The organism is Variovorax sp. DXTD-1 (genome assembly GCF_003984625.1).
In the GTDB taxonomy this organism is placed as follows: Bacteria; Pseudomonadota; Gammaproteobacteria; order Burkholderiales; family Burkholderiaceae_C; genus Variovorax.
Window position 1 is genome coordinate 112501 of record NZ_RWKH01000014.1, and the last position, 48423, is coordinate 160923.

38 protein-coding genes (1 of these 38 only partly in view) are annotated in these 48423 nt (G+C 66.0%); 13 read left to right on the plus strand and 25 right to left on the minus strand.

What is annotated here, in order from left to right; genetic code table 11:
* Together EJI00_RS14940 and EJI00_RS14945 are read left to right on the plus strand one after the other, a co-directional pair.
* Positions 1-1492, plus strand: partial view of an ATP-binding cassette domain-containing protein gene (locus EJI00_RS14940; protein WP_126748288.1) — the 3' portion only. 401 nt of this gene lie to the left of the window's left edge; 1492 of the gene's 1893 nt are visible here — the last part of the coding sequence; its start codon lies off the left edge, out of view; the stop codon is at positions 1490-1492.
* A gap of 92 nt (positions 1493-1584) precedes the next feature.
* Positions 1585-3318, plus strand: coding sequence for a phospholipase D family protein (locus tag EJI00_RS14945; protein ID WP_126748289.1), 1734 nt, complete (start codon positions 1585-1587; stop codon positions 3316-3318).
* A gap of 25 nt (positions 3319-3343) precedes the next feature.
* On the opposite strand, the gene EJI00_RS25540 is transcribed toward EJI00_RS14945, so the two are convergent.
* From EJI00_RS25540 to EJI00_RS14965, 4 genes are all read right to left on the minus strand, one after another.
* Entirely contained in the window at positions 3344-4252 is a 909-nt protein-coding gene (locus tag EJI00_RS25540) for a copper chaperone PCu(A)C (RefSeq protein WP_126748290.1), read from the minus strand.
* A gap of 35 nt (positions 4253-4287) precedes the next feature.
* Positions 4288-6570 (minus strand): TonB-dependent receptor, encoded by a 2283-nt coding sequence (locus EJI00_RS14955; RefSeq protein ID WP_126748291.1) that lies wholly within the window; start codon positions 6568-6570, stop codon positions 4288-4290.
* Between the two features lie 115 nt (positions 6571-6685).
* Positions 6686-7057 carry a DUF2946 family protein gene (locus EJI00_RS14960; protein WP_126748292.1) on the minus strand — a complete coding sequence of 124 codons (372 nt, stop codon included), beginning with the start codon at positions 7055-7057 and terminating at the stop codon, positions 6686-6688.
* Positions 7058-7068: 11 nt separating this feature from the next.
* Positions 7069-8325: a TraB/GumN family protein gene (locus EJI00_RS14965; RefSeq protein ID WP_126748293.1), complete on the minus strand. Its 1257-nt coding sequence runs from the start codon at positions 8323-8325 to the stop codon at positions 7069-7071.
* Positions 8326-8389: 64 nt separating this feature from the next.
* Here EJI00_RS14965 and EJI00_RS14970 point away from each other — a divergent pair, with 64 nt between their 5' ends.
* On the plus strand, positions 8390-8803 hold the full coding sequence (locus EJI00_RS14970) for a VOC family protein (protein ID WP_126748294.1): 414 nt from the start codon (positions 8390-8392) through the stop codon (positions 8801-8803).
* Positions 8800-10011 (plus strand): toxin-antitoxin system YwqK family antitoxin, encoded by a 1212-nt coding sequence (locus EJI00_RS14975; protein ID WP_126748295.1) that lies wholly within the window; start codon positions 8800-8802, stop codon positions 10009-10011. The genes EJI00_RS14970 and EJI00_RS14975 overlap by 4 nt, the downstream gene beginning before the upstream one ends.
* A 28-nt stretch (positions 10012-10039) precedes the next feature.
* On the opposite strand, the gene EJI00_RS14980 is transcribed toward EJI00_RS14975, so the two are convergent.
* The 3 genes from EJI00_RS14980 to EJI00_RS14990 are packed head-to-tail and all read right to left on the minus strand — an operon-like array spanning position 10040 to position 13034.
* Positions 10040-11014 (minus strand): Bug family tripartite tricarboxylate transporter substrate binding protein, encoded by a 975-nt coding sequence (locus tag EJI00_RS14980; protein ID WP_126748296.1) that lies wholly within the window; start codon positions 11012-11014, stop codon positions 10040-10042.
* Positions 11015-11019: 5 nt separating this feature from the next.
* A complete protein-coding gene (locus EJI00_RS14985; protein WP_126748297.1) occupies positions 11020-11250 on the minus strand; it encodes a hypothetical protein in 231 nt (76 codons plus the stop codon).
* Complete coding sequence (locus EJI00_RS14990) at positions 11247-13034, minus strand: FAD-dependent monooxygenase (RefSeq protein ID WP_126748298.1); 1788 nt, start codon at positions 13032-13034, stop codon at positions 11247-11249. The genes EJI00_RS14985 and EJI00_RS14990 overlap by 4 nt, the downstream gene beginning before the upstream one ends.
* Positions 13035-13116: 82 nt before the next feature.
* Here EJI00_RS14990 and EJI00_RS14995 point away from each other — a divergent pair, with 82 nt between their 5' ends.
* On the plus strand, positions 13117-13905 hold the full coding sequence (locus EJI00_RS14995; protein WP_126748299.1) for a helix-turn-helix transcriptional regulator: 789 nt from the start codon (positions 13117-13119) through the stop codon (positions 13903-13905).
* Between the two features lie 87 nt (positions 13906-13992).
* Here the strand turns inward: EJI00_RS14995 and EJI00_RS15000 are convergent, their stop codons facing one another.
* The 7 genes from EJI00_RS15000 to EJI00_RS15025 all read right to left on the minus strand — a co-directional run bounded on the left by EJI00_RS15000 (position 13993) and on the right by EJI00_RS15025 (position 23848).
* Positions 13993-17448 carry a DEAD/DEAH box helicase family protein gene (locus EJI00_RS15000; protein ID WP_126748300.1) on the minus strand — a complete coding sequence of 1152 codons (3456 nt, stop codon included), beginning with the start codon at positions 17446-17448 and terminating at the stop codon, positions 13993-13995.
* Positions 17445-18503: a nucleotidyl transferase AbiEii/AbiGii toxin family protein gene (locus EJI00_RS15005; protein ID WP_126748301.1), complete on the minus strand. Its 1059-nt coding sequence runs from the start codon at positions 18501-18503 to the stop codon at positions 17445-17447. The genes EJI00_RS15000 and EJI00_RS15005 overlap by 4 nt, the downstream gene beginning before the upstream one ends.
* Complete coding sequence (locus EJI00_RS15010) at positions 18500-19159, minus strand: DUF6088 family protein (RefSeq protein ID WP_126748302.1); 660 nt, start codon at positions 19157-19159, stop codon at positions 18500-18502. The genes EJI00_RS15005 and EJI00_RS15010 overlap by 4 nt, the downstream gene beginning before the upstream one ends.
* A gap of 132 nt (positions 19160-19291) precedes the next feature.
* Complete coding sequence (locus tag EJI00_RS25100; protein ID WP_185868144.1) at positions 19292-19447, minus strand: hypothetical protein; 156 nt, start codon at positions 19445-19447, stop codon at positions 19292-19294.
* A gap of 55 nt (positions 19448-19502) precedes the next feature.
* Positions 19503-21215, minus strand: a complete 1713-nt coding sequence (locus EJI00_RS15015; RefSeq protein WP_126748303.1) for a type II toxin-antitoxin system antitoxin SocA domain-containing protein — start codon at positions 21213-21215, stop codon at positions 19503-19505.
* Positions 21212-22774 carry a class I SAM-dependent DNA methyltransferase gene (locus EJI00_RS15020; protein ID WP_126748304.1) on the minus strand — a complete coding sequence of 521 codons (1563 nt, stop codon included), beginning with the start codon at positions 22772-22774 and terminating at the stop codon, positions 21212-21214. Before EJI00_RS15020 ends, EJI00_RS15015 begins: the two co-directional genes overlap by 4 nt.
* A 6-nt stretch (positions 22775-22780) precedes the next feature.
* Positions 22781-23848: a fumarylacetoacetate hydrolase family protein gene (locus EJI00_RS15025; RefSeq protein WP_126748305.1), complete on the minus strand. Its 1068-nt coding sequence runs from the start codon at positions 23846-23848 to the stop codon at positions 22781-22783.
* A 133-nt stretch (positions 23849-23981) separates the two neighbouring features.
* On the opposite strand from EJI00_RS15025, the gene EJI00_RS15030 reads away from it, so the two are divergent.
* Positions 23982-25190 carry a DUF3108 domain-containing protein gene (locus tag EJI00_RS15030; RefSeq protein WP_126748306.1) on the plus strand — a complete coding sequence of 403 codons (1209 nt, stop codon included), beginning with the start codon at positions 23982-23984 and terminating at the stop codon, positions 25188-25190.
* Between the two features lie 97 nt (positions 25191-25287).
* Positions 25288-25599: a DUF3567 domain-containing protein gene (locus tag EJI00_RS15035; protein ID WP_093017097.1), complete on the plus strand. Its 312-nt coding sequence runs from the start codon at positions 25288-25290 to the stop codon at positions 25597-25599.
* A 69-nt stretch (positions 25600-25668) separates the two neighbouring features.
* Here EJI00_RS15035 and EJI00_RS15040 read toward each other — a convergent pair whose 3' ends face one another.
* Positions 25669-26730, minus strand: a complete 1062-nt coding sequence (locus EJI00_RS15040; RefSeq protein WP_126748307.1) for an AbrB family transcriptional regulator — start codon at positions 26728-26730, stop codon at positions 25669-25671.
* A 61-nt stretch (positions 26731-26791) separates the two neighbouring features.
* On the opposite strand from EJI00_RS15040, the gene EJI00_RS15045 reads away from it, so the two are divergent.
* Positions 26792-27631 (plus strand): ChaN family lipoprotein, encoded by an 840-nt coding sequence (locus EJI00_RS15045; RefSeq protein ID WP_126748308.1) that lies wholly within the window; start codon positions 26792-26794, stop codon positions 27629-27631.
* A gap of 30 nt (positions 27632-27661) precedes the next feature.
* Here the strand turns inward: EJI00_RS15045 and EJI00_RS15050 are convergent, their stop codons facing one another.
* On the minus strand, positions 27662-28996 hold the full coding sequence (locus tag EJI00_RS15050; protein WP_126748309.1) for an aminotransferase class III-fold pyridoxal phosphate-dependent enzyme: 1335 nt from the start codon (positions 28994-28996) through the stop codon (positions 27662-27664).
* A gap of 122 nt (positions 28997-29118) precedes the next feature.
* Complete coding sequence (locus EJI00_RS15055) at positions 29119-31068, minus strand: YadA family autotransporter adhesin (protein WP_126748310.1); 1950 nt, start codon at positions 31066-31068, stop codon at positions 29119-29121.
* Between the two features lie 131 nt (positions 31069-31199).
* On the opposite strand from EJI00_RS15055, the gene EJI00_RS15060 reads away from it, so the two are divergent.
* Together EJI00_RS15060 and purU are read left to right on the plus strand one after the other, a co-directional pair.
* Positions 31200-32195, plus strand: a complete 996-nt coding sequence (locus EJI00_RS15060; protein ID WP_126748311.1) for a LuxR C-terminal-related transcriptional regulator — start codon at positions 31200-31202, stop codon at positions 32193-32195.
* A 48-nt stretch (positions 32196-32243) separates the two neighbouring features.
* Positions 32244-33089: a formyltetrahydrofolate deformylase gene (gene purU, locus EJI00_RS15065; RefSeq protein WP_126748312.1), complete on the plus strand. Its 846-nt coding sequence runs from the start codon at positions 32244-32246 to the stop codon at positions 33087-33089.
* 19 nt (positions 33090-33108) lie between these two features.
* On the opposite strand, the gene EJI00_RS15070 is transcribed toward purU, so the two are convergent.
* From EJI00_RS15070 to EJI00_RS15085, 4 genes are all read right to left on the minus strand, one after another.
* The gene (locus tag EJI00_RS15070) at positions 33109-33486 is read right to left on the minus strand and encodes a YXWGXW repeat-containing protein (protein ID WP_126748313.1); all 378 of its coding nucleotides are present in this window, start codon (positions 33484-33486) and stop codon (positions 33109-33111) included.
* Positions 33487-33606: 120 nt separating this feature from the next.
* Entirely contained in the window at positions 33607-34935 is a 1329-nt protein-coding gene (locus EJI00_RS15075; protein ID WP_260590730.1) for a GDSL-type esterase/lipase family protein, read from the minus strand.
* A 65-nt stretch (positions 34936-35000) separates the two neighbouring features.
* Positions 35001-38306, minus strand: coding sequence for a carboxyl transferase domain-containing protein (locus EJI00_RS15080; RefSeq protein WP_126748314.1), 3306 nt, complete (start codon positions 38304-38306; stop codon positions 35001-35003).
* An 11-nt stretch (positions 38307-38317) separates the two neighbouring features.
* Entirely contained in the window at positions 38318-39958 is a 1641-nt protein-coding gene (locus tag EJI00_RS15085) for an AMP-binding protein (RefSeq protein ID WP_260590731.1), read from the minus strand.
* A gap of 86 nt (positions 39959-40044) precedes the next feature.
* Between EJI00_RS15085 and EJI00_RS15090 the strand changes: the two genes are divergently transcribed.
* The 3 genes from EJI00_RS15090 (at position 40045) to EJI00_RS15100 (ending at position 45689) form a co-directional block, all read left to right on the plus strand.
* The gene (locus EJI00_RS15090; RefSeq protein ID WP_126748315.1) at positions 40045-40749 is read left to right on the plus strand and encodes a TetR/AcrR family transcriptional regulator; all 705 of its coding nucleotides are present in this window, start codon (positions 40045-40047) and stop codon (positions 40747-40749) included.
* 66 nt (positions 40750-40815) lie between these two features.
* Entirely contained in the window at positions 40816-42063 is a 1248-nt protein-coding gene (locus EJI00_RS15095; RefSeq protein ID WP_126748316.1) for a branched-chain amino acid ABC transporter substrate-binding protein, read from the plus strand.
* 404 nt (positions 42064-42467) lie between these two features.
* Positions 42468-45689 carry a bifunctional cytochrome P450/NADPH--P450 reductase gene (locus EJI00_RS15100; protein WP_126748317.1) on the plus strand — a complete coding sequence of 1074 codons (3222 nt, stop codon included), beginning with the start codon at positions 42468-42470 and terminating at the stop codon, positions 45687-45689.
* Positions 45690-45704: 15 nt separating this feature from the next.
* Here the strand turns inward: EJI00_RS15100 and EJI00_RS15105 are convergent, their stop codons facing one another.
* The 4 genes from EJI00_RS15105 to EJI00_RS15120 all read right to left on the minus strand — a co-directional run bounded on the left by EJI00_RS15105 (position 45705) and on the right by EJI00_RS15120 (position 48358).
* Positions 45705-46478: an esterase/lipase family protein gene (locus EJI00_RS15105; RefSeq protein ID WP_126748318.1), complete on the minus strand. Its 774-nt coding sequence runs from the start codon at positions 46476-46478 to the stop codon at positions 45705-45707.
* Between the two features lie 88 nt (positions 46479-46566).
* Positions 46567-47202 (minus strand): TetR/AcrR family transcriptional regulator, encoded by a 636-nt coding sequence (locus EJI00_RS15110; RefSeq protein ID WP_126748319.1) that lies wholly within the window; start codon positions 47200-47202, stop codon positions 46567-46569.
* Positions 47203-47243: 41 nt separating this feature from the next.
* Entirely contained in the window at positions 47244-47780 is a 537-nt protein-coding gene (locus EJI00_RS15115; protein WP_126748320.1) for a phasin family protein, read from the minus strand.
* A gap of 23 nt (positions 47781-47803) precedes the next feature.
* Entirely contained in the window at positions 47804-48358 is a 555-nt protein-coding gene (locus EJI00_RS15120; RefSeq protein WP_126748321.1) for a hypothetical protein, read from the minus strand.
* Between the last annotated feature and the right edge of the window lie 65 nt (positions 48359-48423).

The following is a 48423-nucleotide window of genomic DNA, read 5'->3' on the forward strand; positions in this document are numbered from 1 at the left end:
TCGCCTCCACCTGGACCGCGATGCCCGCGTCGGCTCTCTCTCTGGTGGTACCCGCAAACGCGTCGCTCTGGCGCAGGCCCTGGTGGCCGCCCCGGACGTCCTTCTATTGGATGAGCCCACCAATCACCTGGACCTGGACTCCATCGAATGGCTCGAGCAGTTGCTGATCGACTTCAAGGGAAGCGTGGTCACCGTGACTCATGACCGCAGTTTTCTGAATCGCGTCGCCACCCGTATCGTGGAGCTGGACCGGGGCAAGCTGAATTCTTATCCGGGCAACTTCGAGCAATACCTCCTGCAGAAGGAAGAGCAGCTCGCCCAGGAAGCCGTCATCAGCGCCAAGGCCGACAAACTGCTGGCCCAGGAAGAGATATGGATCCGCAAGGGCGTGGAAGCCCGCCGTACCCGCAGCCAAAGCCGCATCAGCCGGCTCGAAGCGCTGCGCGCGAGCCGCACCGCGCGCCGGGAAGTCCAGGGCAGCGTCAACATGGACGTGGCGTCCGGACAATCGAGCGGCAAGATCGTGGCGGAGCTCACCGAGGCGACCAAGTCCTTCGGCGAAAAGACGGTGATCCGCAATTTCACCGGCACCATCCTGCGCGGCGACAAGGTCGGCCTGCTGGGCCCCAACGGCGCGGGCAAGACCACGCTGCTCAAGCTCATCCTGGGCGAGCTCGAGCCCGACAGCGGCAAGATCCGCCGCGGCACCAACCTGCAGGTGGCGTATTTCGACCAGATGCGCGACAAGCTCGACCTCGACGCCACGCTGGAAGACTTCATCAGCCCCGGCAGCGAGTGGATCGAGATCGGCAACCAGCGCAAGCACGTGAAGAGCTACCTTTCGGACTTTCTCTTCTCCCCTGCGCGCGCCAACTCCCCCGTGCGCTCGCTCAGCGGCGGCGAGCGCAACCGGCTGCTGCTGGCCCGCCTGTTCGCCCGCCCGGCCAATGTCTTGGTGCTCGACGAACCGACCAACGACCTCGACATCGACACCCTCGAGCTGCTGGAAGGCCTGCTGCAGGACTACGACGGCACCGTGTTCCTGGTCAGCCACGACCGTACCTTCCTCGACAACGTGGTGACCAGCACGATCGCCTTCGAGGGCGACGGCCATTGGCGTGAATACGAAGGCAGCGTGCAAGACTGGCTGATCCAGTCGAAGCGCGCCCGCGAGATTGCCGAACAGCGGCAAGCCGCCAGCCCGCCGCCGGTCCCGGCACCGGCTTCAGCCGAGCCGACCACCGCACGCTCCACAGCCCCACGCAAAAAGCTCAGCTACAAAGAGCAACGCGAGCTCGAGGCCCTGCCCGCGCAGATCGAAGCCCTCGAAGCGGAGCAGAAACGCATCAGCGAAATGCTCGAGCTCGACGGCGGGGCAATTTATGCCACGGACGCCTCGCGCGCCGCCGAACTGAGCCAGCGCCACGCCCAGATCGACGACGAGTTGCTGGCCGCCCTCGAACGCCAGGAAGAACTGTCCGCCGGTCGCTAGTTCGTTAGTTCTACATAGAACCGTCACGCCGTCCCACGCCGGGACGGCGCCGACTGAGCTATATATGCGGCTCCAAATTCCCGGAAAGCCGCATGTCTTCCATCTTCGCGTTCTTCGGCCGGTCCGTCGTGCTCCTGGCCATCGTGCTGCAAGGCGCCTGCGCGCAACTGCCGGAGCATGTCGACCGGCCAGTGTCCAGCGCACTTCCCTCGCCGAACGGCACCGCCCTGGAAGCCCTGGTCCAGCAGCGGCGAAAGGCCGACGCGGCACGCTTCGAGTCGGGCTTCCTGCTGCTCGGAGGCCCTCCCGCCGCTTACGGCAGCCGGCTCGCGCTGATCGAAGGCGCGCAGAAGACGCTCGACCTGCAGTACTACGCCATCCATGCCGACGCCAGCACCGGCAGGCTGCTGCGCGGCATCCGGTCGGCGGCCCAGCGCGGCGTGCGCGTGCGCATCCTGCTCGACGATTTCCATAGCACCGGCCGGGATGCGCTGGTGCTGGGCCTGGCCTTCGTGCCCAACATCGAAATGCGGCTGTTCAACCCGCTCGCGGGCGCGCGCGGCTCGTCATTCGCACGCCTTCTCAATTCGGTCGGCGATGCTTCCCGCATCCAGCAGCGGATGCACAACAAGCTTTTTCTTGCCGACAACGTGCTCGGCGTGACCGGTGGCCGCAACCTGGGCGACGCCTATTTCGGCAACGCGCTGAAGGGTAACTTCATCGACGTCGACATTCTGGCGGCAGGCCCCATCGTGCAAGACCTGTCGCGCAGCTTCGACAGCTACTGGAACAACGAACGCGCCTACCCCGTGCAATCGCTGGTCAAGCGCGAAGAATTGAAAGCCATCCGCGAGCGCGCGGAGCAGGCTGACCGCGAGCTGGCCGACGAATCGGCCCGAGCGCAAAACGCGCCGCCAGCAACCACCGACGGCGAATCGAAACCCGGCGCAGCGCCCACGCCCGCGCAACTCGCCCGCGCCTGGGACGAGAAGCCGCTGGACCTGCGAACCGCCCGTTTCGTCTGGGCGCCCGCGGTGATGCTTGCCGACCAGCCCGGAAAGATTCCGGCCGACAGGGGGCCCGAGCAGACAAAGGCGCCCGGCCTGGTGGTGAGCCAGCCTGGCGACGCGGCCGGCTCCTCGCGGCGCGCGGCATCGCTGCAGGCCACTTCCGACATTGCCGCGGGCAGCGACACGGTCGTCGAAGGGCTGCTGCAGCTGATTGGGCAGGCGCGCAGCGATTTGCTCATCATCTCGCCGTATTTCGTGCCCGGCCCGGACATGAAGCAAGCCTTCGCGGCGGCCCGCGGACGCGGAGTTCGCATCCGGGTGCTGACCAATTCGCTCGCCTCGAACGATGCGCCGGTCGCGCATGTCGGCTACGCGCGCCATCGCGAAGACCTGCTCAAGCTCGGCGTCGAACTCTACGAACTGCGCAGCGAGCAGGCCAGCGTCAGCAACGCATTCGGTTCTTCCGGCAGCGGCAACCTGGGCAAGTCGCGTTCCATGCTGCACTCGAAGGTGCTGGTGATGGACGGCCGTCTCCTGGTGGTCGGATCGATGAATCTCGACTTGCGCTCGCAGCTGCAGAACACCGAAATCGCGCTGCTGGTGCGAAGCGCCGAGCTCTCCCGCGCCGCCTCCGAGCAGATCGAACGCGGCATGCGCGAAGGCTCGTGGCGCGTCGAACTGAACGATGGTTCACTGCTCTGGCGGGCGCCCGAAGGCAGCGGCCTGAAGGACACCTCCACCGAGCCCGACGCCAGCCTGACCCTGCGCCTGCTGCTCAGGCTCTTCGGTCCGCTGGCGCCCGACCAGTTGCTGTAAGCGCTTCCCGCTGGCCGCCGGGCGGTCAGTGCTTGTGCTGGTGAGCCGGTGCCGCCGCATCGGCACCTTCGGGCGCGCCCACCGGCAGCTTCAGGTCGAGCGAAGTCTTCTGCCCCTTGGCATCTTCGAAGCGGAGCGTCACCGGAACGGTCGATCCCTTGGTCAACGGCTGCTTCAGGTCCATCATCATCACGTGGTAGCCGCCCGGCTTGAGCTCGACGGTCTGGCCCGCGGGAAGATCGAGGCCGCCCGGCAGCTCGCGCATCTTCATCGTGTCGCCTTCCATCTTCATCTCGTGCACCTCGGCCACGCCGGCCGCTGGCGTCGCAATGCCGACCAGCTTGGTGCCCGTGGGCGCGGTGAGCTTCATGAAAGCCCCCGTGCCGCTCTGGCCCGGCACCGATTGGCGCACCCAGGCGTCGCGCACGTCGACCGTGGCCACGCCCTGCGCCACCACGTCGAGCTTGGCGGCGGGCGTCTTGAGCCCCGCGGTCGAGTTGCCTGTTGCGGGCACTTCGGCCCAGTCGATGCTGCCCACGTCGCAGGTCTGCAGCACCTTGAACCACAGCGGTCCGGGGGTGCCGGGCACCTGGCCGCGCAGCACGAATTCGGCGCGCTCGCTGGCGGGCAGCGCGGTTTGCGCGCTTTCTGCGGTCCAGCGCACCTCGCCGTTGCCGGCGTTCTTCTGCACGTCGAGCTTCCAGCCCTTGCGCGCCTGCGCGTCGCTCAGAACAAATCCCTTGGGCAGTCGAACGGCCAGGCCGGTGGTGGCCTTGGCACCCTCGCAGGCGTGGCCCACGCGGAACGCCGCGTTGTAGTCGCTGCCGACAGTCGCTCCGCCCCGTGGCAGGGTGACGTGGGCAAAGCCGGTGGTCGCGCTGGCCAGCACGGCACATGCAGCAACGGTCTTGAGGATGATGCGCGGGTGGTTCATTGATGGAACTCCTTGAAGAAATCGGTAAAAGAAAATCAGAGGTCGAACTTGAGCTCGGCCACGAAGGTGCGTTGCGTATAGGGATGGAAGGCCCAGTACTTGTTGTTGTTCAGGTTGTCGATGCCCACGGCAGCGCTCCATTGCCGGTCGAAGCGATAGCGGACGCGTGCATCGACCACGAAGAACTTCGAAAAGCCCATGTACGCCGCGCCGTTCGTGTCGCTGTTGTCGAGCGTGCCGTACTGCCTGCCGCTGTAGCGCGCGCCCACCGTGTAGCTCCATTTCGCATCGGGCCGGTAGGTGGCGAGCAGCGTGGCGCGCACCTTCGGCACGCGCGGCTGGTCGCGGCCCACGCTGGCGGCAAAACCGCTGTTGGCGGCAATCTTCGACCGCGTCAGCGTCAGGCTGCCGCCCAGATCCAGCCCCTTGATGCCCACATCCACCGCATTCAGCGCCACTTCCAGGCCGCGCGTGCGAATCGCATCGACGTTCTGCACCGTGCTCACCAGGTTGGTGAGCGCCTGGCTGTAGAGCGCATCTTTCGTGTTCTCGAAGATCAGCGAGGTGCGCAGCACGCCGTCGACGCCCCAGCCCTTCAGGTCGCGCTCGGCGCTGAGCTCGGTGGTCCACGAGCGCTCCGGCCGCAGGTTCGGGTTGGTATTGACGATGCGGTTGCCTTCGATGGACCCCTGATAGAGCTCGCTCACGGTCGGCATGCGCACCGCGCGGCCGGTCGAAGCCTTCAACAACCAGTCGGGCGTGGCCTGCCAGGCAACGGCCGCCTTGGGCGAGCCGTAGCTGTTCTTGCGCGGCGCAAAGTCGAGCAGCCTCGTCGCATTGCCGAGCTGGCCGCCGTAGGCTTCCCACCGCTCATGGCGCAGGCCGAGCGTGGTCTTCCATTTCTCGGCAAAGCGCCAGGTGTCCTGCACGTAGAGCGACTGCAGCCGGGTGTTGCCGTTGAAGGCGGAAAACGGCGCGACCACCGGCCCGCCGATCCAGTCGAGCGTGTTGCCGACGCTGGTGCGCAGCCGCGCGGTGTCCTGCTGAAAGCCGAACTCGACCACATGAGCGCCCACACCCTCGGCGGAGCCGGTCGGCCGCCAGGTGCCCGCGGCCTTGAACGTGTGCCAGCCGGAACCGCCCATGTCGGTGGTGCGCCCGGCGCCTCCGTCGAAGGCGCCCGGCAACGGGGTGGTCGGCGTGCGGGAGGTGTCGCTCGCATAGTCGAACAGGCTCGCAGCCACCTCCCAGTCGAACACGCCGCCGGTATGGCTCTTCACCGACAGGCCATGCATGTAGTGCGTGAGCGCGGTCTCTGTCGGCGCGAGCGCTGCGCTCGGCGCATCGAGGTTGTAGCTGCGCCCGCCGATGTTCACGCGCCCTGAATACACCGGCCGCCCGAGCGTATCGCGCAGGTAGGTGTCGACGCTGCCGTGCGTCGTGTTGTTCCACGCGCCAAGGGTGTAGGTCGCCCGCACCGTGGGCGAAAAGTCGTAGGCCACCTTCAGCTTGGCCAGCTCCTGCGTGGTGTCGTAGATGGTCGAGCCGCCCACCAGCCACCAGGGCTGGTTCGATGGGTTCAGCCCCAGCACCGCGCCGCTCACCGGTGTGCCCGCACGGCCCACCGTACCGGCGCTCACCAGCCGGTTGCCGAACACCAGCGCCTGTCCTTTGCTATGGGTGCGCGAGGCGCTGAGCCACCAGGACCAATTGCCGCTGCGGCTCCCCAGCGAAAGGTCGATCTGCTGGCCCGCCGGTGACGAATGGCTGTTGTAAAGGTCGAAGTTCGAGGCAAAGCCGCTGAGCTTGACGCGCGCTTCGAGCTTGGTGGGCATGCGCGTCACGTAATCGACCACGGCCCCGACCGAGTTGCCCGGGTAGGCGGCGGAGAAGGGCCCGTACAGCACGTCGACCCGCTCGATTTCTTCGGGCGACACCATGCCCCAGCGCGGCGCGTAGGTGGCGCCGTTGCCCAGCGGGTTCGACAGCATGATGCCGTCGGCGAACACCATCGAGCGAGCGCTGTTGCCCGTGCCCGAGGCGCGCGTGGCAAGCACCGCATGGTTGAAATCGCCGATGTAACGCTTGCGCACCACAAGGCTGGGCAAGTATTTGAGCGCGTCTTCGCTGTCGGTCGCGTTGACCGTTTCGGAGATCTGCTCGCTTGTCACACCCTCGATGGTGGCGGGAATCTGCGTCGGCAGCGAGGTCGGGCGGCCGTCAGTGACCGTGACGGTGCCAAGGGTGCGAACGCCGCCACTCTCGGGCGGCTCGGGTGCGTCTTGCGCCCACAAGGGCGCGCCGAAGGGGAATGCCATGGCAATCGCCAAGGCCCGGGAATGCTTTTTCACTGGAAACCTGCTCCACGAACTTCAAGCCAGACAGGCCGCACGCACCTGTCGATCGGCGCATGCGGCTACGGTTTTGAAAGCTTCAGGAGAAGGCGGGCGGCCCGCGCGCCGGCAATGGCGCGGCGGTGGCCGCGGCAAGGCGCGCGGCGGGAATGGACTGGACCACGCGGCCCAGCGGCAAGGGAAGATCGAAACCGGCGGGGTCCGCCGAAGGAGGCGGCGCGCCGGTGAGCACGCACAGCGGGCAGTCCATGTGCGAGGCGCCCATTTCCTGCACGCCGTCTTCGGTGTGGACCACCACCTTGACCGAGCCGACGCTCGAGCACACCAGCTCCACGGCCTGCGGATGCACGATGGGCGACGCCACCGCCACGCCGAGCGAAAGCACAAACCACAGCAGCACCCATCGGCCGACGAGGCCGAGGAAGCGGGGGTAGTTTCGCAGCAGGTGCATGGTGTTGGCGATTATCGGCGCTGTTTGGCCTTCGTGGCCGGCGCGCGTTGCGCGGGCTTGGCGCTGCCCTTGGAACCCTTGGCGCTGCTGCTTTTGGCGCTGCTGCTCTTGGCAGCCTGGCTGCCGCGCGCACCGCGCGCACCGCGGGCGTCACGGGTATTGCGGGCATTGCGAGCGCCCCTTGCATTCCGGCCCTCCGCCGTGGGCGGCGCCACGGCCGGTGCTGCCGGCACCGCGAGCGGCGGCTGCGCAGAAAGCGGCACCGCGGCAACCGTGAACCCCCGGGCCGCCAGCAGCGCAGGCAACCCTTGCGGACCCACCATGTGCAGCGCACCCACGGCTGCAAACACGCGCCGCCCGCCCGCGTGCATGCGCTCGATGCCGTCCGCGAGCCCCGGGTTGCGGTCGTCGAGCAGGCGCTTCATCAGCCGCCGTTCGGCCGGCGTGTTGACGCAGTTGCACCACTCGGGATAGCGGCCCAGCTTGTCCACATCGCCACGGGCCCAGACCTCGGCCAGCTCCTTCATCTGAGCGCGCAACTGGCCCGACTCCAATTCATCCAGCGCGGCATCGATCTGTTCCGCCTCTTCGGCTTCGGAATCTCCCGTGAGCATCTTCAATTGCGAGGCCGCGCTTTCCAGCGCGAACACCGGCTTGCTGTTGTTGCGCGCCGAGACGGCCAGCGTTTCGTCGACGCCGAATTCCGGGTACAGGCCATCGGCGCGCGCCACCAGGCCCGCCAGTGCCGTGACCTGCAGGATGGGCTGCAGCCCCGACATGGTTCCGGGCGGCACGCAGGCGGCTTCATTCTGGCGCGCCAGCCGCTGCGCACGCTGGCCGCTCAGCAGCCGCGCCACCAGGGCCGGATCCGCCGGTTGCGTCATGGCGCGCATGGTCGCCGGATCGCGCGCGTCGAGTTCCAGCGCGAGCGCGTCGCTTTGCTCCAGCGCCTTTTGCACGGTGGGGCCGGGCCGCACCCACTCGGCCCGGCCGAGATGAATGGTTCCGTAGAGCCAGGAGGTACGCCCGTCCCGGTCGGCGCGCCACAGCAGGCCCCGGTCGACCGCATTCCACTGGCCGACCGCCGAGCCCGGCTTGCCGAGGCTCGCAATGGCCGAAGGCGGGCAGGCGGCATGCGCCGCCACCGCGAGAAGGGAACAGGCACCCGCCAGCGCAAGGCGCGGCAGGTGGGCAAGAAACCACTGGCGCGCGGGCGCCTTCAAGTCGAAATTGCGCCCGGGCGCAAAGAAGTTCCGGAGTATCCGCAAGGCTTGCTCCACGATGAAAGAAAGTCCGGCATTCTCACAGCACCGCTGCCCATAATCCGGAACCATGCAGAGCATCTTCCATCTTGCCTTTCACGTTCGCGACCTCGACGCGGCCCGCCGCTTCTACGGAAATGTCCTCGGCTGCGCCGAAGGCCGCAGCACCGACACCTGGGTCGATTTCGACTTTTTCGGCCACCAGATCTCCCTGCATCTTGGCGAACCCTTCGCCACCACGCGCACCGGCCAGGTCGGCAACGCCATGGTGCCCATGCCGCATTTCGGCATCGTGCTCGCATTGCCCGACTGGCAGGCGCTCGCAGAGCGGCTGAAAGCCGCGAACACCGACTTTGTGCTGGAACCCCAGGTGCGTTTCGAGGGGCAGCCGGGCGAGCAATGGACCATGTTTTTCTGCGATCCCTTCGGCAACCCGATCGAGGTCAAGGGATTCCGTTCGCTCGCCGCGCTGTACGACAAATGATTCGCCGGCGCGGGGCCGCTCCCAACCGGCTCGCCCTTCTCCCTGAAGGAGCCGGCGCGCCTGCGCTGCGCGCCGCAACGGCGGCCTTGTGGTTCTTCACGCTCTTCACCGCCGGCGGCGCGCATGCCGCGATCGACTGCGAACTCAACGGACGCCGGGTGAACCCCTCCGGCGGCAGCACGCTCCTCGGCGCGACAGGCCTCATGCGCTGCAAGGACCGCGCGACCGGCGAGCCCCAGCGCGAACAGCAGGTGCAGAACGGCGCCTTCACCGGCCTGGCGCGCTTCTATGAAAAAGGCAAGCTCGCCAGGGAGCACATCCTCAATGCCGGCGGAAACATCCATGGCCTGGCCCGCGAGTACGGGCCCGAGAGGCAAGTCTTGCGCGAGGCCACGTACGACGATGGCCAGGAGCGCGGGCTGGTTCGCAGCTTCTATCCCGGTGGCCGGCTGCGCCGCGTCACTTTTTACCCGAGCACCGGAACCGACCGCGCCTTCGTCGAGTACACCGAGCGCGGCCAGTTGTCCGCGCTGCGCTGCGGCGAAACGCCCATGCTCGCGCCCGTGGCCGACGACGCCCGGCTGTGCGGCTTCACAGGCGGACCGTCGCAGGTCCAGCTGTTCGATGCGCGCGGCTTCTTGCGTTCGCGGCTGTCGTACATGCTCGGCAAGCGCGTGCGGTCGCAGGACTTCTACGACAACGGCAAGCCCTCGGTGCAAGACGAGATCAACGGCAACCAGCGCACCGAGCGCCATTTTTCATCCGAAGGGGTGAAGCGCCGCGAAACGGCGTGGCTGCTGGTGGAACGCAGCGCCGTGCGGCAACGCGAGCAGGAGTTTTCGGAAAAGGGTTCGCTGATCCGCGACCAGCGCTGGAACCCCGCGGGCGAGCCGGTGCGAGACGACAGCTACTACCTGCATGGCCAGCCCCGCAGCAAGTCCGCCTACAGCGGCTCCGGCGATGCGCGCGCGGTCGAGATCACCGAGTTCTACGAGAGCGGCCAGCGTGCCGCGCATGGACGCTACCGGGTGGCAGGCCGCGGCCGGCAAGTGCCGGTCGGCAAGCACCAGCGCTTCAGCGAAAAAGGAACGCTGCTCGCCGAATCGAGCTTCGATGCCAGGGGCCGCGTGACGCGCGAGCGCAGCTGGGACGAAAACGGCGAGCTGCAACGCGACGAGCACGTGCTGGAAGACGGCTCCAGGAAATAGCCCGCCGGCTGCGAAGCGCGCGGCGAACTCAGTCCAGCTTGATGCCGGCCTGCTTGATGATCGGCCCCCAGCGCTTCGACTCGGCGCGCGCCAGCGCTTCGAACTGCGCGGGCGTGCCCGGCATGGCTTCCATGCCGAAATCGTCGAACCGCTTTTGCACCGCCGGCGTGCCGAACGCGCGGTTCAACTCGCCGTTGAGCTTGGCCACCACGGCGGGCGGAAGACCGGCCGGGCCCAGCACGCCCTGGAACGCGAACACCTCGGTATTGGGCACGCCCACTTCGGCCAGCGTGGGCACGTTGGGCAGCAGCTTGTTGCGCGCGCCGGAGCCGATGGCCAGCACGCGCACCTTGTTGCCCTGCATGATCGGCAGGCCCGAGGCCAGATCCAGGAACATGCACGGCACCTGCCCGCCCATCACGTCGGCCATGGCCGGCGCGGCGCCACGGTAGGGAATGTGCGTGATGAAGGTGCCGGTGCGAACCTTGAACATCTCCATGGCCAGGTGATGCGGCGACCCATTGCCCGGCGAGGCATAGTTGACCTTGCCCGGATTGGCCTTCGCATACGCCAGGAACTCCTTGAAGTTCTTGGCCGGAAAGTCCGGATGCACCACCAGCGCCAGCGGAAACTTGCCGATTGCTCCAACGTAGGTGAAGTCTTTTTCGGGATTGAACGGCAGCTTGCCGAACAGGTGCTCGTTGAAGGCCAGCACGGCGTTGTCGGCCGACATCACGGTGTAGCCGTCGGGCTTGCTCTTGGCGACCAGGTCTGCGCCGATGTTGGTCGAAGCGCCGGGGCGGTTGTCGACAACGATCTGCTGGCCCAGGGCCTGGCGCATGGCCTCGGCGAGCGTGCGCGCAATCACGTCGGTGCCGCCGCCCGCGGGATAGGGCACCACCCACTTGATGAGTTGCGAGGGATAGTCCTGCGCGCGGGCGAACGGGGTTGCGACCATGGCCGCGCCCGAAGCGAGCGTGGTCAGAAGAGTGCGGCGGTCCATGTGGATCAGTCTCCGGTTTGTTGTGATTGGGTTGCGGACAGCGATGGTACGGGCAGCGCATGAAGTGCGTCGGCCAATGCGCGGCGGCAGCGCGCCTCGTCGCCGACCTGCTCGAACAGCAGCAGCGCGAGCCGTGCGAGAAACAGCGATTCCCGCTCGGTGCCGGCTTCGGTGATGGCGCGCGCGCATTCCGCGTAGATGCGGTCCCGCGCGTCGGGGCCGAGCGATGTCGTCATGCGGCAATCTCCTTGAAAGCGGCGGCGGCGCGGTGCAGCGCCTCGGCCAACGCGCCGCTCGGCAGGTGCTGCCAGCGCGCGGCCACGTGGCCGTCGGGCCGCAGCAGATAAAAGGCGCCGTCGCGTGCGCCCAGCGCCTCGAACACCGCCGCGTCGGCATGCGCATCGGCGCCGTCGATGCCCAGTCCCCCGATGGTGCGCACCGCGAACGGCAGATCGCCGCGCAGCGCGTGAGCCACGTCGTCTTCGGGCAGCAAGGCGGTACCGGCCCGCGGCCGCAGCACGAGCAATGTGAAGACCGGCGCGATCCAGTCGGTCAGGTGCCCCCGCTCAAGCTGCTGCTCGGCCATCACCTCTCCGGGCAACGGGCCTGCCGGCAGCACATCGCCTTCGCTGGAAAGCGCCGAAGCCGCATAGCGCACGGCTTGCGTCTGCCGCGGATTGATCAGCTGCGCAATGCCGCGATGCGCCTCCGACAGCGACAGCGCCGCTTCGCGCATCAGGTCGAAGCCGCGCGAAGGCGGCGACATGAATTCGGTGCTGCGCATCGCGTTCTCGGCATTGACGTGAAAGGCTTCGATTCGCTCTTGCGAATACGAGTCGAGCAACGCCGCGTCCGAGAGACCGCGCGCCACGAACGCCAGCTTCCAGGCCAGGTTGTCGGCATCGTCGAAGCCCGAATTGAGGCCGCGCACGCCGAAGATCGGCATGGCATGCGCTGCATTGCCGGCGAAAAGAACGCGGCCATGCCGGTAGCTCTCGAGCGTCATCGCGCCAGCGCGGTAGACCGAGGTCCACACCGTCTTCCACGGCAGGTGGCCTTCGCCGATGGCGTCCAGATGGCGCTGCACGAACTCGGCCACGGCCGCGGGCTTCAGCGCCTCTTCGGTGCTCTGGCCGGCGCGCAGCTGGTAGTCGATGCGCCAGATGTCTTCGGGTTGGCGGTGCATCAGCACGGTCGATCCCGGGTTCCACGGCGGATCGAACCACGCGCGGCGCTCGGTCGGGTGCTCGCTGTGCAGCTCGATGTCGATGATGACGTAGCGGCCTTCGTAGCCCGTGCCCTCGAGCGAAAGCCCCAGCGCCTTGCGCACGAAGCTCTGGCCGCCGTCGCAGGCCGCGAGCCATTGGCCTTGCATCCGGTAGGCGCCCTCCGCGTTGCGCACCTCCAGCGTCACGCCATCCTCATCTTGCGCAATGCCGGCGAGTTCGGTGCCCCAGCGGATGTCGATGAGCCCCGGCGTCGCCTCGTTGCGGCGGAAGATTTCTTCCAGCAGGTAGTGCTCGGCGTAGTACTGCTCGAGGTTGATCATCGGCGGCAGCTTCTGCCGCTCGTCGTGCGGCATCTCGAAGCGGAATACCTCGGCCGTCTTGTAGAAGCTGCGCCCGCCGGTCCACGGCAGGCCCTTGGCCAGGAACGCCGGCAGCACGCCGAGCCGCTCCATGATCTCCAGGCTGCGGCGCGAGATGCAGGCCGCGCGGCTGCCCACGCACACCGTGTCGTCGGCCTCGAGGATGACGCAGCGCGCGCCGTGGTTCGCGAGCCCCAGCGCCAGCGCCATGCCGACCGGCCCGCCGCCCGCAATCACCACCGGATGGCGGCCCGGCTCCATGCCGCCCTGCTCCAGCGGTGGCGACCACGGTTTGTAGCGCGTGTAGTGAAAGGCACCGACCGAAGGCGGCAGTGCGGTCGCACTCGGCATCGGCGGCACGGGGCCGCTTGCGGCATCGGCGGCAATGGCGCCGGGTACCGGTGCATCGGCCGCAATGGTGGGGTTGGTCATGCAGCGGGATTGTCCCGATGCGGGGCCACGTTCGTTGTCATAACTTTGTACGACGTATTTACCCTGAGTCTGGTCTGCTCCCATGAGACGCTGGCGCATTCAACCCGCTGCCGACACTGCGCTGTCCGCGGCCATCGTCCGCGACGTTCTGGCGGGCATCGGCACGCCGCATCTGGCAGCCAGTTGCCTTGCGGCCATGCACCGCGTAATGCCCGTGACCTTCTGCACCGTGTTCGCGGTCGATGCCACCGGCCGCATCGAAGCCGTGTCGGCGGCCAGCAGCTATGGCACCACGGCTGAACGCACGGCGGAGCGCTATGTGGCGCAGCGCTTCGACCTGCTCGACACCAACATGACATGGCTCGCGAAGCGGAAGCTGCCCAAGCGCGCGCAGCTGTGGCTGGGCCACCAGCGCGCCGACGAGGTGGCCGACCCCGCCTACCGCGCGGCCTGCTACGGCGACGTGGGCATCCGAGAGCGGGCGTCCGTGCTGCTGCTCACACCCACCGGCCAGCGCGTGGCGGTGAGCTTCTACCGGAGCCTCGCGCAGGCCGAGTTCGACGAGCGCGACTTCGTGGCGATCGAGAGCCACGCCCCCCTCCTGGCCGAAGCCACGATGGCCCATGGCCGCAGCACGGTGGCGGCGGGCGGCACGGTGGCGCCCTCCCTGGCCTCGCGCCTGCTGACCTTGAGCCTGCGCGAGCGCGAGGTCATCGGCCACCTGATGGCGGGCAGCACCGCCAAGCAGGCGGCACGCGAGATTGGCATCGAGCTGACGACGGCGCGCACCCATCAGTACCGGGCGTTCCGGCGGCTGGGAATACGCAGCCAGAAGGAGCTGCTGCTGCGCGCACCGGAGAAAAGCCCGTAGCGCCTATTTCGAGCGTCCAGGCGTTCACAGGACAGCGAAGGGTGTGCCAGTAACTCGCCGCCGGCGAGTGCCAATTCAACGGCGCGTCTAACCTGTTTTCAGTTCCAAACCATCGAGCGCCGCAAAGAGCTGCTCGACAACATTGGGTGCGAAAACGCCTTCAGGTCCGCGTGAGTGAATATCCGTGAAGGGTGAGGCGTACAGCCGCTCTTGGGGCATGGCCCCATGTTCAGTCAGATGCTGCACGATCTCCTCAATGAACTGCAACTGGCTGGCTGTCATCGTCGAGCCTGCGATCAGGTGGGCAAAGGCATGCGTTGCGGCCTCGCGATCCAGCCCAACAAGAGAGCGCACGAAGCCCGGCAAGCTTTTATGCAGATCGAGCGCTCGGGCAATATCCCCGTGACTTCCACCTGCTTCGTGCAGCATCTTTTCGAGCTCGCCCAGATCGGTCTCAGTCAACGGCTGATTTCGCCGCAGTTTGTGCAAGGCCAAACGATCTTCGTGGGCTCGCAAGAAGGCTTTGGCCTTGCTGCGGAAACGCTCGAAATCCACCGCACCTGTTCCCGTGGGGAGCTCCACCTCTGTTAGCTCCCCCAACTCATCGGCAAAATCGGTGTACACGACCTTGCGTCGGGTCTTCTCAAGCAGCTTTACCAGAATGCGCAGCTTGCGCCGCGCCTGCTCCAGCATCGGCAGCGTCACGTCCTGCCACCAGTCTTCACCTGCTATCGCCTCGACGAGAACAAGCTGCTCACGAACTGCAGGAATGCTGTTCAATTCAAGCAGGCCCTCCGCGATCTGCCGCACTTGCTTCTTCAGACGATCGAATTCCGGCTCCACACGCAACTGCGCGAGTTGCAGTTTCAGCATCAACATGTCAAAGCGCTTGGCGTCTTCGTCATCGTCGCGCACCACACTGGGCAGGCCTGAGAGGTGTGCTGCCACATCGCTCAAATCTTCGGCGCTTGGTTGCTTCCACGCCTCGGCCGCGGACCAGACTTCAACTCGCCGACGCTGCGGCCGCACCACGAAGTTGTCGAGCGTCATGCCTGCGACGAACTCGTGCAAGACGGCCGCCGTGTCGTGACGAATGCGCGCTTCCGTGAGACCCGCGATCTCGGCGCCCGAGGCTTCGGCTGCGCGCGGGCCGCCCGCTGCCAGCCGCTCGTCCAACACCTGAAGCAATTCGGTCCGCGCCTTGAAAAGCCGCTGCCCCAGCGGCTCGCCCATCGCGCCGTCGGTGCCTTCCAGGTTCTGACCGAAGTACTCGAGGTTCTGGCAAAAATCGAAGATCAGAAAGTTCGTCTTGTCTTGCCCGGGTGCAAACAGGTCTTTGCACAAACGCGTGCCTCGCCCGACCATCTGCCAGAACTTGGCTTTGGAACGCACGATCTTGAAGAAGACGAGGTTGACGACCTCGGGCACGTCGATGCCGGTGTCCAGCATGTCGACCGAAATCGCGATGTGCGGCGCCCTGTCCTTCACCGAAAAATCGTCGATGAGCGACTGCACGTATTCGGTCTTGAAAGTGATGATGCGCGCGTAGGTGCCGCGATACTGCGGATAGTTGATGTCGAAACGCCGCGCGATGAACTCTGCGTGCGCCTGGTTCTTGGCAAAGACGATGGTCTTGCCGATGCGATCTCCTGCGGCCACCTTGTGGCCGCGCGTCATCAGCAACTCCAGCACCTTGTCGACCGTGTCGATGTTGAAGAGCCATTTGTTGACTGCTTCGGCGCTGACCTCTTCGGGCGGGGCCGCGCCCCCCTCGTCCCACTCCAGCGCATCCCACTGGTCCTTTTCTTCCTCGCTCAGATCGTCGTAGCGAATGCCCTGCCGCTGAAACTTGAGCGGCACCGATACCGCCTTGGGCGGCACCAGATACCGCTCGGCGATCGCGTCGTCGAGCCCGTAGGCGTCGGTCGGCACGCCGCTTTCCAGGTCGAACAAACCATAGGTGTTGCGGTCGATTTCATCCTTGGGTGTGGCCGTGAGCCCGACCAGGAGCGAATCGAAATAGGAGAAGATGGAGCGGTACTTCTGATAGATGGAGCGATGCGCCTCGTCGACCACGATCAGGTCGAAGTACCCCACGCCGAATCGCCGCGCACCAACCCCACCACCGTTGATCAAACCCATCATGGTCGGGTAGGTCGACAGATAGACGCGACCCTCGGTGTTCTTTTCGGTCACAAGATTCACCGGTGAAGCATCGGGCAAGTGGGTCTTGAACGCACCCACGGCCTGATTCACCAGCGCCACGCGGTCGGCCAGAAAAAGCACGCGCTTGCACCAGTTGCTGCGCATCAGCAGATCGACGAGCGCAATGACAGTGCGCGTCTTGCCCGCACCCGTTGCCATCACCACGAGCGCCTTGCGATGCTGCTCGCGCTCGAAGGTTTCACCGATGCGGCGAATGGCCCGGTGCTGGTAGTAGCGCTCGACGATGGCCTCGTTGATCGTTGCTTGCGCCAACGGCTTTCGGCTCGTGCGGCGCTGGACCATCAGCTGCAACTCGTCTTTCTTGTGAAAGCCCTGCACAGCGCGGGGCGGGGAGGTCGCGTCGTCCCACATCCAGTGCTCATAGCCATTGGTGCCGTACATCACCGGCCGCTGGCCGAACTGCGTTTCGAGGCAATCGGCATACAACTTGGCCTGCTGTTCGCCCTCCTTCGCGCTGCGACGCGTCCGCTTGGCTTCGACGAGGGCGAGCGGCTTGCCATCGTCGCCCCACAGGACGTAGTCGATGAAGCCGTTGCCCTGTTGGTTGGGCATGCCGGTCACTTCGTACTCGCGGTCGCGTGCGTCTGCGAGCGTCCATCCGGCCTCCTTGAGCAACAGATCGATGAACAGGTCGCGCGTCGCGGCCTCGTCGTAGTCGTGAGTGTCGGGCTGGGTGGTATTGGCTGCCTTCGCGGCAGCGACTTCCGCACGCAGTGCAGCCAGTTCTGCGTCGAGCGTGGCGCGACGGGTTTCGGCGTCCCGCAACTGGGCGTCGCGCTCGGCCAAGGCGTCGGCCTTCTGTTGCAGTTCCGCCTGAATAGCAGATTGCTGCCTTTGAGACAGCGCCGCATCGGCGGTCGCCGGCCTGGGCAATAGATCGGCGCGGAACTGCAACGAAGCTTCCGGCCGCTCTGCCACCTTGCGCGCATAGTTTCGCGCCAACCAGAAAGCGACATGGAACAGCTCACGCAATGCCGACGTTGCCTCGGGCGTTGTCACCGGCCGAGCACTGTGCACCGCGTTGTTGCCCAGCTTGCGGATCACGTCCATCTTTGCGTGCAGCGCCGGCCCGACCAGTTGCTGAAAGCTCGGCTCGTACAGAAAGGCGGCGAGGTCGGCCTTGTAGGGCATGCGCAAACTGCCGCCGTGGCCGCTCTCGGCCTTGAAGAGCCAGGCGGTGGCCAGTTCCAGCGTTCGGCGGGCGTAGAAGCATGCAGTGCGCGGATCTGCAAGCGCAGCACGTTCGGCACGCTGTGCCTCGGCATGAAGCTCAGGCCACTCTGTTTGCAGAAAGCCGAAGTTGGAATCTGTCGTCATGAAGCCTCCCTCCCCGCGTTGAGCTGTGCTTCGGCCTCGGCGAGACGCTCGAGCACCTGTTCGAACGCCGGGGGCGTGCTGATGAACATCTGCTGCATCGCCGCGTAGTCCTGCGCCAGCGCAGCACGCCGCGATTCGGCGGGCACCAGGCGAAAGCTTCCGGCCCGCGCCAGGTCGTAGCGGGCCCAGGCGCGAGGAAATACACGGCCCTTCCAGTCGACCACATGTGCGCACAGCGCCGCATCGGCCAGGTTGCGCGCCGCATCTTCGCGCTCCAGCAGGCGCGCCATGTCCGAGTAGTGGCGCGCGTAGCGATCCGGCATGGACTGGTCCGGCGGACGGTAGAACTCCGAGTGCAAGATGGTCGCCTTCTCCCAGAAGGTGCGCTCCAGCACGAGCGTGGTGACCTCGCATTGCCAGTCGTCGAAGAGCGCTGGAAAAGCGTCGGCGACCAACGGGCGGATCGGGTAGCGCCCGGTCGGCTGCTGGTCGGTCAGCGTGCCGAGTTCGAGTTTGACCTCGCGCTGGATATAAGCAAAGCCGGTGCGCTCCTGCGTCGGGTAGCGAAAGTAAATGATGGGTGAGCGCGCCGCCGCATCCACTTCATAGCGCAGCCATGCATCGACATCTTGCGGCGCACCCAGCGCCTCACGAATGCGGGCCTCCAGCGCCGGCTGCACGATCTCTTGCGCCTTGGTACCGCACAGTTGCTGCATTTCCAGCACAGCAGCGTCACGGCGCGTGCGACTGCCCAGCGCGTCGAAGGCCGCGGCATCGGCGCCAACGAAATCCGGCATCAGGCAAAGATCGATGTCCTCTGAAAAGCGATCGATCACGCTGTAGACCTTCGAGAGCGACGTACCACCTTTGAAGACCAGATGCGGAGCCACCTCGGGCAATGCGAAGAGCACCCCCAGCAGCCAGGTGACCCAAAAGTCCTTTTCCAACATGACCTGCTGGCCCGCACGACCCGCAGCGGTCTGCTCGAACGCAAGGGTTCGTCGCTCCGCCGGCAAGGACAGGAATCGACTGGCCAGCGGTGGAGTTGCACTCATGGTGATGAAGCCGCCTTTTCGGCTGAGGCGTTGTCGCGATCGTCGCGAGCCAGTTCGCGCAGAAGGGGCTGCATCCAGGCCGGGGCCAGCGCAATGTCTTGAAGGAGCTTTGCGCGCTCGATTGCCGGAATCGTCTGTCGCAGGCGCTGAAGCCGCTCGGAGTTGATGTTCTTGACACCCAAGCTCTTGAAGGCCTGAATCACCAATCCGCTGAGACGCCCCGCGGCGGCCATGTCACGCGGCGTGGTGCGTTTGAGAGTGATCTGAATCGGGCCCGCCTGCACCGAGCGTGCGGTGCCGTCGGTCAACAGAACCACCTTGGCGGGCACCTGCTCCGACAAGCCCAACAAATTGGCCGCATAGGCCCCAGTCGGTTGCGTGCGGATGCGGTCCTTTCCCGCCAGGGCACGCACGACCGCATCGACGGTCGGCCAGAGGGTACCTAACATTTCATCCTGTCGGGGCTTGTCGTACAGACCGCGAGACAGACGGCGCAAATTTCCGGCAGTTACCAGCCGCTGCAACGCCTTGTCGATTGCCGCGCGGCTACCGAGACTGGCAAAACTGGCCGGCGTGAACACGGTGCCGCGCGCGGCTCGCTGCACCCGGCGTGCAAGCTGGGCGTCGATGCTGTGGGCTGATGGGGCACGTGGCATGAGCAGGTTTTATTTGACCGAAAAATACCACGTTTTTCGGTCAAATAGAAAGCCCCAGATCATCGAGGATGCGCGCCATTAGCGGTCAAATTCAGGCTGACGGTAGCGCCACCGACGCGGCAATGGTGTCGGCTACGTCTGCGGGGTGACGCCATCCAGCACATTCACCCGCAGCATCAGCTTGAGTTGAATCAGGTTCGGCGGAAGCTGGCGTTCGAGCACCAACACCGAACGGGCGACCTTTCCGTTCTGCGACGCGACCCGCAGACTCCGGTTTTCATGAGTCACTGAATACCAAAAAGCAGAGACCCACCTTCAGGCAATCAAAGATCCCATGACACCTTCAAGCTTCAGGCGGAAGCATGTCGGTCATGTATTCGACGGGGATCGGCGCGTTGGCCGGCGTGCGTTCGTATGCGGTGTCGTGCGAGGCCGCCTTGACCTGCTCAAAGCTCATGTCGGCGCAGTAGCGGATGGCCCACTCCAGACTCTCGCGCTCGGCATGGCCCAGCTTGCTGAAATCGGCATCGCGCAACGCAACCAGCTTGTCCTGCTGGTCATCCTTTGCGCGACGCAGGCCCGCACGCAGCGCCTCGTCATCGAAATCGCTGATCAGCCTCTCGCCGTTCAGAACGCGCGTTGCATCGTAGGCGGCCTGCGGTACCGGTCCGTACGGCAAGGCGCTGTGCGTCTCGCCATAGATCATCCGACCGTGCTTTTCCAGGTGGCGCTTGTCAGCGAAGTAAAGCGCCTTGAGCGATTTGTAGTGATGGTGGCGGCCTGCAGGCATCCGCTTGGCGACGAAGATCAGGGCTTCGAGCCCCACGGCGGCTTCCAGAACGCAGATATCTTTGGGGCTTGAGGCACGTGTGGGCGGAGTCAATTCACCACGAAAGGCACGATGCTGGAGGGAGGCGAAGAGTTCGTCGAGGCGGGCCAGCGCGGCGAGATGGATAACTTTAAGTCTCTCGATGGCCCTAATTCGGATCGCAAATTGCTGTTGAGCATCTGGTTGAAAGCTAGGAATTGGCAGGCTACCCAGCCCCTCCGTGTTGATGTTGTACTGTCCGGCCGAAGTCTTACAGCGAGAGCGTAATGCCCGACGACCTTCGCCATCAGACAGATACCACTGCAGGACGATCGGAAGCACACCCCCCGCCTTCAATCTAGCCCGTATTAAGTAAGAGGCGTAAATGAACTCCGCAGCATCAAAGCGAGTGTGTGCCACGGCCGCTTGATCAAACACCGCGCAGCGGCCTACATAGTCTCGATTGCCATTGGTGCGAACGAACAGCAGATCGCCATTGATCAAGCGCAGTCGCTCGAACTCCGCCATCGAAACCGGCACAGTTTTCAGCTCATTCAGATTCAGAGAGCCGCTTGTTACGTTGGGAATGCGCAAAGCGGGATATCCAGTCGAACTGGACTTCTCTGATGTGCCATATCGAAATTCGGTGACGAGGTCATCGAGCGATATCCGCTCAGTGTCTTCAAGCGCTGTGTCAAAGATCTCAAGAAACACCGCACGCCCAAGGCTGTCGAGTTGGGCGATGGCCGCACGGCGTTGGGCTCGGAGGGTTTCGGCTTGGTCGAGGATGGTGGCGATGCGGCGCTGTTCCGTTAGCGGCGGCAGCGGAATCTCGAAAGACGCCAAGGCTCTGGGGCTCAGCCGCGGCAAATTGGCGCCTGATGCGCGGGCGTTTGCCAGATCGACAATTTCCTGCCGCCGAAGGTAGTGCGACAGGTAGTCTCGACTAAGTTTGGCGCCCGGCAGCACGGGAAGAATGTCCGTACTGCAAACACCGGAGAACGTCGGCCGCGCGATCTTGGCTAGATACGGTCGCAGCTTCCCGTACAGAAGATGCGAAGGTGTAAATCGAAACTTGCTGCTCGCGAGCTCACCGCTTGCGACCTTGCGCACATCAAGAAAATCGCCACCTGAGACGATATTCTCCAAACCAACGTACAACGTACCGTCTTGAATTTCTGAGGCCTGAATACCGTTGCGCTCAATGTCGGCGACTTCAGACATCGCGACCAAAGGCCACTTGCTCACGTCAACAAGTCCTCAAGTGCCTTCGTTCCGGCCGCAATCTCCGCTTCCAGCCGCTTCAACTCGGCAAGGATTTGAGTCGGCTTGCGATGCGCGACGCCTGCATGCACCACTTCTCGATAGCGGTTCAAACTCAGGTCGTACCCATTCGCCTCGATATCCGCCTTCGGCACGCAAAAACTCTGCGCAGTTCGCGGCCGCTTGGTCTCGCTGCCATCGCGCTCGCCCCAGCGTGCCAGCACATCGGGCAGGTTGTTCTTGGCATGAACTTCGTCCGACAGCAGATTGCGCCCGTCATACGCGGGATTCAGGCCGAGGTCGGCATCAGCCAGCAACGGCTGCCGCTTGTCATCCAGGCTCCAACCGTCGGCCTTCATGTCGTAGAACCACACGTGGTCGGTGCCGCCGCTCATGGTTTTGGTGAACAGCAGGATGGCAGTGCTCACGCCGGCGTAGGGCTTGAACACGCCACCGGGCAGGCTGATGACGGCATCGAGCTTCTGCTCTTCGACCAGCTTGCGGCGCAGTTCCTTGTGGGCCTTGCTGCTGCCGAAGAGCACACCATCGGGCACGATGACGGCGGCCCGGCCACCGGTCTTGAGCAGGCGCAGAAAGAGCGCGAGAAACAGCAATTCGGTCTTCTTCGTCTTGACGATCTGCTGCAGATCCTTGGCGGTGTTCTCGTAGTCCAGGCTGCCGGCGAAGGGCGGGTTGGCGAGAATCAGGCTGTAGGCACCTGCATCGTCGGCATGGCCTTGGGCGAGTGAGTCGCGGTATTGAATGGCCGGGTGTTCGACGCCGTGCAGCAGCATGTTCATGCTGCCGATGCGCAACATGGTGTTGTCGAAGTCGTAGCCGTGGAACATGCCGCGGTGGAAGTGCGCGTTCAGCTTGGCGTCGCGCAACGCTTGGGGATGCTGCTCGCGGATGTATTCGCTGGCAGCCACGAGGTAGCCACAGGTGCCCGAGGCCGGATCGCAAATGGTGTCTTTCGGCATGGGCGCGGTCAGCGCGACCATCAGTTGGATGATGTGGCGCGGCGTTCTGAACTGCCCGTTCTGCCCGGCCGAGGCAATCTTACCGAGCATGTACTCGTACAAATCGCCCTTGGTGTCGCGATCGTCCATCGGAATGGTGTCGAGCAGGTCGACCACCTTGGCAAGCAGCGCGGGCGCCGGGATGGTGAAGCGCGCATCGCGCATGTGATGCGCAAAGGCCGAACTGGCCGCCTCGCCCTCCGATGCGTGCAGGCCACGCAGAAACGGGAACACGTGCTCGCTGAGCACGGTGAACATCTCGGCCGGAGAAAAGCCCTTGAAGCGCGACCAACGCAGGTCGTCAAAAGGCCGGCCGCGCGCGTCGTTGCCGGCGGGGTAGATGCGCACAGGCTGCGTCTTGAACCGCACAGCCTTGTTTTCTTCTCGCGTCTGGTCGCTGTCGAGCGCGCGCAGGAAGAGCAGGTAAGTAATCTGCTCGATAACCTCTAGCGGGTTGGCGATGCCACCGGACCAGAACGCATTCCAGACCTGATCGACCTTGTTTCTCAGCTCACCGGTCAGCATGGTTTGTCAGTCTTCCGAAACTTCTGATTGTGAATTCACCAGCGACACCGGCGCCACCTTCGGCCGCCCCGCCACCGACACCACCTCCTGGTCGATCGCGCCGAACAGCGAGCGGCCGTCGAGCCCCTTCATCTCGATGCGGATCGTGTCGCCGAACTTCATGAACTCGGTCACGGGCTCGCCGCCCTGGATGGTTTCGATGCAGCGCTTCTCGGCAATGCACGAGTAGCCCTTGGGCCAGTCCATGCGGCCATTCTTTTCCACGCCCTTGTTGCTCACGGTGCCGCTGCCGACGATGCTGCCGGCGCGCACGTTGCGGGTCTTGGCAATGTGGGCGATGAGCTGGCCGAAGTGAAAAGTCATCTCCGGCCCGGCGTCGCACATGCCGACCTTGCGGCCGTTCCAGCTGCTTTGCAGCGTCAGGTGCACGCGGCCGTTCTGCCAGGCCTCGCCGATCTCGTCGAGCGTCACGGCCACGGGGCTGAAGGCGGTGGCGGGCTTGCTCTGGAAGAAGCCGAAGCCTTTGGCCAGCTCGGCCGGAATCAGGTTGCGCAGGCTCACGTCGTTGGCCAGCATCACCAGGCGGATACCGTCGAGCGCCTGGTCGGACGTGGCGCCCATCTTCACGTCGCCGGTAATCACCGCAATCTCGGCCTCGAAGTCGATGCCCATGGCTTCGTTCGGCACCACGATGTCGTCGGTCGGGCCCAGGAAGTCGTCGCTGCCGCCCTGGTACATCAGCGGGTCTTGATAGAAGCTTTCAGGCACTTCGGCGTTGCGCGCCTTGCGCACCAGCTCGACGTGGTTCAGGTACGCCGAACCGTCGGCCCACTGGTAGGCGCGCGGCAGCGGTGCCATGCACATCGAGGGATCGAACGGAAAGGAATGGCGCGCGCGGCCGTTGTTGACCGCGTCGTACAGGTCCTGCAGCTGCGGGCTCATGAAGCCCCAGTCGTCCAGCACCTGCTGCAGCCGGCTGGCAATGCCGGTGGCGTAGTGGGCGAGCGTGAGGTCGCGCGAGACGACGACGAGCTGGCCGTCGCGCGAGCCGTCCTTCAGGGTGGCGAGTTTCATGGTGGCAAATGCGTGATGAAGGACACGGGGCGAACACGAGAGCCGGCGCCGCGCCCACTAAACTGGGTGAACGGGCGGCAGTGTACCGAGGTGCTCCTGGTGAACCTCGGCGCCGGCGCTCACTCCACACCTCATGCCGACGCTTGCCGCCTCCCCGTTTCCGTCAGTTGCGCCCCCGGCACGCCCGTCGTGGCGGGCGCTGGCCGGGCTGACGCTGGCGGTGGCGCTGGCTCACGTTCTGCTGCTGGGGCTGGCGCCCACGGCCATCGGTCCGGATCCTTCGCCGCTTGCGAACAAGTTCACCACCCGGACGATCGTGATCGCGCCGCCCGCACCGGAAAAGCCGGCCGCTGCCGCCGCAGCCGCCGCCCCGGCTGAGGCCAAGCCGCCGCCGCCCGCCAAACCTCGGCGGCCGCGCGAGCCTTCCAGGCCCCAACCAGCGGCAGCGGCGCCCGAGCCCATGCCAGTCCCGACGCCCCAGGTTTTCGAAGAGCCTCCGCCAGAAACGCGGGCTCTCACGGCGCAAACCGCTATCGATTCAGGAGCAACCACTCCTGAGCAGCCGTCAAGCGCTCCGGCGGGCGCTGCGCTGGGCGGCGCGGGCAGCACAAGCAACGCCGGCATCGGGGACGGAGGAGCCGCGGGCGCCGCGAGCGCAACGGCCGGCAATGTCGTCGGCCCGGAGGCGCTGCGCATTCCCGGCTCGGTCAAGCTCGCCTTCGCGGTCACCGGTCAACAGGGCGCCTCGCCGATGCAGGGCGTTTTCGGCGACCTGGCCTGGCTGCAGGACGGCAGCAGCTACGACGCGCGGCTTTCTCTCAAATTCCTGTTCAGGACGATCCGCAGCCAGCACAGCACCGGCAAGATCGGCCCCACCGGCATCGAGCCGGACCGCTTTTCGGAGGCCCGCAAGGGCGAGGTCGCTTCGCACTTCGTACGCGACCAGGGCCAGGTGATGTTCAGCAACAACGCGCCCAGCGTGCCCCTGCTGCCCGGCGCGCAAGACCGGCTCAGCGTGGTGATGCAGCTCGGCGGCATGCTGGCGGGCGACCCAGGGCGCTACCCGGCCGGCAGCCGCATTTCCATCCAGACGGTCGGCCCGCGCGATGCCGGCGTCTGGGTCTTCAACATCGAAGGCGAAGAGCAGATGACCGTTCCGGCCGGCGACTTTTCTGTGCGCAAGCTCACGCGCAGCCCCCGGCGCGAGTTCGACGACAAGATCGAAATCTGGCTGGCGCCGGCCCTTGGCTACCTGCCGGTGCGGATGAAACAGACACAGGCCAACGGCGACTTCGCCGACATGCAGTTGCGCGAATCCCTTCCGGCGGGGCCCTCGAACTAGCGCGAAAGTGGAGGAAACAAGCATAGGAATTAATGCGTTTTCTCTACAAAAAGACAACCGAGCTTGAAACTGGCGCGTTGATTGCTATCTAACCCCCATGAACGCCATCGACATCCTCACAGGCCCCGCAATGAACATGCTCTATGACTCAGAGTCCTTCGTCGTCGTGCACGTGCAGCCGAACGAAAGCGACACACCCGCCCAGCCCAATGTGCCGGTTCTGGAACGCCACGGCTTCGAAATCGTCGACAAGCGCTCGGGCAAAGAGGTTTACCTCGACGGTTCGTGGGCCGAACTGTTCCAGCAGCAAATAGCCGCCTGGCAGCTCAATACGCCCACCCAGGAAGAGGTCGAGGACACGCTCGAAGGCTATGCCGAACTGGCTCACACGCCGGTGCTGGTGCACTGAGCCCCTGCCGCCCGGGATAAAAAAAGCGCCTTTCGAGGCGCTTTTTTGCGCCCGCTCAGCCGTGGCCGCTCATTTCCGGCCGTAGATCCACCGGTACATCGGCCCGACCAGCAGCAGCACCGCCACCAGCCGGCACACCTGAAACGCCGTGACCACCGGCACCCCCAGCTGCAAGACCTTGGCGGTGATCGACATCTCGGCAATGCCGCCGGGCGAGGTGCCCAGGATCATCGTGGCCGGGTGCAGCCCCGTCGCCCGGGCCAGCAGCCACGCGGCGCCTGCGCACACCACCAGCATGACGACGGTGCCCAGCGCCACCGAACCCAGCCAGCGCGGCGCCGTGTACAAGAACTCGCGGCTGAAGCGCACGCCCAGGCTCACGGCAATCACCAGCTGCGCCGTGTTCGACATCCAGGTGGGCACGGCCGACAGCGCCTGGCCTGCGATGGTGAACCCCATGGCAACCACCAGCGGGCCCATGAACCAAGGGTTGGTGCGGCCCAGCGCACGCATCGCAAGGCCGCCGATGCCGGTGGCCAGCGCAAGCAGCAGGAGCCCGCTCGCATTCACCTCGCGCAACATGGGCGGATTGATTTCGAGCCCATGCAAGCCGCTCCACTGCATGGCGAACGGAATGGTGACGGTCACCACCACCAGGCGCAGGCTGTGCGCCGCGGCCACAAGGTCGGTGCGCGCGCCGGCCGATTCGGACAGCAGCGTCATCTCCGACGCACCGCCAATGGCGCCTGCGAAGTAAGTTGTCGCTCTCATGGATTTCTCCGGCACATGCGGCATGCGCTTGGCATGCAGCGCATGCAACCAGCGCCCGAAGCCCCAGCCGAGCAGCAAGGCCCAGGCAATGGCGAGCGCAATGGCCCACCAGACGCCGGCCACCAGCGCCACCACCTGCGGCGTGAAGTAGAGGCCCAGCGCAGTGCCGATGGTCCATTGCCCGGCATTGCGCAGCGGCGTGTAGCTGGCGGTGGGTGCGCCGGCAATCGATGCCAGCGACACCGCGAGCAGCGGACCGATCATCCATGGCAGGGGCGTGTGCAGGGCCAGGCAGACTTCCGCCGCGGCGAGTGCAAGCAACAGCGTGGCCAGCACGCGAACCGGAAAGCGAAGGGACACCACAGGAAAAAAGCGAAATTGGACGGCAAGGCGTGCGGGCGCCAACGCATAGTATGGCCCGATGCAATCCCAACCCTTCCCCGCGCGGGCTCCCCGATTCCTGGTCCCCCTGCTCGCCGCCGTCGTGCTGGCAGGGTGCTCCGCTTTTTCGCCCGGCCCCGATGCGCCCGTGGCAAAGCGCGCCGCGGCGCTGCTGCCGGCGGACGCGCTCATCCTGGGCGAGCAGCACGATGCGGCCGAGCACCACGCCATCGAGCGGGAAACCGTCGAGGCGCTGGCGAGCCAGGGCAAGCTGGCCGCACTGCTGCTCGAAATGGCAGAGGAGGGCAACAGCACCGCCCGCCTCGACCGCACGGCCACCGAAGCGCAGGTGCAAGCCGCCCTCGGCTGGAACGACAAGGCCTGGCCCTGGCGGAGCTACGGCCCGGCAGTGATGGCCGCCGTGCGCGCCGGTGTGCCGGTCATCGGGGCCAACATGCCGCGCGCTCGAATGAAGAACGCCATGGCCGACGTTTCGCTCGACGTACAGCTCAACGGCGAGGCCTACACCGCGCAGCAGGACGCCGTGCGCGAGGGCCACTGCAAGCTGCTGCCCGAAGCCCAGATCGTGCCCATGACGCGCATCCAGGTCGGGCGTGACCGCGCCATGGCGCAAGCCATCGTCAAGGCCCGGCAGCCGGGCAAGACGGTGCTGCTGATCAGCGGCGCAGGCCACGCCACCAAGGTGCTGGGGGTGCCGCAGCACTTGCCGACCGATGTTTCGGTCAAGACGGTGCGGCTGCAGGCCGGCGGCGATTCACCCGAGTCGGACGAAGACAACAAGGGCGCCTACGACGCCGTGTGGCGAACGCCCGCCCTGCCGCCCAAAGACTACTGCGCGGGCATGCGGGCCCCCGCGTAATCTGGGCGCCTGGCCCGGGCGTCCGGCGGCTCAGGCGAATTTCTTGATCGAATCGGCCAGCGTGTTGACCAGCGTGTCGATGTGCTGCTTTTCGACGATGTACGGCGGCGCAATCACCAGCACGTCGCCCGCGGGCCGCACCAGCGCGCCCTTGTGGAAGCAGTCCAAAAAGATGTCGTAGGCGCGCTTGCCCGGCGTGCCCGCAATCGGCGCAAGCTCCACCGCCGCGGCAAGGCCGAGGCTGCGGATGCCGATCACGTTCGGCAGGCCCTTGAATGCGCTGTGGAACGCATCGCCCAGCACCTTGCCCATTTCGCCCGCGCGCGCAAACAGCTTCTCTTCCCTGAACAGGTCGAGCGTGGCAATGGCCGCGGCGCAGGCCACCGGGTGGCCCGAGTAGGTATAGCCATGAAAAAACTCGACCACGTGCTCGGGCGCGTCGGTCTTCATCATCGCGTCGTAGAGCTTGTCGCGGCAGATCACGCCGCCCAGGGGAATGACGCCGTTGGTCACGCACTTGGCAAAGTTCAGCATGTCGGGCACCACGCCGAAATAGTCGGACGCGAAGTTGGTGCCCATGCGGCCGAAGCCGGTAATGACCTCGTCGAAGATCAGCAGGATGCCGTGCTTGTCGCAGATGGCGCGCAGCTTCTGCAGGTAGCCCTTGGGCGGCAGGTACCAGCCGGCCGAACCGGCCACCGGCTCGACGATGATCGCCGCGATATTGCTCGGGTCGTGCAGCGGAAGAATGCGGGTTTCCAGCTCGACCAGCGGGTCTTCGGCCCACACCGGTTCCTCGTTGTGGATGTAGGCATGATTCACCGGATCGTGGATGAAGCGCATGTGGTCCACGCGCGGCAGAAAGGCCGAGCCGAACACCTTGCGGTTGCCCGGGATGCCGCCCACCGACATGCCGCCGAAGCCCACGCCGTGGTAGCCCTTCTCGCGGCCGATGAACACGTTGCGGTGCCCTTCGCCGCGCGCGCGGTGGTAGGCCAGCGCCACCTTCATCGAGGTGTCGGCCGCCTCCGAGCCCGAATTGCAGAACAGCACCTTGTTCAGGTCGCCGGGCGCCAGCGAGGCGATCATCTCGGCCGCCTTGAAAGCCTTGTCGTTGCTGACCTGGAAGGCCGTGGCGTAGTCGAGCGTGTCGAGCTGCTTCTTGATCGCCTCGTTGATGGGCTTGCGGTTGTGGCCCGCGCCCACGCACCAGAGCGACGAGATGCCGTCGATCACCTTCTTGCCGTCGTGCGTGGTGAACTCCATGCCGTCGGCCGCGACGAAGACGCGCGGGTCTTTCTGGAAGTGGCGGTTGGGCGTGAAGGGCAACCACTGGTTGCCCATGTTGAAGTCCTGGTAGGCCATGCGTGCGTCCTTCTTGGTCTCGGTGGATGCTGGCCGCCCTTGCGGCGGCCGCCCGTGGCATTCTTGCACTTTTGCCACGAGACCGCCTCATGGCCGGCACTCAGTTGCCGATCAGTTGCCGATCACCATTGGTAGCCGGCCTGCAGCCTGCCGCCGAGCTGCGCGCTGTTGCCCGCCGCCGCGCTCAGGCCCGCGCCCACGCTCCAGCGCTCGTCGAGCTGGTAGGCAAAGGCCACGCCCAGCGCCGACTGCCCCGCGTAGTGCCCCACCGCCGCGCCCAGCCATTTGCGTCCCGGCGCGAGCAGCGGGATCGATGGCATGGCCATCGCCTGCGCCACGCCGCGCGCGGCAAAGTCGCGCGCCTGGCCATACGACACGGCCACCGCGCGCTCCATCTGCGCAAGGTTGACCGCGTCGCTCGCCGCCACGCCGGGCGCCACGTTGGTGATCTGCCGCTGGTAGCCCGTGGCCGCGTTGCCCACGCTCACGCTGTCGGGCCGGTCGGCCACGGAGCCCTGGCCCAGCGCCACTGCATTGCGCGCAGTGGCCGTGCTGCCGTCGCCCAGCGCCATGGCCCCGGCGGCAAGCGCCTTGGCGTTGCGGCCCACGGCCAGCGCACCGTTGCCGATGGCCTGCGAGCCGTTGCCTATCGCTGCAGCGCCCGCGCCCTCGGCACGTGCGGCCGCCTGGCCTTGCACCGAGCATTGCAGGGCACCACCATTGACTGTGCAGACGCCCAGCTGGCCATTGACCATGGCCTGTATCTGCACCGCCTGTTGCGCGATCTGCTGCGTGTTTTCCGTGATCTGCTGAGTGTTTTCCGTGATCTGCTGAGTGTGCTGCGTGATCTGCTGCGTGTGCTCGGCAATCTGTTCGGTGTGCTGCGTGATCTGCTGGGTGTTCTGGGTCACCTGTGTCGAGATCTGCTGCACTTGCGTGCCCTGCTGGCTCGCCAGGTTCAGCGCCTGCTCTGCCGTGTTCCTTACCGCATAGAGTTGGCTGCCGTTGACCGCATCCGTCGAGGTGGCCGTAACCGCGCCGGCGGTGACGCCGCTGATCCGCCCCGCGTTGGTGATCCCGCCGCCCAGGTTGTCGATGCCGCTCGCGGTCAGCCGTCCGCTCACCGAAGCATTGCCGTTCACCGAGAGGCTGCCGGCGTCCACATGGCCCGTCGCGCTGATGCCGTCGATGTTGATCAGGCTGCGGCGATCCGTCGTGCTGCCGAACGAAACCACGTTCTCGCGCCCGCCGTCCGTGCTGCCGGCGCCGATGGCGACCGAGCCCGCACCGCTCGAGCTGCTGCCCGTGCCGATAGCCACGCTGCTGAAACCCGATGCGAAGCTTGCCGTTCCGACGGCCAGCGCACTCATGTCCGTCGCCCTTGCGCCGGCGCCAAGCGCCAGCGCGAAATCGCTCGTGGCGAGGGCTGAGCGACCGAGCGCCGTTGCGCTGCGTCCAGTGGCGGTGGCCATGTCGCCCAGCGCCGTGCTGCCGTCGCCGCTCGCCTCGCTTTCGCGCCCGAATGCGGCAGATCCGGAACCGGATGCCAGCGCGCGATAGCCGACGGCCGATGCCGCCTCGCCCGTGGCATTGGCCACGTTGCCCACCGCGGTGGCCGAACCGCTCGACGCCACGGTGTTCGACCCTATGGCCGTGGCCGAGTTGGCGGTCGCACTGCTGCTGGAGCCCATCGCGGTGGCGCCGTTGCCGGCCGCGTTGCTGTTCGCACCGACTGCCGCGGCCGAAACCCCTGCCGCAGTGCTGCCGCGCCCAAGTGCCGTTGCCTGGCCGCCGCTTGCGCTGCTGTCGCGGCCGAGAGCCGTGTTTGCGCTGCTCAGGTCAATGCCGGCCTGCGAGCCCGCCCCACCCGCCATGTTGCCCTGGCAATCGTGCTGCACGATGTCGCGCTGCGCGCTGAAGCCCGAGTACGCGCCCTGGTCGGTGCTGCTGTAGAGCGTGCCGCCGGGGCAGGTGTTGGGGTTGAGCACTTGCGCGCCTGCCGGTGCGGCCGCCGCCGCGCAAAAGGCCAACGCAATGCCGGCCCCCAGCCGGCGCCTGCTTCGAAAGCGCATGGTTTCTTCTCCTCGGTCTTGTGTGTGTGAATGCCGCCCGTCCGAAGACGGAATCGTCCTTCGCGCCTGCCTCCGCCGCCTACCATGGCTTGTGGTAGCCTCCGCCGCCTCGCGATTCGACAAACCGTTCGATGGCGCCCAAGTCCCCGTTCTCACTCACCGATCCGGACTCCACGGCACTGGGCCTGCTGCGCCTTGCGCGCACTACCTCCTGTGAGCGCTTTTCACAGAAACTGCTCGAACGGCTGGTCGCGCTGATGGGCGCCGACCATGGCGCCATCAACATCTGGCATCCACGCAGCTTCGTGGCCTCGGTCGGCGTCGGCTACGACCTGTCCGGAATGAGCGCCGACTGGTACGCCATCGGCGGCGCCGAGCTCGACTTCACCACGCCCGCCATGCACGCACAGCCCCTGCGGGCGGTGTGCGTCAACGAGGACGATCCCCGCTGGAGGCAGAGCCATCCGTCATGGCGCAGCTTCCAGGCGCGCTACGGCATTCACCATCAGCTGGGCGTGTCCATCCCGTTCGAAGGCAGCGAAACCTTTGCGCATTGCTACCTGAACCGCGGGCCCGCATCGCCGCGCTACGGCACGGCCGAGGTCGACGCACTCACCGCGCTTGCGCCCGGCATCGGCGAGGCCCTGCTCATCAACCGGCTCTACGCCGGTGCGCGCCAGGGCCTCGAAGACACCGGCAGCGGAGACCAGCCGCTGGCCGTGACCGACAACGAAGGCTGGATCCTCTTTCCCAACGGCGACTTCTGCCGCGCGTGGCCGCGGCTCGCCGCAATCGCAAAGGTGTCGGAACCGCGCCTGCCCAAGTCATGGCTGGAGGGTGAGCGAGGCGCAATCCGCAAGCTGCATGCGGCCGGATGGCAGTGCGAAGTCACACCCGCACATGGCGGGCTGCGCGTGGCGCTGCGCCGCAATGCGCCAGGCACCGGCGCCATGCTCACGCCGCGGCAAACCGAGATCAGCCGCCTTTATTGCGCCGGCTATTCGGGCAAGGACATTGCCACGCGGCTGTCCGTATCGCCCGCCACCGTGCGCGTGCACTTGCGTGAAACCTATTCGAAGCTCGGGGTCACGAGCCGCAGCGCACTGCGCAGCGCCCTGGGGCTTTGAGCGCGCCCGGCGCCGGGCCGCGGCGCGCGCTGCGACAATCGGGGCCTCATGAGTGCATACATCCTGACCCTTTCCTGCCCGGACCGCGTGGGCATCGTGCATGCCGTTTCGGGCTTTCTGCTCGAGCGCGGCGGCAACATCGAGGAAGCCGCCCAGTACAACGACCACGACACGGGCCTGTTCTTCATGCGCGTGCGCTTTGCCTGCAGCGATCACACCGAGGCCGCGCTGCGCGAACAGCTAGCCACCTTTGGCGCCGGCTTTGGCATGAACCTGCAGCTGCACGCCGCGGCCCAGCCCATGAAGACGGTGATCCTGGTCAGCAAGGAAGGCCACTGCCTGAACGACCTGCTGTTCCGCTGGAAGAGCGGGCTGCTCGCCATCGACGTGCGCGCCATCATCTCGAACCATCGCGACTTCTACCAGCTGGCCGCCAGCTACAACGTGCCCTTCCATCACATTCCCGTGACGGCCGCCACCAAGGCCCAGGGCGAGGCAAAGCAACTGGAGATCATCGAGGCGGAAGGCGCCGAACTGGTGGTGCTCGCGCGCTATATGCAAATCTTGAGCAACGACCTGTGCAACAGCCTGGCCGGTCGTGCGATCAACATCCACCATTCGTTCCTGCCGAGCTTCAAGGGCGCCAAGCCCTACTACCAGGCGCACGACCGCGGCGTGAAGCTGATCGGCGCCACCGCCCACTACGTGACGGCCGACCTCGACGAGGGTCCGATCATCGAACAGGACGTGGCGCGCGCCGATCACACCGATACGGTCGAAGACCTCACGGCCCGCGGCCGCGACACCGAAAGCCAGGTGCTGGCCCGCGCGGTGAAGTGGCACAGCGAGCACCGCGTGCTGTTGAACGGGCACCGCACGGTCGTGTTCCGCTAGCGGCACCCCTGAACCTCAATCAGTTGCGATTGGGGTTGTTCGGACGACGGTCATGGCGGTTCGGCACGCCGTCGCCGTCACGGTCCCACTGGCCGCGGCGGTATTCCCAGCGGCCATCGCGTTCGCGCCATTCCGGCGCACGGTAGGCATAGCCCGGGCGGGCGCGCACATACATGCCGCGGACCCACACATGGCGTCCACCTCGCCATTCATAGTGCCCCGGGGCCCACACGTAGCCGCGGCGCGGGGGCGGCACGCGCTCGTACCGCGGCGGCGGCGGCGGCACCTCGACATAGACGCCGGGCTGCGCATGGGCTGCTGTCGGCACCATGAGCGCGCCTCCCGCGGAAAGCAGCGAAGCGGCACCGATCGAAAGCGTGATTGCTAGTTTTTTCATGGGTTGGCCCTCATGAGTTGTTGGAGCCTTCATGCTGCGGGGCCCATGTGAACCCCCTGTAAGCCCTACACCGGAGTTTGTGTAAACGTGTATCGCAAAAAGTAGTTCTTTGGTTAGCGCTTACTCTTGCAATTCGCGAAGATCCACCGCGGCTGCCATGGCGGCATGGCCGGCCTTGTTGGGATGCAGGTGGTCGCCGCTGTCATACAGGGGATTGAGTGCCAGGGGATCGGCGGGGCTGCGAAGCACCGCGTCGAAGTCGATCACCGCGTCGACATCGTGCCGGCTACGGATCCAGCGGTTGACCTCGGCGCGCATGGCCTCGGAAGCTTCGCTCCAGTACACGGTGTTCTTGAACGGCGGCACGGTGCCGATCAGCACCTTCACCCCCTTGGCGCGCGCCTGCTTGATCAGCTGCTGCAAGCCTTCGGTAATGCGCTGCGCCGTCGGCACCTCGTGCTCCGGCGTGGGCAGCCGCGCCATGCCGACCAGCACGCTGCGGCCGATGTCGTTGGTGCCCAGCAGCACGACGACATGGGTCACGCCCGTCTGCCCGAGCGCATCGCGCGCAAAGCGCGAAAGGCCGCTCGGGCCGATGCCGTCGGTCAGCAGGCGGTTGCCGCCAATGCCGGTGTTGATGACCGACACCGGCTGCGCCGCCGAAGGGCTGTTGCGCAAACGCGTGGCAAGCAGATCGGGATACGCGCCCTGGCCCGCCTCGCCGCCGCCGGCGGTGATGGAGTCGCCGAAGGCAACCACCACGCGAACCGGGTGCGTGGTCATGACATCGAGACCGGTGACGATGTGGTTGAGCGGCAGCGGCGCGGCCCCTTGCAACTTGGGCGTGCCAACGGCATTGCCACCCACCACCCAGCTCGTGTCGGACACCTGCGTGTGAACGGTCGCGTAAGGCACGGTTTGATCGAAGAAAGCGCTCACCGCAACGGCCTGTCCGGCTTCGACTTTCAGGTCGGCACCGTCGCTCCATGCATCGGCGCCCGGCGCAACGACCACGCTGTCGCGGCCGCCGAAGCGCAGGGTACGCAGCGTCGCCGGCGACACCGCGTCCGCGCCGGTGCTGAGCCCCACGCTCGCGGCCGCGATGCGCAGCGGGGCCTTGCCGAATCTGTTGGAAAAGCGGATGCGGATGCGATCGCCTCCCAGTGCGGTCTCGAACTGCTGGCGCAGCGTCTGCCCGCGGAATACGTCGCCGCCGGGCTTGGGCGCCGCAGCCTTGGCGAGAGGATTCGCACTCAGCTCCCGAAAATCCACCGGCGCAACGGCCCAGCTGGTCACCCAATGCGCCTCGACCGGCTGCTTCGGCCGTTCATCCGGCTGAACAGCCTGCACGGTGACCGCAGCGGCCAGCAGCAACAGCCCGACCGCGGCCACGCCATGCCGCAAAACACCTTGGCAAAGAACGGAAAGCCAATGCGAACCCAGTTTCATGCGCGCAAAGCGACTCAGTTTACGGAGCCTCCTTGCCCTCTCGTGTGACGAGGTCTAGTGCATCGTTACCAAGTGTCTACATACGGCCGGGCAACTTCAACCGAACGGCCGGCCGATGCAAGTCCACGCACCAGCCAGGTGCGTGTTTCGGCGGGATCGATCACCGCGTCGATCTCCAGCGTTTGCGCCATGTGAATCGCTTCGCCGTTGGCGTACTGCTGCGCCACGAGCTTCTTGAACAGCGCATCGCGCGCGGCACCTTCGGGCTCGGCGGCCAACTCCTTGCGGTAGCCCAGCCGCACCGCACCCTCGAGTCCCATGGCGCCGAACTCGCCCGTGGGCCACGCCACCGTGAACACCGGGGCATCGAAGCCACCAGCCGTCATCGCCTGCGCACCCAGGCCATAGCCCTTGCGCAGCACCACGGCAAAGAACGGCACGCGCAGGTGCGAGGCCACCATGAACATGCGGCACACGTGGCGCACCTGCGCCTGCGCCTCGATCTCCGGCCCGACCATGAAGCCGGGCGTGTCGCACAGCGAGACGATCGGCAACCCATGTGCGTTGCACAGCTGCATGAAGCGCGCGGACTTGTCGGCGGCCTCCACATCGATGGCGCCGCCCAGGTGATGCGGGTTACTGGCCATCAAGCCCACGGGCTTGCCCTCGATGCGCGCCAGCGCGGTAACGATGCCCGCGCCGAAGCCGGCGCGCAGCTCGAGCAGCGAGCCGGTGTCGGCCACGCCGCGCATTGCCGCGCGCACGTCGTACACGCGCAGCCGGTTCTCGGGCACCACGTGGCGCAGCGCGCGTTGGTCGGCGCAATGCCAGTCGGCCACGGGGCCCTGGAAGTACGAGAGGTATTGCTTGGCCGCGGCCACCGCGGCAGCTTCGTCTTCCACGAGGATGTCGATCACGCCGTTGCGCGACTGCACGCCGCTCGGCCCGATCTGTTCCGGCGCAAAGCTGCCAAGCCCGCCGCCCTCGATCATCGCGGGGCCGCTCATGCCGATGTTGCTTGCCTTGGTGGCAATGATCACGTCGGCGCAACCCAGCAGCGCCGCATTGCCCGCGAAGCAGCGGCCATGCACGATGCCCACCACCGGCACCTTGCCCGAGAGCGCCGCAAACTGACTGAAGGTGTGGTTGTTGAGGCCCGCGACGATCGGCATGTCGGTATCGCCCGGCCGGCCACCGCCGCCCTCGGCGAACAGCACCACCGGCAGCTTCAGCTGGTGCGCCACTGCCAGCAGCCGGTCGGTCTTGTGGTGGTTGCGCATGCCTTGCGTGCCGGCCAGCACCGTGTAGTCATAGGCCAGCACGGCGCAACGCGACTTCTCGAGGCCGAACAGCTTGGCGTTGATGCTGCCAAGGCCCGTCACCATGCCGTCTGCCGGTGTGTTCGCAATCAGGTCTTCGAGCGTGCGCCGCCTCGTTTGCGCGGCAATGGCAAGCGCGCCGTATTCAATGAAGTTGCCCGAGTCCGATGCGGTGTCGCACAGGTCCGCGATGTTCTCGCGCGCGGTGCGCCCGCCTTGCGCGTGCCGCTTGGCCACAGCTGCCTCACGGTTGGCGTCGAGTGTGTAGGCATGCCGGTCGATCACCTTCTGCAGATCGGGGCGGATGGCATCGAGGTCATGTCCAGCGTGTGCCTCGGCTTCGACCGCCTGCGCGTCGACGGGCTCCAGCCGCACCAGCGACTGGCCCTCGACCAGGTAGTCGCCGGGTTCGGCAAGCAGTGCGATTACCTTGCCCGCGGCGGGCGCATGCAACAGGTGCTCCATCTTCATGGCTTCGAGCACGCCAAGCTGCGCACCCGCGGGCAGCACATCGCCCAGCGCAACTTCGAACTGCACCAGCTTCGCGGGCATGGGGGCCTTGACCGTGAGGCCGTCTTCGTCATCCGAAGAACTTGCCTGCGCCGCGTTTCCTGTTTCCGATGCGGATGCGTTCTTTCTCGTGTTCTTCTTCTCGAACGCAACCGCCGCGGCGAGCAGGTCGCCAAGGTGCGCTTCCACGAAGCGCGTGTGCACCGCCTGGCTCGCGAACTCGGACCGCGCCGCAATGGCGCGCAGCAATGAGAGATTGGTCGCGATGCCGTCGATATGGCATTCGTCCAGCGCGCGAAGCGAGCGGCGCAACGCATCGGCGAAGTGCGGCGACGGCGAATGCACGATCAGCTTGGCAAGCAGCGTGTCGTAGTGCGGCGAGGGCGCAAGGTCTGCATAGCCATGCGTGTCGATGCGCACACCCGGCCCGGCCGGCAGGTCGAAGCGCGCGAGCGTGCCGCTCGAGGGCCGAGCATTGCCGTGCCCATCGAGCGTCTCCGCGTTGATGCGCCACTGCACCGCGAAGCCGCGCTGCGGCGCGGTGCGGTCCGCATCGATGCCCAGCGCGCTCAGGGGCTGGCCCGCGGCCACCGCGATCTGCAGCTGCACCAAGTCGAGCCCGCTCACCGCCTCGGTCACCGTGTGCTCCACCTGCAGCCGGGGGTTGGCTTCGATGAAGACGAAGGGCAGCGTGGCCGACTCGGTATCGACCAGAAATTCGAAAGTGCCGAGGCTCCGGTAGTTCACGGCCTTGGCCATGCGCAGCGCTGCATGCGTGACCTGTGCGCGAAGCGAGTCGGGCAGCGAAGGGCTGGGCGCAATCTCCACCAGCTTCTGGAAGCGCCGCTGCAAGGTGCACTCCCGCTCACCGAGGCTTGCCACGGACTGCCCGTCGCCCAGCACCTGCACTTCGATGTGGCGTGCATTGCGCATCAGGCGCTCCACGTATACGCCCTCGACACCGAACGCAGCCTTGGCCTCGGACATGCAGCGCGCATGCGCGTCCGGCAACTCTTCGGCATGGAGCACCGCGCGCATGCCGCGCCCGCCGCCACCGCCGATGGCCTTGATCATCACGCCCGCGCCTTGCGCCTGCTGCTCGGCAAAAAAAGCCTGCGCCTGCGCGAGCGTCACCGCGCCGGTGCTGCCCGGCATCACGGGCACGTCGCATTGCGCGGCGAGCGCACGCGCACGCGCCTTGTCGCCGAACAGTGCCAGCTGCTCGGGCGCCGGTCCAATGAAGACCAGCCCTGCCTCCGCGCAGGCCTGTGCAAAGTCTGCGCGCTCGCTCAGAAAGCCGTAGCCGGGGTGCACCGCATCGCAGCCCTGCGCTCGTGCAGCGGCGATCAGCGCGCCGATGTCGAGATACGCCGACGGGCCCGTGGCGTCGAGCGCGACGGCGGCATCGGCCAGCTGCACGTGCAGCGCGGATGCATCGTCGCGCGCATGCACAGCCACGCTGGCAATGCCCAGGTCGCGCAAAGCGCGCACCAGCCTCACGGCAATCTCGCCGCGGTTGGCAATCAGGATCTTGGAGAACAAGAGAGAACCTTTCAGGCTTTGTCTTTCAGCAGGCGCCGAAGCACCTTGCCCGCACCCGTGGTCGGCAACGCGTCGATGAAGCTCACGGCGCGCGGCGCCTTGTAGCTCGCCATGTTGTCGCGCGACCATGCAATGAGCGCGTCGGCATCGAGCGTGGCACCGGGCTTGCGCACGACGAAGGCCTTGACCACCTCGCCCTTCTCCGCGTCCGGCTGGGCGATGACCGCGGCCTGTGCCACCGCGGGGTGCTTGATGAGGATGGCTTCTACCTCTTCAGGAAACACGCTGTAGCCCGAGACCTTGATCATTTCCTTGAACCGGCCGATGAAGGTGAGGTACCCATCCGCGTCGAGCTTGCCCATGTCGCCGGTGTGCACCCATTTGCCGCGCAGCGTGGCCGCAGTGGCTTCGGGCTTGTTCCAGTAGCCCTTGAAGCAGCCGGGGCTGGTCAGCACGATCTCGCCGACCTCGCCGGTGGGCAGGTCGGCTTGCGTGTCGGGGTCGACGATGCGAATGGTCACGCCGGGCACTGCAATGCCTTGCGTGCCCCATCGTGGTGAGTGGTGCGGCGTGTAGGTGTCGCAGGTGTGGGTTTCGCTGAGCCCGTAGGCGGCCTCGAACGATGTGCAATTGGGCGCATGCGAGCGCCATTGCGCCGCCAGCGGTTCGGTAAAGGTAATGCCGAAGCTGGTCACCGGATTGCGCTTGAGGCTCGAGAGATCGAAGCTTGCGATGTCGGGCACCTGCATGCAGGCCACGTTCATCGGCGCAATGCTGTACCACCAGCTCACCTTGTGCTGTGCAATGGCTTGCAATGCGGCGCGCGGATCGAAGCGATGCAGCAGCACCGATGCGGCGCCACTGAGCACCGGCACGTTCACGCCCATCAGCATGCCGGCGATGTGATAGAGCGGTGCAATGGAAAGCAGCACGTCGTCGCCAGTCACGCCATTGCAATCGGCAGCAGCGCGCGTCTTGAAGAGCGCGTTGCCGTAAGTGAGCATTGCGCCCTTCGGCAAACCGGTGGTGCCCGATGTGTAGGTCATGAGCGCCACGTCGTCCAGTCCGATGCTCACGGGCTGCGGTGCGGCGCCGCTTTGCATCACGGAAAGAAAGTCTTCGCACCCTTCAGGCACGCTGCGAACCGAATTGCGTTCGGCAAGCAGCTCGGCCGGCAGATCGAGTGCGGAATTGGCAGGCAGCAGGTCGGCGTAGTGCACCACGAACACATGTTCGAGCGCACTCTCGGGCTGCACCTTGCGCACCACGGGCAAGAGCGGCGCGGCCGCGACGATCACGCGCGCCTTGAGGTCGTTGACCTGGTAGGCCAGCTCGTGCTCCTTGTTGAGCGGGCCGCTGGGGCAGACGATGGCGCCGATCTTCTGGATGCCGAAATGCGCCACCAGGTACTGCGGGCAGTTGTTGAGGAAGAGCACCACCGGCTCTCCCTTCTTCACGCCGATGGCTTGCAGCCGGGCCGCGAAGGCATCGCTCGCAAGGTCGAGCTGCGCCCACGTCATGACCTGGCCGTACCAGATGCACGCCGCGCTGTCGCCGCGCTCGCGTGCATGGGCGCGCAGGTATTCGTGCAGCGGTTGCTCTGGACGGGGTGGAAGCTCGCTCAACCCGCGAGCTGTTGCGGTTGTCTCCATGGCGTCACTTTCTCAGGGTTATCGATAGCCGCCTGCACGGGGCCGGCGCTTGCCAATGAGTGCATGGTGCACCAACAATCCTACCCATGGGTATAACTTCGGCGACACGGCACAAACCCTCTGGCGATGCCGATGCTTCGGCATCCACCACGGCACAGCCGCATCTGCCCCAAGGCACGGGCCGCCAGCGAGCAGCCACGCAGGGCACCGACCTGCAGCGCGAGCGCATCCTGCAGGCGGCGGCGCAGCTCTTTGCGGCGCAGGGCTATGCCAACACCACCATGGCGCAGATCGTTCGCGCGCTGGGCGTGACCAAGCCCTTTGTTTACTACTACTTTCGCGACAAGCAGGAGATCTTCGAAACGCTTTCCTGGCGACCTGCGGTCGACTGCTTCACCGCGCTCGACTTTGCGGCCAGCGATCCGCGCCGAGCGAGCGAAAAAGTGATCGAAGGTATCGAGCGGCTGATTCGCGCGACCGTTTCGCACCACCCCTGCGCATTTTTTGCGTACCGCGAGCCGCAGGTGTACCGGCCCGAATACATTGCGGCGCAGAAAAAGCTCGCGCACCACTTCTACGACCTGCTGTGCCCGCTGCTCGAAGAAGCGCGGCGCGATTGCGACCTGGACTTCACGGAAACCAAGATCACCGCGCTGGCCGCCTGCAGCCTGCCGGGTTTCCTCTACAGCTGGTACCGGCCGGACGGCCGCCTTTCGGCCGACGAAGTGGTCGCCGAACTCACGAAGCTGGCAAGCCGCGTGATCGGCCTTCGCGCCAAAGAAGCGCATTGAAGCGAAAGGCGCGCACGGCGCCCTCCGCGGAAGTTTCTTTTCAAACAACATCGGAGACACACTGACATGAAATCCAGGCACGCCCCCATCGCCCTTGCGGTACTGCTGGCCCTTGCGGGTACGGCACAGGCGCAGCAGCAGACCTACAAGATCGCGTACATCGATCCGCTCTCGGGCCCGTTCGCGAACGTGGGCGAGCTGATGCTGACGCACACGCAATACGCCATCGAAGAAGTCAACGCCAAGGGCGGTGTGCTCGGCGGTACCAAGCTGCAGTTGCTTCAGTTCGACAGCAAGCTCTCGGCGCAGGAGAGCCAGAGCGCACTGCAGGCAGCCATCGACCAGGGCGCCAAGGCCATCGTCACGGGCGGGTCGGGTTCATCGGTGGTGGCGGCGCTCGTTCAATCGGTCACACGCTGGAACCAGCGCAATCCGGGCAAGGAACTGATCGTGCTGAACCATTCGTCGATCGACCCCGAGATGACGGGCAAGACCTGCAGCTTCTGGCACTTTCAGACGGAGGCCAATACGGCGATGAAGATGAAGGCGCTGGCCAACTACATCAAGAAGACGCCCGAGGTGAAGAAGGTCTATCTGCTAAACCAGGAATATGCGCACGGCAAGCAATGGGCAAGCTACGGACGCCAGCTGGTGGGCCTTGCGCGGCCCGATGTGCAGTTCGTCGGCGAAACGTTGCATCCGATCGGCCGCGTGAAAGACTTTTCGCCTTATGTCGCGAACATCAAGCAGAGCGGCGCGGACTCGGTGATTACCGGCAACTGGGGGCAAGATATGACGTTGCTGCTCAAGGCCGCGGGAGACGCGGGCTACGACCTGCGTTATTTCAACCACAGCGCGGGTTCGGTACCGGGAACGGTGCTGGCGGTGTCGCAGGCCAAGCTGGGGCAGCTGACATGGGTTGCCGAATGGCACCCGGGCCAGGCCGATACACCGCGCGCGGATGCACTCGCAAAAGCCTACAAGGCCAAGACCGGAAAGGACTTTCTCGCGCCGCGCATCGACTTCACGCCGCGTCTCCTGGCAGCGGCTATCAACAAAGCCGGCAGCACGGACACGGTGAAGGTGGCGCGTGCACTCGAGGACCTGAGCTTCGACTCGGTGGTGGGGCCTGTGCGCATGCGCGGTGAGGACCATCAATTGCTGTTGCCGCAAGTGGTCAACACGATTGCGCCTGTGGATGGCAAGAGCGTGAAGGTGGGCTGGGAAGGGACCAACTACGGGTTCCGGACTGATGCCGTGTATACCGGGAACGAATTGGCTCAGGGGACTGACTGCAAGATGGTTCGGCCTTAGGCTTGGACTCTGGGCCGAAGTCCTTCAGGGCTTGTGCAAAGGCCACCGGGTACTCCCCTCCGCGAATGTCCCCCGGGGCTGCGCCCCTCCTCCTTTATTTCGCTGCGCGGAGCACCCGATGCCCTGTGCACCTGGGCACGCTGCTGGTGCTCCCCTGATCAACGACCGCTGTTTGCAACGCGCCCGTCGATGGGGTGCCTTGCGCAGCGAAATAAAGGAGGAGGCCGCAGGCCGGGGGACATTCGCGGAGAAAGGTACCCCGTCGGCGGGTGCGCCGCCCTGAACCTGAACCGTCCCGGCCTCCCTAAGGTAAACCCCGTCTGCCTCGCCCTCACGCCCCCGAGATACTCCGGAAGTCACACCCCGGACACCCCGAAGCGGGTCCACTCCAAAGGCGCAAACCCATGGCAGGCAAGAACTCGCTCCATCCGATCCCTCATCCGGCGAAGAAGCCATTCGTCGGCAACCTGCTGTCGATCGGGTCCGACTCTCCCGTGCTGGACATGTGGCGGATCGCGCAGGAGCTTGGCGGGATCTACTGGCTCGACATGCCGGGCATGCCGGTGATCGTGGTGTCGTCGCCCGCGCTGGTCGACGAACTGTGCGAAGAGGCGCGCTTCGACAAGAGCACGCGGGGTGCGCTGCGCCGGTTGCGGGCCGCATCGCACGGGCTGTTCACCTCCGACACGCATGAAGAAACCTGGTCCAAGCCGCACAACATCCTGTTGGCCAACTTCAGCCAGCGCGCAATGCAGGCGTATCACCCGATGATGCTGGACATTGCGAGCCAGCTGGTCACCAAGTGGGAGCGCCTGAACTTTGATGAAGAGGTGGACGTGGTGCGCGACATGACCGCGCTCACGCTCGACACCATCGGCCTGTGCGGCTTTGGCTACCGCTTCAACTCGTTCTACCGCGAAGGTTTTCATCCCTTTGTCGATGCGATGGTGCGCACGCTCGAAACGGTGCAGAACCGCCGCGGCCTGCCGCTCGAGGAGCTCATGCTCAAGAAGGAGCTTGCGCAGCAGCGCAAGGACATCCGCTACATGCACAAGATGGTGGAAGACATCATCGAGGAGCGGCGAGCGAGCGGCGCCGACATTGCCACCAAGCCCGATCTTTTGAGCTACATGATTGCGGGCGTGGACAAGAAAAGCGGCGAGCAGCTCACCGACAGGATGATCCGCGACGAGTGCATCGAGTTTCTTATCGCGGGGCACGAGACCACCAGCGGCCTGCTCTCCTTTGCCATCTACTTCCTGCTCAACAACCCCGAGGCCATGGCCAAGGCGCAGGCCGAGGTCGACAGCGTGCTGGGCGGCGACACCTCGCAGAAGCCCACCTATGCGCAGGTGAACCGGCTGACCTACGTGCTGCAGGTGCTGAAGGAGTCGCTGCGCCTGTACCCGACCGCGCCCGCGATCTCGATGCGCGCGAAGGAAGACACCACGATTGGCGGGCAGTACACGATCAAGAAGAACAACATGGTCATCATGCATGCGCTCGCGCTGCATCGCGACAAAAGCATCTGGGGCGAGAACGCCGACCGGTTCAACCCCGACAACTTCAGCCGCGAAGCCGAGCGCGAGCGGCCGGTCAACGCCTTCAAGCCCTTCGGCAACGGGCAGCGCGCCTGCATCGGGCGCCAGTTCGCGCTGCAGGAGGCGGTGCTCACGCTGGGCATGATCCTGCAGCGCTTCAACCTGGTCGATCACACGGGCTACAAGCTCAAGATCAAGGAAGCGCTGACGATCAAGCCCGAAGACTTCAAGATCAAGGCGCTGCTGCGCGACCCCGCCTCGCGCCCGCGTAACAACGGCGAGATTTCCGCCGCCGCGCCCGATGCGCCCACCAAGCCCGCAGGGCGCAAGCCGCAGGCCGCGCGCCACGGCACCTCGCTGCTGGTGCTGCAGGGCTCCAACCTGGGCACGGCCGAAGACCTGGCGCGCCAGCTGGCCGAGGCCGGCGAGCTGCGCGGCTTCTCCACGCAAGTCGCTTCGCTCGACGACTATGCCGAGCGGCTGCCGGCGAATGGCGCGGTGGCGATCGTCTGCGCCTCTTACAACGGTGTGGCGCCGGACAACGCGGCCGAATTCCATCGCTGGCTCGACAAGGCGGACGACTCGCTCAACGGCGTGCGCTTCAGCGTGTTCGGCTGCGGCAATACCGATTGGGCCGCCACCTACCAGGCGGTGCCGCGGCGCATCGACGAGCGGCTCCAGGCACTTGGCGCCACGCGCGTGCATCCGCGCGGCGAAGGCGATGCGCGCGAAGACATGGACGGCGCGTTCCAGGATTGGAGCGACGCGCTCTGGCCCGAGCTGGTGAAGACCTTCGGCATCCAAGCCGGCGCCGACACGCCCGCCGAGGCCGAGCCGCTCTACACGCTCGAAGAACTGCCGCCGCCGCAGAAGAACGCGCTGGTCGATGCGCTCGGCGCCGTGGCGCTGCGCGTGGCGGAAAACCGCGAACTGCAAAGCCCCGGCGGCGATGCGGGAAGCAGCCGCTCCACCCGCCATGTCGAGCTGATGCTGCCCGAGGGCCTGAACTACGTGCCCGGCGATCACCTGAGCGTGGTGCCGCGCAACAGCCCCGCGCAGGTGGAGCGCGCGATGGCCCGCTTCGGGTTCGACCGCTCCGCGCATGTGCGGCTGCATGCCGCGGCCGGCCGCAAGGCGGCCCTGCCGGTCGACCAGGTGGTGGCGGTCGACCGCCTGCTGGGCGACTACGTCGAGCTTCAGGACGTGGCCACGCGAAAGCAGATTGCCACGCTCGCGGCCTACACCGAGTGCCCTTTCACCAAGCCCAGGCTCACGGCGCTCTCCGGCAGCGACGAAGCTTCGCAGGCCGCCTACAGGGCCGAGGTGCTGCACAAGCGCAAGTCGCTGCTCGACCTGCTCGAGGAGCACCGCGCCTGCCAGGTGCCGTTCGCGGTGTTTCTTGAAATGCTGTCGCCGCTCTCGCCGCGGTATTACTCGATTTCGTCGTCGCCCTCGATGACGCCGGGGCGGTGCAACGTCACGGTGGGCGTGGTGAGCGCACCGGCGCTTTCGGGCAACGGCACCTTCGAGGGCGTGTGCTCCAACTACCTGGCGCGCGCCGAAGCGGGCGACACGGTGCACGGCGTGATCCGCGAAACCACGGCCGAGGGCTTTCGCCTGCCGGAGGATGCGCAGCGCCCGCTCATCATGATCGGCCCCGGCACCGGCCTTGCGCCGTTTCGCGGCTTTCTGCAGGAGCGTGCGGCACAGGTCGAACGCGGTGAAGCGCTGGGCGATGCGATGCTGTTCTTCGGCTGCCGGCACCCGGAGCAGGATTTCATTTATGCAGAAGAACTCAAGGCCTGGTCGCACCGCGGGTTGATGAAGCTGCACACGGCCTTCTCACGCTCAGGCGAACGCAAGGTGTATGTGCAGGACCTCATCCGCGAGCAGGGCGCGGCCGTGTGGAAGCTGCTGGAAGCAGGCGCGGTGATCTATGTGTGCGGCGATGGTTCGCGCATGGAGCCCGACGTGCGGCGCACGCTCGCCGACCTGGCCCGCGAGCATGGGCACGACGGCAATGCCTGGATGGACAGGATGATTGCCGACCAGCGCTACGTGCTGGACGTGTGGGCCGGGGCCTAGCCCCTGTGGCTCAGCTCAGATCTCGCGGTCTGGATCGGGATAGACCAGCGGCCCGAGCAGGCCGCGGTTGAAGGGCTTCCACTTGCCCTCCGGCTGCGCAAGGCGGTCGGCCACCGCGTAGAGCACGGCGGGGTGGCCGCCAAGCCCCAGGTGGCTTGCCACCACTTCGATGTTCTCCGCCTTGGGCCCAGGCTTCTCGAGGCTGCAGCGCCATGCGACGACACCGTCGGTGCGGCTGAAGATCGACGTGGTGGGCACCGGCGGCGTGGGTTGCACGAACTTCATGCGGCGCGGGTCGTGCGAGCTTTGGCCGCTCACGCCTTCGTACACCCGCCATGCGTTTGTGGCGCGCGGGCTGCCGGAGAACGGGCTGCCCAGGGTGATGACGTTGCGCACCAGATCGGGCTGCGCGGACGCGAGAAGCCGCGCATAGATTCCGCCCAAGCTCCAGCCGATCACGCTGACCTTCTGGCCGCTCTTTTCATGCAGCGACTTGAGGAGCGCCAGCATGCCGTCTTCCACGCCTTCGCGCGGACCGAAGTTGCGGCCCAGGCCCCAGCCGTGCGCGTCGTAACCGCGGCTGCGCAGGTAGCGGCGCAGCAGCAGCGTGGAGCCGTCGCCCGCCACGAGCCCCGGCAACACGATCACCGGGTGCCCGTCGCCGCGCGGCGTGAGCTGCAGCAGCGGCCACATCGCAACGCCGGCACCTGTTTCCCAGAGCGCGCGTGCTTCGGCCAGCATCAGCAGGCCCGACGGTGGCGCAATGTGGTCTCGGGTGGCTGTGGTCATGAGGACGGCGTTCCTTTTCTGTTTCGCTGTTGTGTGGGACGAGCATGGCGAACGAAAGTTTCACCGCCTCGTCGGACAACAGCGATGTTTATCCGAGGTATTTGCCCCGCAGGTAATCAAGGTAAGCCCTCGATTCGCTGGAAACATACGGGGAAATCAAGGTGAGCGTGTAAAAAGCCGCGAGCCCCGGGTCGGCCTGTGCGAGTGCATCGCGCCCCGGCACCAGCCGTTCGAACGAGAGCCAGCAGGTGGTGGTGAAAACCATCTGCAACGCCAGGATGCGCGCCTGCTCCGCGCTGGTCTGGATGACGCCCGAGGCCACCAGCCCTTCGCAAAGCGCTTGGGCCGCGAGCAGGTTCTGCGCGGTGAGCGCCTGCGCGCGCTGGCCGAGCGCAGGGTATTCGCCGGCCAGGAAAGCCATGTCGCGATAGATGAACCGGTATTCGTCGATGGCCTCGAAGCGCAGGTGCAGTGCGAGCCAGAGATCGTCGATGGCGGCAATCGAATCCGAAGACCCGTTGAGCACCTCGAGCCGCTGCTCGAAGCGCCGGAACAGCCATTCGACGATCAGCTGCTTGGCCTTGAAGTGATAGTGCAGGTTGCCCGGGCTCATGCCGAGCTCGGCCGCAATCTTGTGGGTGGACACCGCCGCGAGGCCTTCCGCATTGAACAGCGCAAGGCTGGTCTGCAGGATGCGATCGCGCGTGGTGTTGGAACTGGCCACAACCGGCTGGTGCGTGCGTCGGTGTTCGCTGGGCTTGGGGCTCAGCGCCTGCCGCTGCCGCGCGGGCTGGCGTTCTTTGGTTCGAGCTCGGCAAGGCGCTCGCGCAGCCGGGCCACTTCTGCATGCAGTGCCTGCACCTCTTGCGCGCTGGGCATGCCGAGCCGCTCGAGAGCGGTCGCCACGCGCTGGTCGAACACGTCTTCGAATTTGCGCAGGCCGAAACTGTCGAGGCTCGGAAAGCCGCGCGTGAGCGGGGCCTTGGTGGCGCCAGCGGTTGAGTCGAACTTGCCTTGGCCGATGCCGAGCAGGCCTTCGATCACATTGGCCTGGCGCTTGGCGACGTCGTCGCGCACATTGCCGAGTGCCTTGAGGCCCGCGCGAAGCAGGCCCTCGGCCCCACCGGTCTTTTCGGCCGGCCGGGCCTTGGATGGTGTGACAGCAGCGGATTTCTTCTTTGCCGCCGCAGCCGTTTTCCTGGCTGCGGGCACCTTCTTGGCCGCGGAGGCTTTCTTCGCAGGCGCCGCCCTCTTCTTCTTCAGATCGTCAGCCGGATCGGTCGAACGGGGTCGGGTCGCCATGCGTTGTTTGCTCCAGGATCAGGTCAGGCTGCCTTGCGGGCGGCGGTGCGGCGAACCGGCTTCTTGGCGGCGGCCGCCTTGGCCTTCACGGTGCGCACGGGCTTGGCTTCTTCGGTGCCGCTCACGCGCACTTCGATCTGCTTGGCACCGGCCGCGACCTTGTCGGCAATTTGCACCGACACGTTGGCGATCGGCTGGTTCAGCGCGTTGAAGGTCTTGACCACCGAGGTGACCACGGGCGACTCGACGCCTGCCACGCGGCCGGCCACGGCTTCGATGCCGCTGGTGGTGCCCGCAGCGACGCGGTCCATCACCGAGACGATGCGGCCGGTGTCGATGTCCAGGCGGTTGGCCAGGAAGCCGTTGATCTTTTCCTGTGCGCCGATCAGGTTGGCCTTGACCTGCTCGCTCACCAGCGGAATCTGGCGGCTGCCCAGGAATTCGCTGTAACGCGAAGCAGCGCCGCCCAGCAGGCGATGCACGCCGGCGCGATAGGCACCCACCAGGGTTTTGCCGGCGTCGTTGTACTGGCCGATGACGTGGATGGCGGCGGAAGAGAAAGAGGCTTGCGTGGTCATGTGTCGATTTCCTGGAAGTTGGACGTTCGCGGGATTCGCGATGGGGTGATCTTCTTCCGGAGTGC

Bases quoted from the DNA above. Each gene is read 5' to 3' on its own strand.
- EJI00_RS15050 (WP_126748309.1), bottom strand. From the start codon at position 28,996: ATGGCCTACCAGGACTTCAACATGGGCAACCAGTGGTTGCCCTTCACG.
- EJI00_RS14975 (WP_126748295.1), top strand. From the start codon at position 8,800: ATGATTCGCCGGCGCGGGGCCGCTCCCAACCGGCTCGCCCTTCTCCCT.
- purU (WP_126748312.1), top strand. From the start codon at position 32,244: ATGAGTGCATACATCCTGACCCTTTCCTGCCCGGACCGCGTGGGCATC.
- EJI00_RS15095 (WP_126748316.1), top strand. From the start codon at position 40,816: ATGAAATCCAGGCACGCCCCCATCGCCCTTGCGGTACTGCTGGCCCTT.
- EJI00_RS14990 (WP_126748298.1), bottom strand. From the start codon at position 13,034: ATGACCAACCCCACCATTGCGGCCGATGCACCGGTACCCGGCGCCATT.
- EJI00_RS15030 (WP_126748306.1), top strand. From the start codon at position 23,982: ATGCCGACGCTTGCCGCCTCCCCGTTTCCGTCAGTTGCGCCCCCGGCA.
- EJI00_RS15115 (WP_126748320.1), bottom strand. From the start codon at position 47,780: ATGGCGACCCGACCCCGTTCGACCGATCCGGCTGACGATCTGAAGAAG.
- EJI00_RS15020 (WP_126748304.1), bottom strand. From the start codon at position 22,774: ATGCTGACCGGTGAGCTGAGAAACAAGGTCGATCAGGTCTGGAATGCG.
- EJI00_RS15070 (WP_126748313.1), bottom strand. From the start codon at position 33,486: ATGAAAAAACTAGCAATCACGCTTTCGATCGGTGCCGCTTCGCTGCTT.
- EJI00_RS14995 (WP_126748299.1), top strand. From the start codon at position 13,117: ATGAGACGCTGGCGCATTCAACCCGCTGCCGACACTGCGCTGTCCGCG.
- EJI00_RS25540 (WP_126748290.1), bottom strand. From the start codon at position 4,252: ATGAACCACCCGCGCATCATCCTCAAGACCGTTGCTGCATGTGCCGTG.
- EJI00_RS15025 (WP_126748305.1), bottom strand. From the start codon at position 23,848: ATGAAACTCGCCACCCTGAAGGACGGCTCGCGCGACGGCCAGCTCGTC.
- EJI00_RS14955 (WP_126748291.1), bottom strand. From the start codon at position 6,570: ATGGCATTCCCCTTCGGCGCGCCCTTGTGGGCGCAAGACGCACCCGAG.
- EJI00_RS14945 (WP_126748289.1), top strand. From the start codon at position 1,585: ATGTCTTCCATCTTCGCGTTCTTCGGCCGGTCCGTCGTGCTCCTGGCC.
- EJI00_RS14985 (WP_126748297.1), bottom strand. From the start codon at position 11,250: ATGACGACATCGCTCGGCCCCGACGCGCGGGACCGCATCTACGCGGAA.
- EJI00_RS15045 (WP_126748308.1), top strand. From the start codon at position 26,792: ATGCAATCCCAACCCTTCCCCGCGCGGGCTCCCCGATTCCTGGTCCCC.
- EJI00_RS15010 (WP_126748302.1), bottom strand. From the start codon at position 19,159: ATGCCACGTGCCCCATCAGCCCACAGCATCGACGCCCAGCTTGCACGC.
- EJI00_RS15000 (WP_126748300.1), bottom strand. From the start codon at position 17,448: ATGACGACAGATTCCAACTTCGGCTTTCTGCAAACAGAGTGGCCTGAG.
- EJI00_RS14960 (WP_126748292.1), bottom strand. From the start codon at position 7,057: ATGCACCTGCTGCGAAACTACCCCCGCTTCCTCGGCCTCGTCGGCCGA.
- EJI00_RS15085 (WP_260590731.1), bottom strand. From the start codon at position 39,958: ATGGAGACAACCGCAACAGCTCGCGGGTTGAGCGAGCTTCCACCCCGT.
- EJI00_RS15035 (WP_093017097.1), top strand. From the start codon at position 25,288: ATGAACGCCATCGACATCCTCACAGGCCCCGCAATGAACATGCTCTAT.
- EJI00_RS15100 (WP_126748317.1), top strand. From the start codon at position 42,468: ATGGCAGGCAAGAACTCGCTCCATCCGATCCCTCATCCGGCGAAGAAG.
- EJI00_RS15120 (WP_126748321.1), bottom strand. From the start codon at position 48,358: ATGACCACGCAAGCCTCTTTCTCTTCCGCCGCCATCCACGTCATCGGC.
- EJI00_RS15090 (WP_126748315.1), top strand. From the start codon at position 40,045: ATGGGTATAACTTCGGCGACACGGCACAAACCCTCTGGCGATGCCGAT.
- EJI00_RS15055 (WP_126748310.1), bottom strand. From the start codon at position 31,068: ATGCGCTTTCGAAGCAGGCGCCGGCTGGGGGCCGGCATTGCGTTGGCC.
- EJI00_RS15075 (WP_260590730.1), bottom strand. From the start codon at position 34,935: ATGAAACTGGGTTCGCATTGGCTTTCCGTTCTTTGCCAAGGTGTTTTG.
- EJI00_RS14980 (WP_126748296.1), bottom strand. From the start codon at position 11,014: ATGGACCGCCGCACTCTTCTGACCACGCTCGCTTCGGGCGCGGCCATG.
- EJI00_RS14970 (WP_126748294.1), top strand. From the start codon at position 8,390: ATGCAGAGCATCTTCCATCTTGCCTTTCACGTTCGCGACCTCGACGCG.
- EJI00_RS15005 (WP_126748301.1), bottom strand. From the start codon at position 18,503: ATGAGTGCAACTCCACCGCTGGCCAGTCGATTCCTGTCCTTGCCGGCG.
- EJI00_RS15105 (WP_126748318.1), bottom strand. From the start codon at position 46,478: ATGACCACAGCCACCCGAGACCACATTGCGCCACCGTCGGGCCTGCTG.
- EJI00_RS15060 (WP_126748311.1), top strand. From the start codon at position 31,200: ATGGCGCCCAAGTCCCCGTTCTCACTCACCGATCCGGACTCCACGGCA.